This window comes from Acinetobacter sp. YH12117, assembly GCF_013418865.1.
In the GTDB taxonomy this organism is placed as follows: domain Bacteria; phylum Pseudomonadota; class Gammaproteobacteria; order Pseudomonadales; family Moraxellaceae; genus Acinetobacter; species Acinetobacter indicus.
Genome location: NZ_VPBF01000001.1, coordinates 1 through 57,671, shown reverse-complemented (window position 1 = coordinate 57,671; position 57,671 = coordinate 1). Strand labels below are relative to the sequence as shown.

Sequence of the window (57,671 nt, the reverse complement as noted above, 5' to 3'; positions counted from 1 at the left end):
GAAAAAGAATATTAACGGCAACCGTTTTGCCAAATGTGCCATCCAGACTGCTTTACTGGACATTCAGGCACAGCGCCTCGGTTTACCACTGAGTGAAATTCTTGGTGGCCGTTTACGTGACAGCGTTCCTGTGCTTTGGGTATTGGCTTCAGGCAATACTGAAAAAGACATCGCTGAAGCGCAGAAGATGATTGAAATCAAACGTCACAATGTGTTCAAGCTGAAAATCGGTTCTCGTCCGGTTGAAGAAGATGTTGAACACGTGCTGGCAATCAAAAAAGCATTAGGCAAAGACGTTTCTATTCGTGTTGACGTTAACCGTGCCTGGTCAGAGCTTGAAGCCATTAAAGGTATTCAGCTGCTGCAAGATGGCGGTGTTGACCTGATTGAACAGCCATGCGGCATTGAAAACCTCGATGCGATGCGTCGCCTCACCCGCCGTTTCGATATTGCCATTATGGCAGACGAATCGTTAATGGGTCCAAACAGCGCTTACCAGATTGCCCGTAACAATGGCGCATCAGTTTTTGCAGTTAAAGTGGCGCAGTCCGGCGGCCTGATTGAAGGATGTGAGGTTGGCAAAATTGCCAAGCTGGCCAATATCGACCTATACGGCGGCACCATGCTGGAAGGCCCGGTAGGAACCATTGCTTCAGCGCATGTGTTCTCGACTTTTGAAAGCCTGGCTTACGGCACCGAACTGTTTGGTCCATTGCTACTGACGGAAGAAATTTTAAAAACACCATTGCAATATCAAAACTTTGAATTGGTGTTACCAACCACTGCCGGTTTAGGTATTGAACTGGATGAAGACAAGCTTGACCGCTTACGTCGTCAATAAAGGAGCTAGACATGCTTTTCCACGTACGCATGGATGTCAATATTCCACTCGATATGCCAGCTGAACGCGCTAATGAAATTAAAGCCGTTGAAAAGGCATATTCGCAGGAATTACAGCGCCAAGGTAAATGGTGTCATATCTGGCGCATTACAGGCCAGTATTCAAACATCAGTATTTTTGATGTTGAGAGCAACGAAGAACTGCACAACCTGCTGCAAGGTCTGCCGTTGTATCCATACATGAATATTGAAGTGATGGCGCTTAACCGCCACCCATCTTCTGTCCGTGATGATGACACCTGATTCACAGTTCATATCGGTATTTTAAGAATTTAAAGCCGCTATCGGGGTAGCGACTTTAGAAATCCAAAGGGTAAATAAACAAGGATTGTGGCCAGCCAGATCAGCCAGCCAAACAAGCATTCAGGCAGCCACGACAACTATATACATACATTCAAGGAGTAATTGTATGGATCGTCAAACAATTGAAAACGTAGTTAAGGCTTGTAACGTCGACACTGCAGAGGGTCCGGTAAATCCACGCGTTCAACAGGTTGTGGTACGTCTTGTAACTGATCTTTTCCAAGCGATTGAAGACCTGGATTTAAGCCAGTCTGAAGTATGGAAAGGTATTGAAACCATTATTGACATCGCCAAAGCAGATGAATTTGCATTAATGGGTTCTGCAGTTGGTCTGGAACACTTCCTTGATCTTCGTGCTGACGAAGCAGATGCCAAAGCAGGCCTGACTGGCGGTACGCCACGTACAATTGAAGGTCCTTTATATGTTGCAGGCGCACCTGAATCAGTAGGTTTTGCACGTATGGACGACGGTTCTGAAGAAGGTCAAATCGCAACATTAATCATTGAAGGTCAAGTGACTGACACTGATGGCAACATCCTGCCAGGCGCGAAGGTAGAAATGTGGCACGCCAACAGCCATGGTAACTACTCTTTCTTTGACAAGTCGCAATCACACTTCAACCTGCGTCGCAGCATTTTAGCAGACGACCAAGGTAACTACGTTGCACAAACTACCATGCCTGTAGGTTATGGCCTGAACCCAGAAGGTCCTTTACAAGGCGTATTGAACCAGATCGCGCGTCACGGTCAACGTCCTGCACACGTGCACTACTTCATCTCTGCACCGGGTCACCGTAAATTGACAACTCAATTCAACATTGAGGGTGACAAATACTTATGGGACGACTTCGCATTCGGTACACGTGAAGGTCTGGTAGCCGTTGCTGAAGATGTGACTGATGAAGCTGAAATCGCGCGTCGTGGCTTGAAAGGTCCGTTCAAATACATCCGTTTTGATGTAGTTCTTCAGAAAGATAAAGAAGGTGCTCCTTCTACTGAAGTTGAACGCCGCCGCGCAAGCGCTTAATCATACAGGGAACCGAAATGTCTACTCCCAGACATTTCGGTGACTTACCCAAATTTGGAAAGTCGGAGAACGGACATGCCTCGTATTCCAGTAATTAACACCAGCCATTTAGATCGTATTGACGAATTACTTGTTGAAAACTATGAAACAGGTGAATTTAAGCTACATCGTTCAGTATTTACAGACCAGGCCATTTTTGACCTTGAAATGAAATATATTTTCGAGGGAAACTGGGTGTACTTGGCACATGAAAGCCAAATTCCAAATAACAACGATTATTACACCACTCACATGGGCCGCCAGCCGATCATCATTGCACGTAACCGTAACGGTGAACTGAATGCCATGATCAATGCCTGTTCACACCGTGGTGCGCAGCTTTGCCGTTACAAACGCGGTAACAAAGCGACTTATACCTGCCCTTTCCACGGCTGGACATTTAACAACTCAGGCAAACTTTTAAAAGTAAAAGATCCGGCAGATGCAGGTTATTCAGACTGCTTCAACCAAGACGGTTCACACGACCTGAAAAAAGTTGCCCGTTTTGAAAACTACAAAGGTTTCTTGTTCGGTAGCTTAAACCCGGATGTTCCACCACTAGAAGAATATCTTGGCGAAGCCACCAAAATTATTGACATGATCGTGGGTCAGTCTGACCAGGGTCTGGAAGTATTACGCGGCTCATCAACCTATACCTATGAAGGTAACTGGAAGCTGACTGCTGAAAACGGTGCCGATGGTTACCACGTGTCTGCAGTACACTGGAACTATGCTGCAACCACTCAACAACGTAAAGAAAAGCAAGGTGGCGACAACATTCGTGCCATGAGCGCGGGTGCTTGGGGTAAACAAGGCGGCGGTTCATACGGATTCGAAAATGGTCACATGCTGCTTTGGACACAATGGGCCAACCCGGAAGACCGTCCAAACTTTGCCAAAAAAGATGAATATACCGAGAAATTCGGTGCGCCAATGGCGAAATGGATGATCGAGCGTTCTCGTAACCTGTGTATCTATCCAAACGTCTACTTCATGGACCAGTTCGGTTCACAGATTCGTGTACTTCGTCCATTGTCTCCAACCAAAACTGAAGTGACCATTTACTGTATCGCTCCTGTCGGTGAAGACGCTGATGCACGTGCACGTCGTATCCGTCAGTATGAAGACTTCTTCAACGCTTCAGGTATGGCAACTCCAGATGACTTGGAAGAGTTCCGTGCATGTCAAGCGGGTTATGCCGGTATTGCCCTGGAATGGAACGACATGAGTCGTGGTGCCAAACACTGGATCCAAGGTCCGGATGATGCGGCTAACGAAATTGGTTTAAAACCAAAACTTTCAGGCATTAAAACTGAAGATGAAGGTTTATACCTTGCTCAACACGAATTCTGGCTCAAACTTATGAAAAAAGCGATTGCTGACGAGAAAGAGCTTGCTGCAACTGAAGGAGAAAACGCATGAGCGCGATTACTTTAGAAAATATTGCTCAATTCCTCTACCGTGAAGCACGTTTTTTAGACGATGAGCAATGGGACGACTGGTTACAGTGCTATGCGCCAAATGCAGAATTCTGGATGCCAGCCTGGGATGACGATGACAAACTGACTGAAGATCCACAGTCTGAAATTTCACTGATCTACTACCCGGACCGTCAAGGCCTTGAAGACCGTGTGTTCCGTATTAAAACTGAACGCTCTTCTGCCACCATGCCGGATACCCGTACCAGCCACAACATCAGCAATATTGAAGTGGTTGAGCAAAACGGTGATTTAGTCACAGTGCGTTTTAACTGGAACACTTTAAGTTTCCGTTACAAAACCAACTACAGCTACTTCGGCATGTCACGTTATGTGATCGATTTCTCTGGCGAAGAACCAAAAATCGTGAACAAGTATGTGGTTCTGAAGAACGACTACATCAACCAAGTAATTGATATTTACCATCTGTAAGCCCTGCTGTTTTAGCTTACTGATGTGGCCTTCAGCCAAACGGAAACTTGGCTGAAGGTTGAAAATGTTTCAAAGATTTTTATAGGATTCCAGCCATGTCAAACCACAATGTTGCACTTCAATTTGAAGACGGTGTTACTCGTTTCATTACAGTTGCACAAGGTGAAACTCTATCCGATGCAGCTTACCGTCAAAAGATCAATATCCCTCTGGATTGCCGTGACGGTGCATGTGGTACCTGTCGAGCGTTTTGTGAATCAGGTACGTATGACATGCCTGAAGAAACCTATATTGAAGATGCATTAACACCTGAAGAAGCAGAAGAAGGTTATATCCTTGCCTGCCAATGCCGCCCGACTTCAGATGCGGTGTTCCAGATTCAGGCATCTTCAGATGTATGTAAAACTGAAATTCACGCGTTCGAAGGTACTTTATCTCGCGTTGAGAACCTGTCTGACTCAACCATTACCTTTGATATCCAGCTTGACGAAGGTCAGCCTGATATCCACTTCCTGGCCGGTCAATATGTCAATGTCGGTATTCCAGGAACAGCTGAAACCCGTTCTTATTCATTCAGCTCTAAACCGGGCAACCGTTTAACCGGTTTCGTAGTACGTAACGTACCAAACGGCAAAATGAGTGAATTCTTAAGCAAAAATGCCAAAGCTGGCGACAAAATGACCTTTACCGGTCCATTTGGTAGCTTCTACTTACGTAACGTGGTGCGCCCGGTACTGATGCTTGCGGGTGGTACAGGTATTGCTCCGTTCATGTCAATGCTGCAAGTACTGGAAGAAAAAGGTTCAGATCAGCCAGTGCGTCTGGTATTTGGTGTAACCAATGACTTTGACCTGGTTGCGCTGGAAAAACTGAACGAACTGCAAGCCAAATTCCCATGGTTCGAATACCGCACTGTTGTAGCGAATCCGGAATCTGCACATGAGCGTAAAGGCTATGTGACTGGTCATATTGACAACGAATGGCTCAATGGCGGCGATGTTGATGTGTACCTGTGTGGTCCAGTGCCAATGGTTGAAGCGGTACGCGGCTGGTTAGATGGTGAAGGTGTAAAACCGGCCAACTTCCTGTTCGAAAAATTCTCTGCTAACTAAAATCGAGTAATCCCGCAATGTCTGATCGTCAAAGATTTTTAAATAAAGTGGTGATTGTGACTGGTGCTGCCCAAGGCATCGGTCGCGGGGTTGCCCTGCAAGTGGCAGCCGAAGGCGCCCAGGTGGTCATGGCCGACCGTTCTGAATATGTCGCAGAAGTGCTGGCAGAGATTCAGGCCGCCGGTGGTGATGCGGTCACCATTAATGCTGACCTGGAAACCTATGCTGGCGCGCAGTCAGTGGTTGCCAAAGCCATCGACACTTACGGCCGCGTTGATATCTTAATCAACAACGTCGGCGGTGCCATCTGGATGAAACCTTTCCAGGAATTTTCTGAAGAAGAAATTATCAAGGAAGTGAACCGTTCACTGTTCCCAACCATGTGGTGCTGCCGCGCAGTATTGCCGGAAATGCTGAAAAATCAGAAAGGCACCATTGTAAACGTTTCATCTATTGCCACCTGTGGTATTAACCGTATTCCTTACTCTGCCTCTAAAGGCGGCGTCAATGCCCTGACCAAATCGCTGGCTTTTGCACATGCGAAAGATGGTATTCGTGTTAATGCCGTGGCAACTGGTGGAACTGAAGCACCACCACGTAAAGTGCCACGTAACACTGCCCCATTGTCTGAACAAGAACAGGCATGGATGCAGGAAGTGGTTGATCAGACCATTGATCGTACCTTCCTTGGCCGTTACGGCACCATTCAAGAACAAGTCAATGCCATTTTATTCCTGGCATCTGACGATGCGTCATATGTGACAGGCACAGTTGTTCCTGTCGGCGGTGGTGATCAGGGTTAACCTGATCATCTTTTTTTGTACAGGATCATTGCCAGACTTGCACGGAGGCAAACAATGAGTCACCTGTTAGATACCTTAAGAAAAGACTGGTCCTTATCAGCCACAGTTGCAGGATTTTTAGCTGTACTGATTTCCTATGCCGGTCCTTTAATCATCTTCTTCCAGGCAGCCCAACAGGCTCAAGTGTCCAATGCCATGATGATTTCATGGATTTGGGGCATTTCTATTGGCGCAGCCGTTGCCGGTATCTTCCTTTCAATTAAATTCAAAGTTCCGGTGGTCACCGCCTGGTCGGCACCCGGAACGGCCTTGCTGGTCACCCTCTTTCCTGATATTTCCCTGAACGAAGCCGTTGCAGCCTACATCACCTCAGCCGTGGTGATTTTCATTATTGGGATTACCGGTTATTTCGACAAATTGCTGGCCTTAATTCCGCAAGCAGTTGCAGCAGGCATGATGGCCGGCATTTTGTGCCAGTTTGGCTTTGGTCTGTTTACCGCCAGTAACAACATGCCGTTTATTGTATTTGGCATGTTGCTGGTGTTCTTACTGGCCAAACGTTTTAGTCCGCGCTATGCCATGCTGTATGTACTATTGACCGGAATTGGCCTGAGCCTGTTGCTCGGCACCATGAATCCGGTCGAAATGAGTTTTAGCCTGGCAGTGCCGCAGTTTATTGCGCCGGAATGGACCTGGAACTCGACCCTTAACCTGGCCTTACCGCTGATTTTAGTCAGCCTGTCTGGTCAGTTTCTACCGGGGATGGCCATTTTAAAGCTCAGTGGCTACGACACGCCGGCTAAACCCATTATTACCACCACCAGTATCGCTTCGCTGGCGGTGGCGTGTGTTGGCGGGATCACTATTGTCCTGGCCTCAATTACCGCCGCGCTGTGCATGGGCAAAGACGCGCATGAACTGAAAGAAAAGCGCTATATCGCCGGGATTGCCAACGGCCTGTTCTACATTTTAGGCGGTTTATTTGCCGGCAGCATTGTGATGCTGTTTAGCCTGCTTCCGAAAGAATTGGTGGCAGCATTGGCCGGTCTGGCACTTCTAGGAGCCATTGGCATCAATTTAAATGCCGCCATGCATCAGGAAAACCAGCGTGACGCAGCACTTATTACCTTCCTGGCAACTGCATCGGGTATGCAGTTTTTAGGTCTCAGCTCAGTTTTTTGGGGAATTTGTCTGGGTATTCTGGCTCATGTCATTTTAAGCAGAACCGGTTTATCAGCACTGACCTCACCTTCAAGCCCAAGCAAAAGCACGGGTCAATGAAGTTTGTTTGACTAGGAAACAACTATGATTGATAAAAGCTCAGCATCTTTAAAAGATGTGCTCTCTCAAATTAAAGATGGTTCAACCATCATGATTGGTGGTTTCGGTACAGCAGGTCAGCCTGCTGAACTGATTGATGGCCTGATTGAACTGGGCATCAAGGATTTGGTCATCGTCAATAACAATGCCGGTAATGGCGACTACGGTTTGGCCAAATTACTTAAAGCAGGCGCTGTACGTAAAATCATCTGCTCGTTCCCTCGTCAGTCTGACTCTTATATTTTTGATGAACTGTATCGTGCTGGCAAAATCGAGCTGGAACTGGTGCCGCAAGGTAACCTGGCTTGCCGTATTCAGGCTGCAGGTATGGGTTTAGGCCCAATCTACACCCCAACTGGTTTTGGTACTTTACTGGCTGAAGGTAAACCGACTTTAAATTACGAAGGCAAAGACTTCGTTCTGGAAAACCCGATTAAAGCCGATTTCGCTTTAATTAAAGCCTACAAAGGCGACCGTTGGGGCAACCTGGTGTACCGTAAATCTGCACGTAACTTTGGCCCGATTATGGCCATGGCGGCAGATGTTACCATTGCACAGGTCGCAGAAGTGGTTGAACTGGGTGAGCTTGATCCTGAGCACATCATCACTCCGGGTATTTTTGTACAGCATGTGGTGTCAGTTGCTGCCAAACAGCCTGAACAATCAGCATAAATACGTGAAGGAGAACACGATGAGCTATACCAAATTAACACGTGACCAGATTGCTGAACGCGTTGCCCAAGACATTCCAGATGGTGCCTATGTCAACCTCGGGATTGGCCTGCCAACCAAAATTTCAAACTACCTGCCTGCAGATAAAGATGTATTCCTGCATTCTGAAAACGGTTTATTGGCCTTTGGTCCAAAACCTGCGCCAGGTGAAGAAGATCCGGAACTGATCAATGCCGGTAAAGAATATGTAACTATGCTGACCGGTGGCTGTTTCTTCCATCATGGGGATTCTTTCGCGATGATGCGTGGCGGTCACTTGGACATCGCTGTATTGGGTGCCTTCCAGATTGCAGAAAATGGTGACCTGGCCAACTGGCATACTGGTGCCCCAGATGCAATTCCTGCGGTGGGTGGTGCAATGGACCTTGCAGTTGGTGCCAAGAAAGTCTTTATCACCACGGATCACGTCACCAAAAAAGGCGAGCCAAAAATTGTAGCGGAGCTGAGCTATCCAGCAACTGGCCTGAAATGTGTAGATCGTATTTATACCGACCTGTGCGTGATTGATGTGACTGCTGAAGGCCTGAAAGTGATTGAGAAAGTTGACGGTCTGTCATTTGAAGAGCTGCAATCCCTGACCGGTGCGAAGCTGATTGATGCGACACAGGGTTAAGTAATCCCTCCCAACCTCCCTGAGCGAGTTTTAAAGCACGGCTTTAAAAACTCAGCGCAAGCAAGGGAGGAAAAGTCCCCCTTTTTTAAAGGGGGATTTAGGGGGATTAAAAAAGAATTTAGGAAACAGAAAAAATGAAAAACGCATATATCATTGATGCTATTCGCACCCCATTCGGTCGCTACGCAGGTGGACTTGCTCCTGTACGTACAGATGACCTGGGTGCCATTCCCATTCAGGCGCTGATGGAGCGTAACCCAAGTGTTAACTGGGAAAAAGTAGATGACGTGATCTACGGCTGTGCCAACCAGGCCGGCGAAGACAACCGTAACGTGGGTCGTATGTCTGCGCTATTAGCTGGCGTACCGCATCAGGTGCCTGCAACAACTTTAAACCGTTTATGTGGTTCATCACTGGATGCGGTTGCCATGGCGGCGCGTACCATTAAAGCCGGTGAAGCACATCTGATTGTGGCGGGTGGTGTAGAAAGCATGTCACGTGCACCATTTGTGATGGGTAAATCTGAATCTGCCTATGGCCGTAGCCAGAAAATTGAAGACACCACCATGGGCTGGCGCTTCATTAACCCGAAACTGAAAGAAATGTATGGTGTTGAAACCATGCCTCAAACTGCTGAAAACGTGGCAGAACAGTTCAACATTAACCGTGAAGATCAGGACAAGTTTGCGTTTGAAAGCCAGCAACGTACTGCTGCTGCCCAAGCCAAAGGTTTCTTTAAAAATGAAATCGTACCTGTGGTCATTCCACAGCGTAAAGGCGAACCAGTTGTGGTCGATACCGATGAGCATCCACGTGCATCAACCACGTTAGAAGGTCTGGCGAAACTCAAACCTGTGGTCAAAGCCGATGGTACTGTGACTGCCGGTAATGCCTCAGGTATTAACGATGGTGCAGCAGCATTATTAATTGCCTCTGATGAAGCGGTAGCGGAATACGGTTTAAAACCACGTGCCAAAATTATTGGTGCAACAGTAGTCGGTGTAGAACCACGCATTATGGGCTTTGGTCCAGCGCCAGCCATAAAAAAACTGTTGGCCCAAACCGGTCTGACGTTAGAGCAGATGGATGTGATTGAGCTAAACGAAGCTTTTGCTGCTCAAGCACTGGCGTGTACCCGTGACCTTGGTCTGGAAGATGGTGCCGCGAAAGTGAACCCGAATGGTGGCGCCATTTCACTGGGTCATCCACTCGGTGCATCAGGTGCGCGTCTGGTCACCACGGCCCTGAACCAGCTGGAAGCCACTGGCGGCAAATATGGCCTGTGCTCAATGTGTATTGGTGTCGGTCAAGGCATCGCTTTGATTATTGAACGCGTTTAAAGATACGATAACAAATTAAATTTCCCCTCCCTTTTTTAAAGGGAGGTCGGGAGGGATTCAATGCCAACATTTACATCTCAAGATGCTGAAATTAATTACCAAACCTTTGGTGATGCGACAAAACCTGCGCTGGTATTTTCTAACTCGCTAGGTACCAACTTTAAAATGTGGCAACCGCAAATTGACCACTTCCAGCAGGACTTTTTTGTCATTTGCTATGACACCCGTGGTCACGGCGCATCTTCTGCTCCACAAGGTCCATATACGCTTGACCAGCTCGGCCAAGACGTGGTGAATCTGCTCGATCATTTAAATATTGAAAAAGCAGCCTTCTGTGGGATTTCGATGGGTGGTTTGACCGGTCAGTGGCTGGCAATTAACAAGCCTGAACGTTTTAGCCATGTTGTGGTCTGTAATACGGCCGCTAAAATTGGTCAGGAACAGGCCTGGAATGAGCGTGCCGCACTGGTCCGTGAACAAGGTTTGGCCCCTATTGCATCAACGGCGGCGGGTCGTTGGTTTACCGAACCCTTTATCCAAAGTAACGCAGCAACTGTAGCGACTCTTTCAAACGACCTGGGAGCTGGCAGCCCTGAGGGTTATGCAAGCTGCTGCGAAGCTTTGGCTAAAGCGGATGTACGTGAACAGTTAAAAGACATTCAGGTACCGGTATTAATCGTTGCTGGTCAGCAAGACCCGGTAACAACTGTAGCCGATGGTGAATTTATGCAACAACGCATTGCCAACGCTGAACTGTTTGAAATTAATGCTTCGCATATTTCCAATATTGAACAGCCAGAAGCCTTTAATCAGGCGGTGCAGGCGTTTATTCAACGCTAAACCCAGCTCGGTTGAAAGCATTTAAAAAAAGATAATCTCCGGATTATCTTTTTTTTGTTTTTAGGCAATTTTTAAAAAGATTGATGATTCTACTGAGATGCCATGCCCATTTGCCTTAACTTTAGGCCCAGATCACCAGCATCGCGGCAATCACCACCAGTACCAAGCCCAGATGATCGTTTCGGGCCAGTTTTTCCTTAAAGAAAAAGGCGGAAATCAGCAAGCTAAATAGAATTTCAATCTGTCCCAAAGTTTTGACCAAGGCCACAGTTTGCATACTCATGGCACTAAACCAGCCAAGGGAGGCCAGAAAACTGCAGATACTCACCTTAAAGGTCAGTCCCAGCCGCTGCCACATGGCCTGTAAGGTATGCCGGCTAAACAGCCGCAAATACAACAACATGCTGATACATTGCAGCCCGATCACAAAACATAATACCCAGCCGGCACGATGTAAAAAGGGTAAATTCTCTAGTTCCAAGCTGGCTTCACGCACCAGCAGTGAGGTAATGGCAAAACTGAGACCACTGCCCACCCCAATCGCCAACGTGCTGACAGAAAGCTTGGTATTGGCCGGCCCTTTACTGAGTAAAAAGACCGCCACGCCGCCTAATACAACGCCAACCCAGCCCAGCAGACTTAAATATTCGCCCAGTAGTGCCACGCCAATTAAAGCCGCCAGAATTGCCTCGCTTTTGGCCAGTCCGACACCAATGGCATAGTTTTTCTGCTTGAACAGTTGCACCATGAGAATGGTGGCCAGAATCTGGCAAAAAGCCGCCACAGCAATATACAGCCAGAATTTCCCGCTAAAGCTAACCGGCGTTGCGGCAGGCTGCTGCAGATATAAAAAACTCAAATAACCGACCGCAAACGGCAAGGCAAAAATAAAGCGTGCAAGCGTGACGCCATAAACGTCGACCGTCATGCTGAGCTGTTTTTGAAAGGCATTGCGCCAGGCCTGCATAAATGCAGCCATCAGGGTAAAAAGAATCCAGGTACTGGCCATGCGAGTATGAAAAATATGATCGGGAATAAGGTTTAATCTACTCCTTTCATGGCGCATATTCGACCATTTTTCATCCATTTACCGTGGCTTTGCTGAATAAATCTCCAATTCTGTCTATTTGCAGCTTTTATGTTCCCTTTAATCCGGAATGCGATGACTGTAAGGCACATGCTTGTGGTTTGCATCCACCTGGTTTTTCGACTCAAAATGAGGCTAAGCGACTGATCGCATCAGGCAACTTTGTAAATCTGCTACAATTTTATAGCGGGTTTCAAATACCCTCCTGACTCAATCTATGTTTAGATAAATGGACGTATCCTGCAGGCTGAGGACCAAGAATGAAGTATTTTGAATGTGCGGTATGCCATCAGCAGATTTTTTTTGGTGCCTCATTTTGTGAATATTGCAAGGCGCCCATTGGCTTTGTTGCCTCCGAAAAAGATATGGGCACCTTTCGTAAGGATAGCGAAAATGAATGGGTCAGCCTGAATGAAAGCTATCGTAATCAGAAATTTAAGCCCTGTTTTAATTATAGTCACTATCAGGTCTGCAACTGGATGATTCCCGTCGATGATGAAAATATCTATTGCGAATCCTGCCAGCTTACCCACACCATCCCCAATTTAGATGAACCGGAAAATATCCAGTACTGGCGTTATCTGGAACAGGCTAAACGGCGGTTTTTATATCTGGCGCAACGCATGAATATTATGCCGCGGCCAAAACGTTCTGAAGATGACCGCTATGGCCTGCGCTATGAATTTTTAATGCCCATGGAAGGCCAACCGGTGCTGACCGGCCACGCCAATGGTCTGATTACCCTCAATGCCATTGAAGCCGATGTGGTGTACCGGGAAACCACGCGCGTAACCATGGGAGAAAACTACCGCACCCTGCTTGGCCATTTTCGCCATGAAAGCGGCCATTATTATTTTGATGTGATGCAAAACCGCCATCCGGAACTGGTCGATGAATTCCGCTACTATTTTGGCGATGAGCGTCAGGATTATGGTATGGCGCTCAAACGCCATTATGAGCAAGGCCCGCCCTCCGACTGGCAAGACAGCTATATCAGCACCTATGCCACCACCCATCCCTGGGAAGACTGGGCCGAAACCTGGGCGCATTATCTGCACATGATGGATACTTTGGAAACCGCCTATTTTGCCGGAATCCGGGTGCAAGGTAACGGCCGTACCCTGGCCAATCTGTACTTTACCGAATGCCCGATTGGCGGCAAGGATATTGAACACATTTTAGAAAACTGGATTGCCCTGACCTTTAATCTGAATGCGCTGAATCGCAGTATCGGGCTGGATGATGCCTATCCGTTTAAACTGACCGAGCCGGTAAAAGACAAGCTGCGTTTTATTCACCGGCATGTGCTGGATAAAGCCTTTAAATCCAATCAGGCCAGTCATCCTGCCTAAACTCGCCTTCAATTCAATGAGATTTGCTACACGATATAGCGTTTACTTAGACCCCATTCGGCCAGAATCCGGCGGTATAAGGCCGAGGAGCGATCTGCCTCAAAATGGGCTTCCATGCTTAAATCCAGCGGCAGCTCTTCCGGTTTCTGGCTTTCCACCATGTCCTGATCTTCGGCAAAAATCTGCGCATTAAAATCGTAAACCGCTTGCAGGTCACCGGTGGTATCAAAATTCCGGGTTAAAGGCACAAATAGCCGGGTCTGATTGGCCGATACCGGACAGCAGGCATTTAAGATTTTCAAGATGCCATCATTCGGAAAATAAATGGTCAAGGTCGCTGCAAAGGGTGGATAAACCTCAAATTCACGCGTCCATAAAAAGCCTTCGGGTGCTAAATGCTGCATGCCATGCGGATAATTACTGACATTGGAAATATAGATACTTTTCAGCCCATAGTCAGTGCGTTCGGTATGATATTTCGGCACCACCGGATTGTCCCGATCGGCAAAGGCCTGATGATGTACCCAGGCAAAATGTGCAACATCAATAAAGCCTTCTAACTGACGGCCGCTGGAACCGGCAATATCCACACTGGGCGGTAAAATGGATTGATGCTCCGCATCTTCCCAGGTATCCAGCACCGGAAAATTGGCTGCCTGTTCATCGCGCCCGAACAGGCTGGTCCAGACCAGACCATATTTCAGCACCACCGGAAACGTGGTCAGGCTAAAACGCTCCGAAATCTGGGTTAGGTCGGGCTGGGCCGGAATTTTGGTGCATTTGCCGGCCCGGTTATAGTGCAACCCATGGTAAGGACAGACAATTTCATCGCCCTCCACCCAGCCTTTGCTTAAAGGCACACCGCGATGCGGGCAAATATCCCGTACCAGCTGGATGTCACCGCTTTCTGTCCGGTACAGCGCCATTTTCACATCCAATAAAGTCACCTGTTGCGGCTGGCTGCTGACATCCTGAATTCGTGCCACCGGATACCAATGCTGCGCCAGAATATGCCAGTCACTGGCATCAAAGCGGCTGTCATGGGGTTGGGCAAACAGGTTGATTACAGGAATCGCATTCATAGGCTGGCTCACTTTTAAGCTATACAGGGTCAAGAACAAACGGAAATCCGCGGTTTTCTCATGTCGTTTATTGTTAACTTCCTGTTTTAAATTAAGAGCTTCTGCTTTTTCTGTCTATTAGAATGTTTTTGATGATCTGTTCTAAAAATTCGAACACTTTAGTCAAAATTGGCCTGAACTGGCGCAGATCTTGCTCTTTTAAAATCTATCAATATCACGCTGGCCAGATTTTAAATAGTGAATACCCCATTTTCGCGTTTTTCAGAATATTTTATTGCGGTGGCGCAAACCGGCAGCTTGCGTAAGGCAGCCGAACAGCTGTTTATTTCGGTATCTGCCGTGCATCGACAAATTGTACTGGCCGAGCAGGAACTTGGGATTGCACTATTTGAACGTCTGAATCATGGGCTACGGCTGACTTTGGCCGGAGAGTTGCTGTATGCCGATCTATTAAAATGGCACAAAGAATTTCAGCAGACCCGCATCCGTTTTGATGAAATTCAGGGCCTGCATCGTGGCAGCATTGAATTTGGCTTAATTTCAGCGCTCAGCGAAAGTTTTGTGCTGCATTCCATGCAACACATGAGCCAGCATTATCCCTGGATTGATTTTCACGTGCATGTGCTGGACAGTGAAAAAGTCGCGCAGATGATTCAGGCCGCGGAGCTGGATTTTGGTCTGCTGCTGAATCCGCAAGCGCATCCGCATTTAGAAGTGGTGGCTTTTGTGGAAATTCCGCTGGGTTTTGTGATTCCAGTTGAGCATCCTCTGGCAGAACAAACACCGCTGTATTTTTCCGATACCTTGCCTTATGCCCATTTAATGCCAGCACCACCGCTGATTATTCATGAATATGTCAGCGCGCTGTATAAGCACCATCAGTTTAGTCCGCGTAGCCGCATCGAATGTAATGACATTCGCATGTTAATGTCATTGTTAAAGCAGAATTTGGGACTGGGGCTAATGAGTTATTTAGATGCTCTGCCGCTCCTGGAACATCAAACAGCCATCTTTAAACCGGTTCAGGACAAAGGTTTATATCCGCTGACGCTGGCCCTGTGTGTGGCACCGAAACGGCAGCTTTCCCGGATTGCGCAAATCATGATGAAACAGTTAACCGAGCAGATGGAGCAGCTACAACAGCAGATTGCCCAGCTTTAAAAAACGGGCTGAATCAAAGGTACTACATTGTCCCGTTGCAAACGGCTGATACCCTGCACTTTTTGCACCTGATACACCGTGGCCTGAAGTTCCCTCAATTCTTCCGGATGATGGGTCACATAAATCATGCCCAGCTGCAATTCGCGCTGAATGCGTTTTAAAAATGGCAGTATCTGCTGTTTTAACTGCTGATCCAGTCCGCTTAAAGGTTCATCCAGCAGCAATAACTGCGGTGCAGACAATAAAGCCCGGCCAATCGAAACGCGCTGTGCTTCCCCGCCGGATAATTGATGCGCTTTGCGTCGAATCAGCCTGGACAGTTCTAACAGCTCGACAATCTGCTCAAATTCAAATTTACGCTGTGTCAACGGCTGTAAACCTTCTGCATATCTTAAATTCTGCTCAACATTCAAATGCGGAAATAACAGGGCCTTTTGGAAAATCAGGGCAATTTTACGTTGATGCACGGGCACAAATATCTGCTGCTGGGTATCGAGCAATAAACGGTGATTCAGCACAATCCGGCCCTGTTGCGGCCGTAACAGCCCGGCCAGCAAATGCAAAAAGCTGGTTTTCCCGGAACCGGAGGGCCCCAGAATTCCGACAATCTGCTCTGCACAGGTCAGCTGCAGCTGTAATTTGAACTGCGCATTTTGATAATCGATCTGACAATCCAGCATCAGCTTTGCCCCAATTTACGTTGATATCTGTGCAAAATAAAATAATTGGCCAGCAAGGCGGCAAAAGCCAAGCCGGTAGATAACAGCACCAGACGCATGGCAGCGGCTTCACCATCGGGCTGTTGAATGAGCGTATAAATAGCGATGGGAATGGTGCGGGTTTCATCCGGAATATTGCCAACAAAGGTAATGGTGGCACCAAATTCACCCAGACTGCGGCTAAAGCCCAGAATACTGCCCATAAGAATCCCGGGCAGCACCAGCGGTAAGCTAATACTGAAAAAGACTTTCAGCGGCGCAGCCCCAAGTGAGGCCGCCACCTGTTCCAGCTGTGGATTCAACATTTGAAAAGACAAACGAATCGGTTGAACCAGCAAGGGAAATGCAACCAGCATGGCGGCCACTACTGCACCTTTCCAGTTAAATGCCAGCTCAATACCCCAGGGGGCCAAAACCTGCCCAATCCAACCTTGCGGACTAAACAGCACCAGTAATGCATAGCCCAACACTACCGGCGGCAAAACCATCGGCAGTTGTAACATGGCTTCGATCAAAAACTTGCTGCGAAATTCATAGCGTGCCAGCATCCAGCCCAGACAAATTGCAAATGGCAGGCAAAACAAGGTCGCAACACTGGCCACTTTGGCAGACAGATACAAGGCACTTAGTTCTTCGGGACTCAGCATCAAAGCAGCAACCTAGGGGCGAAAACCATGTTGAACAAAAATCTTGTGAGCCGCGGCGCTACCCAAATAGCGCCCGAACTTGATCGCCTGACGATTCTTTTCGCCCTGTTTGGTTAAAGCCACGGTATAGAGAATGTCCGGATGGGTTTGCACCGGAAACGTGCCCAGCACTTTTACTTTATCGCTGCTGACCGCATCACTGCGATAAACAATGCCGACCTGACAGGCACCGCGCTCGACAAAGGCCAAAGCAGCCCGGGCATCCGACGCGCCAATAATGCGTTTTTCCAGCCGTTTATACCAGCCCAGCTTGGTCAGACTATGTTTGGCATATTTTCCAACCGCCACCGAATCGACCTGTCCGGTACATAGCCGCCCTGTAAATGCCTGAGGAAAATTAAAGGTAGGATGCGCCCGAAACGGAATCCGGGCATCTTTTAGGGCAATTGCCACCAGCTGATTATAAATAATTGGTTTGACCTGACTGGCTTTGACCTTGTTGCGTTTCACCAGATAGGTCATCCAGTCCTGATCGGCCGGGAAATAAAGATCGACTTTTGCACCGCGGACAATATGTTTGGCCAAGGTTGATGAAGTGCCAAAAACCGGTACAATCTTGGCTTCTGGATGTTGCAACTGATAATGCCGAATCACATCCGTCAATGCCGGGCCCAGACTTGCAGCTGCATACACCTGAACGGAATTGGCTCGACTGAATGTGCTTAAGCACAAGGCGACACAGATTAAACCAAGTTGGATGGTCTTCAAAACGCACTCCCTCAATGCTGTATGAATATTCCCTTTAAGCATTGGCCTTTTTGAATCGGCTGATGGGCCGGCACACGCACCAGACAGTTGGCATACATCAGATTACTGAGCATATGCGACTGCTGCTTGGCTAAACTGTGCAGTTTCAACACCCCATCTTCAAAACAGGCGGCCATTCTTAAAATCCTTTCTCTCGCATCGGGCTTTAAGTCATGTTGTATTTGCCCTGTCCACCACGCGGGCGGCTGACTTTGCCCTTGTAATACTTCTAATAAAGTTTGCGTATAGATCGACATTCCAACATATACCGCCGCAGGATTGCCCGGCAATGCCAATAAGTGACAAAATTTGTTAGCCGATTTTCGGTATTTGGCAAAAAAAACCGGTTTCCCCGGCTTCTGTTTCACTTTCCAGAACACCTGCTCAAAGCCTGCATTTAAAGCCACCGGACGGATAAAATCATAATCACCAACCGAAATTCCGCCAGTGCTGATGATGACATCGTACTCCTCCTGAAGTTGCTGAAAGTATCGGATTAAGGCAATTTCATTATCTTCCAGATGCACAATATGCACAGGTTGATGCCGTGCCTGACACCAGGATGCAATTAAAGGCGCATTGGCATCAAAAATTTTTCCTGCTTGCAGATCTGCAGCCGACTGCGCGACTTCATCGCCGGTAATCAGCACGGCAACTTTAGGCTGCTGATAGACCTGTACCTGATCAATACCGGCCATGCTTAAGGCGGCAATTGCGCCGATATTTAAATATTGTCCGGCTGATGCCAGTAACTGACCTTGGCTAATTTCTTCGCCCACATCCCGGATATCGGCATGCAGTTTGAGCGCAGTCTCTAGCTGAACCAGATGGCTCGACATCCGCTGCACAATTTCCTGACGTGCCACCGTGGTGGTACCGGCAGGAATGGGCGCGCCGGTAAAAATACGCATCGCCTGTCCACGCTGCAGCGTCACATCGGCTGATTGACCTGCCCGGATTTCACCGACCAGCTGGAACTGCGCGCCTGGCGCTATCTCTCCATCGCTACACAGGGCATAACCATCGACTGCACTTTGGGAAAATAAAGGCAGATCAATCCCCGCATAAATATCTTCAGCTAAATAGCGATGCAAGCCCTGTTGTAGCTGCAGGGTTTCCACCTCCAGACAGGGCGTTGCCGCAATTATCTTGTCCAACGCCTGATCCAGACTGATCAGCCCGCTTTCTGCACCACAGCCTGACATTATTGATAGCCTCCTGCATGTGGAATATTTTTCTGCACATCAAAGACATGCACCAAGGCCGGTAATACCGCCAGCAAGGATTCCTTCGCGCCTTGACGGCTGCCCGGTAAAGTCATCACCAGACTATTTTCAATATAGCCAGCCACTCCACGGCTTAAAGCCGCATACGGCGTGCGTTTCTGGCCAAAACTGCGCGAGGCTTCCATCAGCCCCGGAATTTCCCGTTCTAATAGCGGAGCCAGGGTTTCTACAGTTAAATCTTTCGGGCCAAGACCGGTGCCGCCGACGGTTAAAATCAGCGGATACTGATTTTTCTGCTGTTCAATTAAAGCCAGCAGCTGTTCCGGGCTATCCGGAATCACCTGATACTGAAGCTGCTGGAAATTGGCCTCTGCCAATATTTCCAGAATATTCTGGCCGGCGGTATCCGGTTTTTTACCCGCGGCGACGGTATCGGACAGCACAATCACCGAGGCTGGCATCGGCTGCGCCAAGACCCGGCTAAAATGGGATTTACCGCCTTTTTTCTGCTGTAATTTGCATTGATCCAGACACAAATCTTCCGGTTCACAATGCGGTTTCAGCATGTCGTATAAGGTCAGTCCGGCCAGACTGGCTGCGGTTAAGGCTTCCATCTCGACACCGGTCGGACCAATAGTTTCTACCGTGGCAATAATCTCGACATGCTGTTCATGCAGTTCATAATCCACATCGGCCCGGTAAATGGGTAAAGGATGGCATAGCGGAATCAGCTCATCGGTACGTTTGGCCGCCAGAATACCGGCAATACGCGCGGTTTTCAGCGCATCGCCTTTTTCAGTATTGCCCTGACGCAGCAGCTCGATACAGTGCGGCGGCGCATATAAAATGGCACTGGCCACCGCAGTACGATAGGTTTCGGCTTTCATGCCTACATTTTTCATGACTTTATTCCGGAATTATTGATTTAAAAAATTAGGCTTAACATCAAATTTAAAGCGGCCATTGATAGGCGTTTTCGCCTGCATGGGGGTGATTGCAGCACTCGGTATGCGTATTCGCTTCCACTGGCGGATGATCTTTACGAATACAACAGCCTTCGACATACTGGCTGCTGCCATCGCAATAAAATTCTTCTTTCCAGACCGGGACTTCATGTTTGACCCGCTCTACCGCCACCTCGCAGGCCTGAAAGGCTTCACGGCGATGCGGCGCATACGCCATGGCAATAATTGCGGTTTCACCAATGGCTAAATCCCCAATCCGGTGGATGACCCGCACATAAGACACGCCATATTGCTGCTGAATTTCCTGCTCAATCTGCCGGATCATTTTTTCTGCCACCGGTGCATAGGCGGTATATTTCAGCGACTGCACTGCCTTACCTTCATGATGGTTGCGAACTGTGCCCACAAAAATGCCAATGCCACCACATTCGGGAAAGTGCTGAATCTCATCGAAGCTGGACTGGCTGAGTGGCATATCCTGAATCCGGGCAAACTGTTTTAGATGTTGCATCGTTTAACCTCCTGCCACCGGTGACAGCAACACCAGCGTGGTACTGTGCTGCAAGGTCTGCTGGCGCGGCACAATATCTTCACCAATCGCGCAGGCACACCGCTCGACCAGAGCTGCCGCCGCCGGATAACTGTGGTTTAACTGCAGCAACAAGTCCGCAATGGCCGTACCGGGCAGGCACTGCATCTGAATAGTTTCTGGCAGCGCCTGTTTTACAGCGCCAAAGGCTTCAATCTGAATCAGGATATCGTGCATACTTAACCTCCAATCATATACATGCTGATTTTCCGGGCGCTCCCGGCAGTGGTTGTGGCTTGAGAATGAATGGCATGAAAGCCGGCTTTTTTCTGCCAGATATAGCTTTGTAATTGCTGCAGTAACTGCTCACGTGCCACGGGCGCCGTATGAGTCTGCAGCTGTTCAATCAGCGCTTTTAACGGCACAGGCTGTTCGGCAAACAGACAGTTATACAATTCGCCCTGGGCACTTAAACGCAACCGGTCACACTGGCCGCAAAAGGCATGGCTGATGGTGGAAATAATCCCTACCGGGTGGCCATCGACCCGATATTCCCGTGCCGGATTCGCGCCTTGGCTGTGGATGGCTTCGACCGGAAAATGCAGGCTTAGGCGTTGCAAAATCTCCTGTTCCGTCACTACATGCGCGGCGCTCCAGCGTCCATCACCATCCAGCGGCATAAATTCAATAAAACGTAGCGCAATCTGCTCGGCTTTGCTCCACTGCAAAAGTGGCACCATCTGGTCGTCATTAATGCCTTTAATGAGCACGCTATTTAGTTTGACAGGCAAATGCGCCTGCTGGGCGGCCTGAATCCCGTCAAGTACCGGCTTTAACTGTTTTTGGGTTAGCGTAAAAAACTGCTGCGGATCTAAACTGTCGAGGCTGATATTTAAATCATCCAGACCGGCCTGTTTTAATTCCTGCGCATAGTGGCTTAAATAATGGCCATTTGTGGTCATGGAAATTCGCGCCAAGCCCAATTGGCGTAGCGGCTGTAAATCCCGGATAAAATGCACCACCCCCTGACGCATCAACGGTTCGCCGCCGGTAATCCGGATATGCTGAATCCCCTGCTCAACCATCAACTGGCAAAACTGCAGCAAGGCTTCAAAACTCAGCAACTGATGTTTCTTCATCCATTCAGGATGTTCAGGCATACAGTAGACGCATTTAAAATTGCAGCGATCGGTCACAGAAATCCGCAGTTTGCGTTTGCTCCGGCCAAACTGATCCTGAAAATATGCGGGTCTCACGGGAATCTGGGGATTGATCACGCCTGTTATCCTCTGGGTAATTGCTTCATGGCTGTGCAATAGGCAATAGGTTTGCACGGATCACATGCCGCGCTTTAGGCTTAAATTTGCAATTAATGTTCCAACTTTGGGCTTTTAATAAAGAGAGTGTTTAAATTCTGCCCAGCACATGCTAGAAGCGAAGAAATGAGATGATTTTTAAAGAAATTTCAGCTGACGATACTGTTGCAGTTCATCCAGCGAGTTAATACTGTGAAAAAATAGCGCACGATTTTTAAATTTTGCCACCTGAGCATGCATTTCTGCGAAACAGTGCTTTAAACTGCGCTGATGTTGTGCAAGATGCGCGCGAAGTGTGGGCAAACTGCTGCGTTTCATCAGACAAAATGGATACAGCGCCTGTCCGTTCATCATCACATAGGCCACGTCGGCCTGCGGCTGTCTGGCCAGACGCTGATGCAACCGTGGCAGCACATCGGGCGGAATATAGGTCACATCACAGGGAATAAACAGCACATAATCGGCCTGTACATGGCCCCAGGCGCTTTTCATGCCCATCAATGGGCCTAAAAAACCGCCTTCATCATCATGATAACAATGCAGATGCGGCAGCAATCTGGCGTAAATAGAACGATCACGATGGCTATTGATCCACAATTGCTGAATTTCCGTTTTAAAGCGCCGCTGGATTTTGAGCAGCTGGATGTCATCATCAAACTTTTGCAGCAGCTTGTTCACGCCATTCATGCGGCGGGCTTGGCCGCCCGCAAGAATGACCAGATCCGTGGCAGGATAATCCATCTGAATGGTGGTGGAGTTGCGATTCATGGCATTTCCTCCATCTGACAGGCTTTAATCAGCCCACGGATTTCCGGTAAACATGAGCCACAATTGCCGCCAGCTTTTAAACAGGCCGTGATCTGTTTTTCATGGCTTAACTGCTGCTCCCGAATGGTCTGGATAATGCGGTTTTTGCCAACTTTAAAGCAGCTACATACCAGCGGTCCTTCATTGTTCTGTACCGACATCGCCTGTCCGGCCAGCAAGGCTTTGCGATGCGTGGCACTTAAACGCTCACGTTTAAACAGGCTGGCAACCCAGTCCCGATCGGGCAATAAAGCGTTGGGCGCAATATACAGGCTGGCAATTAAAATCCCGTCCTGTAACACCACACTATGGCTGATGAATGCCGATGGATCTTCCAGCTGCAGCCATTCAAAGCGGCTATCTTCCAGCTGCAGCAGCTGTTTAATCTGTGCGGCGGTATGTTTAAATTTTTTCCGGTCGGCCAGTTCATAACGAACCGCTTTGGCGGTCTGAATCTTGCTCCACCACGCTACCTGCGCCAAAGTAATCTGAACTGCCGCTTCATGCCCATGGCGAATATACAGCACGCCCTGCCAGTCGGTATAAAATGGCTGGATGCTGACCGGGGTATGTTTAAATTCCGGTTCGCCAGAAATGACATCCACCACCGGATTGACCACTTTTCCAATTCGCGCATCGGAAGCGACCTGATCATTCCAGTGAATAGGCGCAAACAGCTGACCACGACGAATACCAGTCGAGACTTCAACCCGCAATACACAGCTGCCCCAGCGGGATTTCAGCTCCACCAGTTCCCCATCTTTCAGGCCATATTTCAGTGCATCATTGGGGTGAATTTCACAATAGGGCTCGGCTTTGTGAGTGCTTAAATTGGCCGATAAACCGGTACGGCTCATGGTGTGCCACTGGTCACGAATCCGGCCAGTATTCAGAATGAGAGGATAATCTTCACAAGCGCCATGTACCGGGTCGATGGCCTGAGTGGCAATAAAACGGGCTTTGCCATTTGGAAAACTAAACTGTCCCTGGGTAAACAGCTGTTCCACCGGTGGATTCTGCTGAGGCGTTAATACTGGCCATTGCAACGGCTGCAGCTGTTCATACTGTTGCAGGCTTAGCTGGCTCAGACCGCTTAAATTAAAGTAGCGAAATAGCGGATAGTCCTGACGCTGTGTCACCGGACCATTTTCACAGGCCGATAAAGCCGCATGTTCCAGAAAAATCTCATGCACATGCTGATAATCGAAACCGCGAAAGCCCATGGCCTTGGCCACCTGACTGATCGCCCACCAGTCAGCTTTGGCTTCACCCGGCGCATCTAAAAAGGCATGTTGCCTTGAAATACGGCGTTCCGAATTGGTGACAGTTCCATCTTTTTCGCCCCAGCCTAAAGCTGGAAGTAATACATCAGCATATTGAGTAGTATCCGTATCCTGACAGATATCAGAGACCACTACGAATTCACACTGCGCCAAGGCGCGTTTGACCTGATCGGCATTGGGTAAACTCACCACCGGATTGGTGGCCATAATCCACAGTGCCTTGATTTTCCCGGCTTCTACCGCCTCAAACAGATCGACCGCTTTTAACCCCGCTTGGGTGGCAATTTTTGGACTGTTCCAGAACTGTTGTACCAGCTGCTGATGGGCTGGCTGATCCAGATCCAGATGCGCGGCCAGCATATTGGCCAGTCCACCCACTTCACGCCCGCCCATGGCATTCGGTTGTCCGGTCATGGAAAACGGTGCTGCGCCCGGCTTGCCAATTTTGCCGGTCAACAGATGACAATTGATAATACTGTTGGCTTTATTGCCCCCTTGTGAAGACTGGTTCACCCCCATCGAAAACAGGGTCATGACTTTGTCAGTCTGGGCAAATTTTTCAAAAAATAGCTGTAATTTCTCGGCGGAAATCCCGGTACGCGCTGCCACATTTTCCAGCTGCTGCTCCGCGGCGCTGGCTTCTAACGCCTGCTGCAAGCCTTCGGTATAGGCAGCGGTAAAATTGTGGTCCTGATGACCGTTTTGCTGTAAGTACTGCAGCAAGCCGTTAAACAGCGCCACATCTTGCCCGAGCATAATCGGCAAATGTAAATCGGCCGCTTCACAGGTCGCGGTAAAGCGTGGGTCGACCACCACCACAAACAGATTGCGCTGTTCTTTGGCCTGCATCATGCGCTGATACAGAACCGGATGGCACCAGGCAGTATTGGAACCGACCAGCACCACCATCTCGGTCTGTTCAAAATCTGCATAGCTGGCAGGCACCAGATCTTCACCAAAGGCCCGTTTATGCGCCGCCACCGCAGAAGACATACACAGCCGCGAGTTGGTATCAATATTAGCCGTGCCCAAATAACCTTTGACGAATTTATTGACCACATAATAGTCTTCGGTCAGCAATTGCCCCGAAACATAAAAAGCAATACTTTCCGGGCCATATTGCTCAATACAATGCTGGAATTTTTGCGCAATTTCGGTGGTGGCAGTCTGCCAGTCTGTTGGCTGACGGTTGTCCTTACGGCCCAGCATTGGGGTTAATACCCGTGTCTCTAGCCCCAAGGTATCGGCCAGATTGCTGCCTTTAATACACAGTTTGCCAAAGTTGGCCGGATGCTGTACATCGCCTTCGACTTTCACCTGCACGCCCTGTGGTGAATGGCTGACATGGGCCTTAACCCCACAACCAACCCCACAATAAGGACAGGTGGTTTGCGTAGTCATCGTTTTTAATTCTGTGGAGCTATGCAGTTCCACCACTGGGATACTATTCATTGCTGCTGTGCTCCTTAATTATCTAAATTCACGTAATTCCGATTTTTATCTTGGCTTTATTTGAAATACGAAATTTGTGTAAGCATTCACTATCGTGAGGTGGCATGGATGCCACCGATTCCCATCATTACAGGACGTAATGTATGGGAATCTAAGATTTTTGTTACTTTTGATCTTTCAAAAGTAAGGGAGTGCCTACACGTAAACAGTTGTTTTAGCACTCCATTTGAGGCTATGACATCCTTCTTATGAAGTACTAATTACAGAGATCTAATTACCCTGCTTTCTTTAATGCAAAATCCCGACCAAATAGCAGTTTATTCCGAATCGAAGTGATTGGTGTCTGATCTACAATCAGCTCGGCATACCATGCACCATCCTCGGTATCACCAAACAGTACTGCACCAATGACTTTGTCTTTCTGGATGATGATGCGTTTATAAATCTGACGTTTTTCATCCTTCAGGACAATGTCTTCAAAATCATCTTCCGGTTCAAAATTACCGGCCGAGAACACATCACAACCACTGACTTTGAGCTGGGTCGGAACAGTAGGTGCCTTAAAGGTCAAGCTACCGTGTTCTGCCAGATGCGAGGCACAAATAAAGGCTTGGCCCCACAGCGGTTCCACCAGACCAAAAGTTTGACCACGATGTTCGATACACTCACCGACTGCATAAATACTCGGGTCATAACTTTGCATGGTGTCATTGACCAGCACCCCACGCTGACAGCGCAGGCCGGCACTTTGCGCCAGTGCAATATTCGGATGGATTCCTACCGCAAACACCACCAGATCGGCATCGAGCAGCGTGCCATCTTTTAGCCGGACTTGTGTGACATGGCCATTTTCACCAAGCAGCATTTCGGTATTGGCTTCGGTCAGTACATGAATACCTTTTTCTTCAATACTGTTTTTCAGCATCAGGCTGGCTTTGCTATCCAGCTGACGGTCCATAATCCGGTCCATCAGATGCAGCACGGTAACGTTCATGCCACGCTGTTTCAAACCATAGGCCGCTTCAAGTCCAAGTAAACCACCACCAATAACCACAGCATTTCGTTTCTGTTCGCAATATTCCAGCATCCGGTTCACATCATAGATATCGCGGAAGCTGAGCACACCGTCCAGCTCTGTGCCCGGAATTGGTGGAATAAAGGGCTGCGAGCCAGTGGCTAAAATCAGCCGGTCATAATTCACCACCTGCCCCGACTGGGTGAAGACTTGCTTGCGTGGACGATCAATTTTCACCGCAGCATCACCGGCAATCAGCTGAATACCTTTTTCGGCATACCAGGCATGCGGATGCAGCATGATATCGTCCACCGTTTTATCACCGGCCAAGACCGGGGACAGCATAATCCGGTTGTAGTTGCCCCACGGTTCTTCGCCAATCACGGTAATCTCGTAACGATCAGGTGCCATATCCAGCAAATCTTCCAGACAGCGCATGCCCGCCAGACCATTACCCACCAGCACCAGCTTCATTTTTTCCTGTTGCACGCCATTATTGGTGATATAGGTTTTTTGTGCGGTCGGACTGACAAAAACCCGGCCCTGTTCAATTTTGCTTGGAAACACCAGTAATTTCTGGTCTTTATCTTCCAGACAGCGGCCGGTGGCCAGACTGAAATGCTGTTTATAGATTGGTGATGCCACCACACGCTCACCTTGCAAATCACCCAGAATACCGCGCGACATCACATTGGCGCCGCTAAACGGGTCCTGATTACTCAGGGCATAAACACGCTGTTCCTGCCCCACACGGAAAATTGCAATCTGCTGGCCTTCCACCAAGGCTGCCACCCCGGTATGTGGTGTAATCTCCTCCAGATGACAGACCTCTACCCAATCCAATTCATTCATATCTTTTAAAATTGTCATCATCGTTATCCTGTGCTTTGGCATCTTCTGCTGCATATCCCATTTGGTTTTTCTGGCGGATTTGCTTTAGAAGATGCGTCTTGATCTTGAAGGTTATGCCTGCATCACCGGAATCCGGCTTTCATCACGCTCGGCTGCCGTTTTCGGGCGAATCTGCCCACGCTCGGTGGCAAACTGGATGTGCGGATCGTGCTGCTGCTCGGCTTTGGCATTGATAAAGGTCTTGAAGCGTTTGCGTACTTCCGGATCTTCAATCGCGGTGCGCCATTCATCCTGATAAGTACCCACCACATGCTGCATGCGGCGTTCTAGTTCTTCGGCCAGACCTAAGGAATCGTGCACAATCACATCTTTCAGATAATCCAGCCCGCCTTCGAGGTTGTCACGCCAGACTGAAGTACGTTGTAAACGGTCTGCGGTTTGAATGTAGAACATAAAGAAACGGTCGATGTATTTGATTAAGGTGCTGGTATCCAGATCGGAAGCCAGCAGTTCAGCATGACGCGGTTTCATGCCGCCGTTGCCGCAAACATACAGGTTCCAGCCTTTTTCAGTGGCAATCACCCCGACATCTTTACTTTGTGCTTCGGCACATTCACGGGTACAGCCCGATACCGCCATTTTCAGTTTGTGTGGAGAGCGCAGGCCCTTGTAGCGGTTTTCCAGGAAAATCGCCAAACCAACTGAATCATCCACGCCATAACGGCACCAGGTGCTACCCACGCAAGATTTCACGGTACGCAGTGACTTGCCGTAGGCATGACCCGATTCAAAACCGGCATCAATCAGTTTTTGCCAGATTTCCGGTAACTGATGTACCTGCGCCCCAAACATATCCACGCGCTGACCACCGGTCAGTTTGGTGTACAGGCCGTATTCCTTGGCAATCTGGCCAATGGCAATCAGGCCATCTGGAGTCACTTCACCACCGGCCATTCGTGGGACCACCGAATAAGAACCATCTTTCTGGATATTGCCCAGATAGTAGTCATTGCTATCTTGCAGGCCGGCATGACTTGGTTTTAGCACAAAGTCATTCCAGCAGGAGGCCAGAATATTGGCCACAGTTGGTTTACAGATATCACAGCCCAGACCGTGACCATGTTGCTGGATTAAATCTTCAAAAGTCTTGATCTCGTTCACACGCACCAGGTGATACAGTTCCTGACGCGAATAGGCAAAGTGTTCACAAAGATGGTTATTGACCGTCACCCCTTGACGCTGCAATTCGGCTTTTAATACCTGAGTCACTAAAGGTGCACAGCCCCCACAAGCAGTTGCGGCCTGGGTACATTTCTTCAGTGCACCGAGTGAAGTTGAACCGGCTTCAATCGCCTGGCAGATATCGGCTTTAGACACGTTATTACAGGAACAGATGGTGGCGCTGTCTGGCAGCAAATCGACACCGCTGCCACCGGCTTTGGCACCTGACTCGGCAAAGCCCGGCATGATCAGGCTTTCTGGCTGTTCTGGAACTGCCAGACCATTCAGCATCATTTGCAGTAGATCGTTATATTCTTTGGCACAGCCAACCAGCACCGCACCCAGCAATCGGTTTTTTTCCGCATTAACCACAATTTTCTTGTAGATCAGCGCATCTTCATCGGCATAAAAATAGCTGAGTGAATTTGGAGTCATGGCATGTGCATCACCAATAGATGCCACATCCACACCCATCAGCTTTAATTTAGTGCTCATGTCGGCGCCAGCAAAGCAGTTCGGGTTTTGCTGCATCACATGCTTGGCGGCAATTCGAGCCATGTCATAGCCCGGTGCGACCAGACCGTAAATCTTGTTTTGCCACAGCGCACATTCCCCAATCGCATAAATATCCGGATTGGAAGTCTGACAGTAATCATTAATCACAATCCCGCCGCGCTCGCCAATGCTGAGTCCGCTTTGGCGCGCCAGTTCATCACGTGGACGAATCCCGGCAGAAAACAGGATGATATCGGTTTCCAGTTCAGCGCCATCACCAAACTTCATCACATGCTTGGCCGACGCGCCATCTTCAATTGAGGAGGTGGCTTTCTGGGTATGGACTTTCACGCCCAGATCTTCAATTTTGCTGCGCAGCACCTTACCGCCCAGGTCATCAACCTGCACCGCCATCAGACGCGGCGCAAACTCGACTACATGGGTTTCCAGATTTAGGTCTTTTAAGGCTTTGGCTGCTTCCAGACCAAGTAAACCGCCACCAATCACGACACCAGATTTGGCATTCAGACTAGCGGCTTTAATTGCATCCAGATCTTCAATAGTGCGGTAAACAAAGCAGTTTTCACGGTCATTGCCCGGAATAGGTGGCACAAAGGCATAAGAGCCCGTCGCCAGTACCAGTTTGTCATAGGCAATCACATCACCCTGATTGGTGGTGACCAGTTTATGTACCGGGTCAATATCCGTGGCTTTGGTATTGAGGCGCAGATCAATGCCATAGGCATCGGCGAAGTCACTGCGGCATAGACTTAGGTCTTTGGCAGACTTGCCGGTGAAGTATTCAGTTAAATGTACGCGATCATAAGCCAAACGCGGTTCTTCTGCCAAAATGGTGATTTCAACTTCATCGCCCGCAGTTTCCAAAACCGATTCGATAAATTTGTGGCCGACCATACCGTGGCCAATCATGACAAGTTTCATACAGTTCTCCTCAATAATATTCTGTGTTGGCTTAGGCTGCGTTATTGCGTTCAACAATGGCCTGTTCGAACAGGCGTTGTTCTTTTTCTTTGTGCTCCACCGAGAAGCGAATCATCAGGACAAAACTTGCGGCAATTACCACCAGTCCGCCCAGAACCATCAGGCAGGTCTGAATATCCAGTACGCCTTTTAACAGGAAGCCTGCGGCGACTGCGCCGACGTTCCCACCAGCCCCAATAATGCCGGCCACGCCGCCCAGTGCATCGCGGTCAATAAATGGCACCAGTGCATAGGTCGCGCCGCAGGCCATGTGGGTAAACAGGGCAAAAATGGTCATGACTAAAATGGCCAGCATGGCGCTGTTCATTTGCGAGAACAGAATCAGGAACAAGCCTTCCATTAAAATCATGGCAAACAGCACTTTGGTACGCCCATCCAGACCTCTTTTTAGTGCTACCTTGTCAGAGACAATGCCGCCCAATGCACGGGCAAACAGGGCCAGCAAACCGAAGATGCCCGCTGCCATGCCGGCTTCTTTCAGGCCAAAGCTGAAGTGTTCGACGTAATACATCGCCACAATGTTGTGAATAAAGATTTCAATCCCGAAACAGGCAGCATAGGCACCAAATAAAATCCAGACGCGGTAGTTACGTGCAGCATGCAGCAGAATCGCCATACCGCCTTTTTTGTCGCTGCCGACCTGAATGCCCTGTTCGCGTAATTCTTTAAAGTTGCCTTGGGTACAGTCCTGGGTCAGTTTCCAGTACAGGATGCCGACAATAATCATCATGATGCCCGGTACCAGCAAGGCAATACGCCAGCCCATGGCCTGCTCGACCCCAAACATCACCAAGGCAGATAACAGCAAAGGCATCAGCGCCTGGGTAGCGCCGCCGCCGGCATTGCCCCAGCCTGCCGTAGTGGCATTGGCTGTTCCCACCACATTCGGTGCAAACATGATGCTGGTGTGATATTGGGTAATCACGAAGCTGGCACCAATGGCGCCAATCAGCAAACGGAAAAACAGGAAGGATTCATAACTGTTGGAAGCTGCCACCCCAAACACCGGAATACTGCCGATAATTAGCAAGGCGGTATAGGTTTTGCGCGGGCCGTATTTATCACACAGCGGCCCGACAATTAAACGGACCAGAATGGTGATGGCCACCGCGGCAATATTGATATTGGCGATCTGATCTTTGGTTAGGTTGAACTCGCCGGCAATGACTGGCATTAACGGTGCGCAGGCAAACCAGGCAAAGAAACAGACAAAAAATGCGAGCCAACTCATATGGAAGGCTCTCATCGCTGAAGTTTTAAAGTTAAATAGACTTATTTTTGTCGCTTTATTCGCTTGCAAATTTGAAGACATGACCATCTCCTACCTGAACTGAACGTGTGGGTTAACCTGCTATACGGATAGCTGCATAACAGATTCGAACAGAGCGGACGTCGTTGGCCGTCTTTCAAATTTTGGGAGTCTTCTTTGACTCAGCTGGAATAATGCAGATAGCGTGCCAACTTTTTAGAAAAACTCAGTAGCTTGCTGTTTTTTATTGGGTTTTGAGGGTTATCTATTCTGGGTGAAGGTATTCAGATGCGAGTGGCATCCCAATTTTACGGTTCTGGCAGCCTCCTGTTTTATTTTTTGAAGTCCCCTGCCTTATCTTGGTGCGTTTTGTTTCATGCAAGTGCATCTTCCTGTTAAGTTCAGATTTAATTCTTGATTTTAAAGGTTTTATTTCAATAAATTTGGGTTTGGCACCATCTTTGCATTATTAAAAGCACTCGTTGTACAGACTCTATTGAGAGTTGCATGCCAAAACTGAAAATCGCGTTAATTGATGATGATCTCGAGCGCGCAGAGTTCATCAAAGCCTCCTTGATTCAGCATGAATTTGAGGTGGTTGCCTGTTTAATTATCAATCATTCCAATATGTTCCATTTACAGCAATTGCATGCCGATGTAATTCTGCTGGATATGGACCATCCGCATCGGGACATTATTGAAAGCTGCGTCAGCCAGTTTGATTTACCGACCGTGCTGTTCACCAAAAACAGCCACAAAGACACCATCAAAAATGCCATTGATGCCGGTGTTACTGCCTATATTGTCGATGGGATTGATCCGGCCAAGCTGGACAGCATTCTGGAAATTTCCATCGAGCAGTTTAAAAAACACAAAAAGCTGCTGCACGATCTGGAAGAAACCAAAGGCAAACTGGCCGACCGTAAAGATGTCGAAAAAGCCAAGGTCTTGCTGATGCAGATGCATGCCTTAAGCGAAGAAGATGCCTTTGGCCTGCTACGCAAAAATGCCATGAGCCACCGGATGACCATTGGTGAAATGGCACGGCGCCTGCTCGATGCCCAGCAACTCCTGCAAAACCAATTTAAGGATTAGCCATGCATAACTTAGAAAAAACCGAACTTCAGATTGGCTATATTCCTTTGCTCGACTGCGTCGCCATTTTATGGGCCAAACAGCGTGGCTTTTTTGCCGATGCCGGCCTCAATGTCGAACTGCTAAAAGAACCGTCCTGGGCCAGTTTAAGAGACCGGCTGGCCTTTGGTTTTATGGATGCCGCGCATTGCCTGTCGGCCATGTTACCGGCGGCGGCGCTCGGCACCGACCAACTGGGGATTCCGCTGCAAACGCCGCTGGTGCTAAGCACCAATCAGGCTTACATCAGCCTGAGTCAATCGCTGTGTTTTGAACTGGGCATCCAGTCGGAAGATGATGCCGCACACATCGCCACAAAACTGATAAATGCCCATCAGCAACGCCCGATACAACTGGCGCATGTGTTTCACACCTCGATTCATCATTACTGTTTAAGAGAATGGCTGGCCTTGGCCGACCCGATCCTGGCGAAAAATATTCAGCTCATTACGCTGCCACCACCGTATATGGTCGAAGCGATTTCCCAGCAGCAGATTGATGGCTTTTGCGTCGGCGAACCCTGGAATACCCAGGCCGAATTACAAGGCTATTCTAAAATCCTGCTCTCGGGTCAGCAGGTTATTCCGCAAGTGGCCGATAAAGTACTGGCGGTAACCGCAGAATGGGCCGCCCAGCATCCGAATACCTTAAATGCCATGACCTCTGCCATTCAGCGCGCGCAAGCCGAATTGCAACAGCTGGAAGATGTACAAGCGGTCTGGCAAATGCTAAATGAGGCCGGCATCATCCAGTTTCCTTGCTCCGCACAGGTCCATGTCGAACGCTATTATTTTATTCAGAATATTATTCGCAGTTTGGTGGATGAATCGTCAGCCCAGCCGCAAGCGCAGGATTTTATCTGGCTTACCGAGCAGATGTTGAAATGGGACGCGCTGGATGTGCTCGAGGTGGAAAGTGCTGCGGTCAGTCAACGCTGTATTTATCCGCTACCATCAAGTCACGTCTAATCAAAAAGCCCGCAACGATGGCGGGCTTTTTTAGCTATTTTTACAGTCGACAGACTTAGTCGGCAGAAATATCTTCAAACAGCACTGAAGATAAATAGCGCTCGCCACCATCTGGCAAAATCACCACAATATTTTTACCGGCATTTTCTGGACGTGCAGCCAGCTGTGCCGCAGCCGCCATCGCAGCACCACTGGAAATTCCAACCAGAATGCCTTCCTGGGTTGCCGTCTTACGCGCAAAATCAATTGCTTCCTGGCTTGGAATGGCAATGACTTCATCAACCAGGTCTAAATCGAGGTTTTTAGGAATAAAGTTGGCGCCAATACCCTGAATTTTGTGTGGTGCCGGGCTAATCGCTTCACCACGTTTGGCCTGACCAATAATGGCTGATTCTGCCGGCTCAACCGCCACCGAATACAACGGCTGGTTCTGCACTTTTTCGAAATAACGCGAAATACCGGTAAGCGTACCGCCCGTGCCCACGCCGGCAACCAGAATATCGACCTGACCGCCTGTGGCTTGCCAGATTTCTACCCCGGTGGTTTTTTCATGAATGTCCGGGTTGGCCGGGTTTTCAAACTGCTGCGGCATAAAATAGACATCCGGTTGCTCCGCCACCAAACGCTCGGCTTCTTCAATCGCGCCTTTCATGCCTTTGGCTGGTTCGGTCAATACCAGATTGGCGCCCAGCGCTTTTAATACTTTACGGCGTTCAATACTCATGCTGGCCGGCATGGTTAAAGTAATCGGATAACCTTTGGCTGCTGCTACAAAAGCCAGCGCAATACCGGTGTTGCCGCTGGTTGGCTCAACAATATGCATGCCAGCTTTAAGCGCGCCACGCTGTTCTGCATCGGCCACCATTGCCGCACCAATCCGGCACTTGACGGAAAATGCCGGATTACGGCTTTCCACTTTGGCAAATACATTGGCTCCCCCGCCAATGACACGATTAATGCGCACCAGTGGCGTATTGCCAATGGCTTCGGCATTGTTGGCATAAACCGCAATCCCCAAATTGTCCGGGGCGGTAAAAGCTGTATCTGTTGTCATCATGTTTTCCTTAAGTCTTTTTTCATTTACCTCACCTTCTATCATACAGGCTTCTTTAAATTTTAAAATTCGATTTCTCTAAGATTGGTTACAATAAAAACTGAATAAGTTTCACACAAATACGGCCAGTTTTTCGTTAAATTAGGTGATCACCCCATGAAATCTATTCAGTCCAGCCTATAAATCGCTGTAAACTTAGTTCAATTTTGATCTTGACTGACGACCGTGTCAGCCCACCGGCCTCAGGTTCTACTGTAAAAACAGCCCATCCGGCCCATGAAAATATTTAGGGAATGCAATGTCTAACAAGAGTTACAGCCGAATTTATCGTAACCTGACGCAAAAAATTCTAGATAAGATTGTGACCCCGCAAGTCCTGGGCAGCACCAGCGAACTGGAACAGAATCTGGCGCAGAATCAGCTACATACCCGTATCTGCTATGTACTGCAAGACGCTTCTTTAAGTAATACCGTACTGATTGATAAAGAAGCGCAAGCACGTGGTCTGCCTTCGGTATTTTCACCGCTGATTTTAGGCCAGTACAATGAAGATAACTCGATGCTGGCACTGAATGAGCAGGATCATCCGCATGACAGCTATCATTATTCAGCCCGACTGATTCGTCTAATTGAGGCCTTGCAGCAGCATCCGGATCAGGATGTGCAGCTAGTGCCGGTAACTGTGCTCTGGGGGCGTGCGCCGGAATATGAAGATTCCTGGTTTAAAGCCCTGTTTGCCGATGCCTGGGCCAAACCGAACAAGCTGAAACAAACCCTGAATATTTCCTTATATGGCCGTGAAAACTATATTGAGTTTCACAAGCCGGTATCGTTAAGAGCTTTGCTGGAAACCGCGCAGACCGAACGCCCGAACTTTTCTCCGGCGCATTTTGTGGTGCAAACCCTGGACCAGAACTTTAACCAATATAAAGAAGCCATTTTAGGCCCTGACCTGTCCGACCGCCGCAACCTGATCAATAAACTGATGAAAACCGAGGCGGTGCAACAGGCGATTCGTAAAGAAAGTATTGATAAAAAAGTCAGCATGTTTGAGGCAGAAAACCGTGCCAAAAGCTATCTGACCGAAATTGTATCGGACTTTTCCTATTCGACTTTACGCTTTGCCGAGCTGGCACTGACCAAACTCTGGACCCAGCTCTATGACGGGATTGAAGTGCATCATTTCGATACCGTGCGTGAACTGGCCAAAGACTATGAAATTGTCTATACGCCGTGTCATCGCAGTCATATTGACTATCTGCTGCTGTCCTATGTGATTTTTAACCGTGGCCTGATGGTGCCGCATATTGCTGCCGGCATTAACCTGAATTTACCGGTGGTTGGGCAAATTTTACGTGGTGGCGGTGCCTATTTTATTCGCCGTACCTTTAGCGGTAATGCACTATATACATCGGTATTTAAGGAATATCTGCACAGCCTGCTGTCACGCAATACCCCGCTGGAATATTTTATTGAAGGTGGCCGTTCCCGTACCGGCTTATTGCTGCCACCGAAAAAAGGCATGCTGTCGATGACGGTGCAAAGCCATTTACGCGGTGCCACCAAACCGATTGCCTTTATTCCGACCTATTTTGGCTATGAAAAGCTAATGGAAGGTACCTCTTATTTAAATGAGCTGAATGGCAAGCCCAAAGAAGCTGAATCGTTATGGGGCATTTTGAACTCGGCGCGGAAAATTGAAAAAGTATTTGGCCAGGTCTATGTCAACTTCGGCGAACCGGTGTTCCTGGACAATATTCTGCAACAGAATCAGGCCGATCAGATTCAGCTTTCAATTCATGATGAATTGCCACGTCCAGTCATCAACACGGTTGATCAGGCAGCACGGGAGATTCTGGAAAATATCAATAAAGCGGTGGTCATTAACCCGATTTCGCTGATTTCCACCATCTTGCTGAATGCACCGCAACATGCCTTAAGCCAGGATGATTTACTGCGCCAGATTGAACAGTATCGTGAGCTGCTTAAAGCGACGCATTATGATGATCGCATGATTATCACCCAGCTGTCGGCACCGGAAATTATTGAATATGCGCTGAAACTGAAACAGGTTGAGCATTATCAGCAGGATAACCAGACCTGGATTCGTGTGGCCGAGAGTCAGCGTATTTTACTCAGCTACTTTAGCAATAATATTCTGCACTGCTTAAGCTTACCGGCACTGATTGCCCTGCTCGTGCAGGATATGCCGGCGATCACCACAGCGCAGCTTAAGCAGCACGTCAGCCGCTTATATCCATTCTTGAAATCGGAGCTGTTTTTAAAATGGTCGGCCACAGAACTTCCTGCGCAGATTGACCGTATTCTCAGCAGCATGCAGCAACTGGGCTGGATTGACGTGTCGGAGAACATTCAGCTACTTGAACTCCAAGCAACACATCCAATGCACAGTCTGGCAACGCTGGCACGCAGCAGCCTGAACAACTTTGTGTTGATTAGCCAATTATTGCAGGAATATGCCGAGCCGTATCAGTTAGATTTAAAAGCGCTGGAAAAAATGGCCAAAACCGTATTTAAACGGCTGGCAGAGTCAGGCAATTTAAACAGCGGTTATTACTTCGACAGTGCCACGTTAAAGAGCTTTATGGGCAGTTTACAACAGCTTGGACTGCTGGAGATGCAAGGTCAGCAGTTACAACTGAAACCACAATTTGATACAGAAATATCAGATTATCTGGGCTGGTATGCCCCTGAGCTGCAACAGCAGATTGCAGATAAGCTGCTGTTCTCTGAGAAAGAAATCAAACAGTTTAAAGAGTATAGTAAAAAATAAAGTATCAGATTCTCAGATATTATTGTGATACTAATCACACGATCTTATCAGTTAATTTGATATATTTATTCACAAAAAACAATGGGGTTTTGGCGCTTTTATTCAGCGCTTTGCCCCGACTCGCTCTATACTAGCAGCAACGTGTTTTAGAGAAATTAACTATGAGTGATGGTCTTGAAATAGACGTAATGCGTGATTCTGCTGAAACTGTCGTAACGATTTTAAAATCGCTTGCCAATACCGACCGTCTATTGATTCTTTGCCATCTTTCCCAACAAGAGTTGAATGTATCGCAAATTGAGGAAATTACTCAAATTCGCCAGCCGACCCTGTCGCAACAGCTGATGATGTTGCGTAAAAGTGATGTGGTGAACACCCGCCGAGACGGTAAACAGATTTATTACACCATTAAAGATCCGAAACTGGTTGAAGTTCTCAGCACGCTCTATCGACTGTATTGCCCGGCTACCCCACTTTAATAAATTTTGCATAGGCAGATTTCTTAGCATTTTTTATGCATAATATATCTAAATTTATGATTTAGATTTTTATATGTCAGATTTTAAGTCACGCCTGCTCGATCGTTTACCCGCCTGGCAATGGTTAAAACATTATAATACCGTGACCCTGAAATCTGACCTACTGGCCTCGCTAATTGTCATTGCGATGCTGGTGCCGCAAGGTATGGCTTATGCCATGCTGGCTGGTCTTCCACCGGTGATGGGACTGTATGCCAGTGTACTGCCGATGATCATCTATGCCTTTTTCGGCAGCAGTCCTACGCTTTCGATTGGCCCGGTGGCCATCATCTCCATGATGACCTTTGCCACTTTAAATCCCTTATTTGAAGTCGGCTCTCCGGTGTATATTCAAGCCGCCTGTCTGCTGGCGCTGATGGTTGGGGTCATTTCCCTATTGCTCGGTATGCTGCGCTTTGGCTTCCTGATCCAGCTGATCAGCCATCCGGTTATTAAAAGCTTTATTATTGCTTCGGCACTGCTGATTGCACTGGGCCAGTTAAAGTTTCTGTTTAATGTGCCGTTACAAGCCAACAATATTCCAGAATTTGTGCTGAGTGTCTTTGAATATATCGGCCTGATGCATTGGGAAAGCCTGATCTTTGGTATCGCATCCATTCTGTTTTTGGTCTTCATGCCGAAGTTTTTTAATCTGGAAGCAGTCAAACAGCGCCTCGGGGCCAACGGATTTATCATTAAATCTTTACCGCTGGTACTGGTGGTGGTCTCCATTGCCCTGGTCTATTTTTTCAATCTGCAACAGGTGGGCATTAAAACCGTCGGTGAAATTCCATCTGGGTTCCCGGCGCTGTCGATGCCATTCTGGAATCTGGAGCTGGTACTGCAACTGTTACCCGGCGCCGCGATGATTGCCATGATCAGCTTTGTGGAGTCATTATCCATTGCCCAAGCCACCGCCTTGCAGCAGCGTAGCCAGCTGAATAGCAATCAGGAACTCATTGCCCTGGGTGCAGCCAATATTGGGGCCGGCCTCAGTTCAGCCTTTCCGGTGACCGGCAGCCTATCACGTACCGTGGTCAATGCTGATGCCGGTGCCAAAACCTCCATGGCTGGCGTGCTGTCATCTTTATTTATTGTGCTGGTCAGCCTGTATTTCACCGGCTTTTTCCGTGATCTGCCACTGACTGTACTGGCGGCAACCATTATTGTGTCAATCTGGAAACTGGTCGAGCTAAAACCGTTTATCGACACTTGGCGTTATTCCAAGGCTGATGGTCTGGCGATGTGGATTACCTTCTTCGGCGTGTTATTTATTGATATTTCTACCGGGCTGATTATCGGGATTGTTTCAACCTTTATTCTGCTGCTGTGGCGTATTAGCCGGCCGCATATTGCCGAAATTGGACTGGTCGAAGGCACCCAGCATTTCCGTAATATCCAGCGTCATCAGGTCATCACCTCGGCCAAAGTGCTGTCGATCCGGATTGATGAAGACCTGACCTTTTTAAACTCCAATACCTTAAAAGGTTTCCTGATTAATGCAGTCAGCCAGAAACCGGAACTGGAGCATGTGGTAATTAACGGTTCCAGTATTAGTGCCATTGATTTAAGTGCGCTGGAAATGCTGGAAGATCTGGACAATGAACTGAGAAAACTGAATATCCAGCTGCATTTTTCCGAAGTTAAAGGCCCCGTCATGGACAAACTGCAACGCTCTAAATTACTGAATCATTTAAGCGGTAAAATTTTCCTGACCCATTATCAGGCCATTCGCGAGCTGAGTCCGGACATCACCTAAGATGCCGATCCTGTCTGCTTTTCAGGCAATTATTCGCCCTAAAAAGCAGGCATAAGCATAAAAACATGAAAAAATCATGACTTTTGCATAGCTTAATTTTTCGAATATTCTATTTAAAAACAGCCATTTGATTTTTATATGAATTTTTTTGTAAGCTATTTAAATTTTCGGTATAAAATACATCGCTAATTTTCCCCTATATTGTCCGTAATTCAGACAAGGCCTTCCTATGTTCTCAGCATTTCTGCGCTTGAGCTTAGTCACTCGAATTCTGATCGCTATCATTTTAGGTGTGATAGTTGCGGTGGCTTTTCCACAATTTGCGCCCTACTTAAGCCTGCTCGGCGATTTATTCATTAAAGCGCTTAAATCCGTGGCACCGATTCTGGTGTTTGTCCTGGTGTTATCCTCTATTGCCAATTTCAAGGTTGGCCATAGTGCGCATATCCGCCCGATTATGCTGATGTATGCCGCAGGTATGTTCCTGGCTGCCCTGGCTGCAGTAATTGCCAGCAGCCTGTTCCCAAGCACGCTGTTCCTGGATATTCCGGCCAATACCGACATGCAACCACCGGGCAGTCTGGCTGAGATTTTAAAGAATCTGCTATTAAGTTTTGTGGCTAACCCGGTAACAGCAATTAGTGAAGCCAACTTTATTGGTATTCTGGCCTGGGCTGTGGCTTTAGGTGTGGCCTTCCGTCATGCAACAGACAATACCAAAGCCTTCCTGACCGATGCTGCAGATGCTGTGAATAAAGTGATCCGTCTGGTCATTAACTTTGCGCCGTTTGGTATTTTCGGTCTAGTGGCGGTGACTTTTGCCGAATCTGGTATGAGTACGCTGGTTAGCTATGCGCAATTATTAACTGTGCTGATTGGTACCATGATTTTTGTGGCACTGGTGATTAACCCGATGATGGTGGGCTTTGTCACCCGTTCAAATCCGTATCCACTGGTATTCAAATGTTTACGTGAAAGTGGTATTACCGCCTTCTTTACCCGCAGCTCTGCCGCTAACATTCCGGTGAACCTGGATTTGGCCAAGCGTTTAGGGGTACAGGAATCAACTGCCAGTGTCGCCATTCCATTGGGTGCTGCGATTAACATGGCTGGTGCTTCTGTAACCATTACTGTGCTGTCACTGGCGGCGGTAAATACTTTAGGCATTCAGGTTGACTTTAGCACCATGCTGATTTTATCCGTGGTCGCAACAGTTTCGGCTTGTGGTTCATCAGGTGTGGCCGGCGGTTCATTGCTGCTGATTCCGGTAGCATGTGGCCTGTTCGGAATTTCATCGGACATCGCCATGCAAGTGGTGGCCATTGGTATGGTGATTAGCGTGTTGCAGGATTCAACTGAAACTGCACTAAACTCATCTACCGATGTATTATTTACTGCCGCAGTTGATCGTAGTTTGCGTTAATATATGCACTACGTCTGTTGATTAATCAATGAATTATGCCATTTCAAAAATTACCGCTCTGGGTTCAGCTGGGTGCATTTTTTCTTTCTGTGAATGCAGGAATTATTAATGTTCTAGGACTGGTGACTGTATTGCACCAATCTGTTTCCCACATGACCGGTAATGTCAGCATGCTGGCAATGGCACTTTTAGACTGGCAATGGTCACAGGTAATTTATCTGTTTCTGGTCGTTGTTTGTTATGTGATTGGTTCATTTTATAGTGGACTCATCCTGGGAAATAGCCACTTTCTCCTCGGACGCCGTTATGGGCTGCCGCTGAGTTTAGTGGCTATTTTTATTCTGCTGTGCTGGATTTTACTGCCGTACTTCCCGCGTTATGCATTGCTCTGGGCCTGTGTCGCGATGGGCGTTCAAAACGCCATGATCAGCTATTACAAAGGCACCATCATCCGGACCACGCATTTATCGGGTGTACTGACCGATTTAGGTCTGGCCTTGGGCTATCGCATACGTGGCCTGCATGTTGGTAAACGCCGGGTGATTCTGCACCTGCTGATTTTAATTGGCTTCTTTATTGGCGGTCTGGTTGCGACAGCGGTTTATCCTTTATTACAATTAAACTCTTTCCTGGTGCCGGTGGCTTTAAGTTTTAGCTTAAGTCTGGTGTACTGGGTAATTTATTTTCGTTATCGACATTTTCAGAAATAGTTCGGACATTTTCTCATGGTCAAAAATGCATTACAGGCACAGTTACTCAAAGCAGGTTTAGTCGATAATAAAAAGGCTAAAAAACTGTCTAAACAGGCGGTACATGAGCAGCGCACAGGTGTGAGTAAAGATGCTGAAGTAAAAGCCAAAATCGAGCAGGACAAACAGCAGAAAATGGCCCGTGATCAGGCGCTGGAACAAGAGAAAAAAGCCGCCTTGCAGGAAAAAGAGCTAAAAGCCGCCATTATGCAAATGATCAACCAGCATAAAATCCGCGACACCGATGGCGACAGCGTGTACCAGTTTATTGATGGCACCATCAAAAAAGTCTACATCAACCAGCAGATTTATAATGCACTGGTGGCCGGCAGTCTGGTGATTGCCAAGGAAAATGACGGTTATGCCTTCTTGCCAAAAGCGTTGGCAGAGCGTATTAACCAGAAAATGGAAGGCTTTATTCTGGTGAATAATTCACAAAGCAACGCGGATACCACCGATGAAGAAGATCCGTATGCTGCTTATGTCATTCCTGATGACCTGATGTGGTAAGCACTACAAAGAAAACCGGCTTGGGCCGGTTTTTTTATGGGCCGTTTCATGTGATTCAGAGCCGATTAAACGTAAGCAGATGCACAGGATATGTATAAAAATTTTATTAGAGGTTATAAATTTAAACATAAACCTTTAAACTCTATCACATTTTTAAAATGAATTAAGCGAGGATCACTTGGAACAGTTTGACGTCATCCAGAATCTGCAAGACTGGATAGATCAATACCCATGGCTAGAAATGCTGTCATCTCTCAGTATTGTGATTTTATTGGCGATTATTGCCAATTTTATTGCCAAGCAGGTGGTGGTACGCGGCATTCGCAAGCTTATTTCCAAACTTCCTTTTGCCCACAACGAAATTATTGCCGAACACAGCGTCATCCGCCGTATTGCCAATATTGTGCCGGCGATTGTAATCATGAACGGGATTACCACCGTTCCGCATTTGTCCGATAAAGCCATCACCTTTGTACAGATGGGTGCGCAGGCCTTTATCTTCCTGACCATTGCCCTGGCCATTGGCGAATTGCTGAATATCTTTAACCTGATTTACCAGCGCAATCCCAAGTCACGCAATAAACCAATCAAGGGCTATTTGCAGCTGGTCAAGCTGATTATCTTTATTGTCTGCGGTCTGATGATTCTGGGCACTTTCCTGAAAAAAGATGTATTCACCTTGCTGGCCGGTTTTGGTGCCATGGCTGCGGTGCTGATGCTGGTGTTCCAGAATACGATTTTATCGCTGGTGGCTTCGGTACAGATTGCCTCTTATGACATGGTGCGTTTAGGGGACTGGATTGAAATGCCATCTTTAAATGCCGATGGTGATGTCATTGATATGTCATTACATACCGTCACAGTACAGAACTTTGACAAGACCATTACCACCATTCCGACCAATAAATTAATTACCGACACCTTTAAAAACTGGCGCGGTATGCAGGAAGCCGGTGCACGCCGGATTAAACGCTCGATTCATATTGATCAGAGCAGCGTGCATTTCATGAGCGCTGAAGAACAGGCCAAGCTGAAAGAGTTTATTTTGCTGGATCAGTATTTAAATACCAAAGCGGAAGAACTGGAGAAATTTAACCAGCAACTGAACAACCATGCCCAGTACAATCATCGTCGTCTGACCAATCTGGGAACGTTCCGTGCTTATGTTGAGTTTTATCTTCAGCAGCATCCGGGCATTAGTAAAAACCAGTCCCTGATGGTGCGTCAGCTGCAACCGACCAGCGAAGGCTTACCACTGGAGATTTATGCCTTTACCAATACCACGGTCTGGAAAGAGTATGAAAATATCCAGTCAGATATTATGGATCATTTACTGGCAATTATTCCGGAGTTTGGTTTACAAGTGTATCAGGCGCCATCTGGAACCGATTTTAAAGAGTCGTTTAAAGCATCTTAAGTTTTTAGACTGAAACTAAACACATGAGAACCCACCGCTTGGTGGGTTTTCTTTTTCATCTTCCCTTTCGAATGTATCAGACTCATTTCCCTGTTCTTTCTTACCTAAACACTGCCCGCTGATGTTTACAATGACACAGCATTGCAGCACGCTGTTTTTACGTATACTGAAATTAAGCTTATAAAAGAAAGAGGTACATCCTGCATGAAAATTAAAATGCCGTTAATCTTCGCCAGTGTTCTGCTTGCACTTTCAGCTCCTGCCTTTGCGGATGATGACCAGAAAATTATTGCGCAAGCAGCAAAAAATATTATGACCACTGCGCAGGCACTGAAAGCCGCAGATGAAACACCAGTTACGGTGTATGGCACTATTCATAAACATATTAAAGATGAAATGTACCAGCTTCAGGATCAGACCGGCATCATCCATGTCGAAATTGATCATGATCTGGCGACACCGGCGCAATTGCTGAATCCGGGTAAAAAAGTCCGGGTGGTCGGTGAAGTGGATACACACCGTTATAAACCAACCGATATTGATGTAGTCGAGATTGAAATTCTGTAAGTTTCAGGCAGATATTTTCTGATCGAAGCTCGCAAAAAATATGAGGTTTCTTTCAACTGCAAAGCCTTATTTATCTGCCTGATTTTAAAGCAGCACCGCCCTGAAAAGTTTTACTTTTCTTTTAAACTGGGTATTCTTGGCAATAAATCTGTTGTTTATCTCGCAAGCGGTAATCGTGATCAGTAGCGCATTGAATAGAACATGCTCTTCGTCTGTACAAGCCGCATGGCCGATACCAATGATGATCATCAATCTGCTTGCTCAAAAGGACATTGTGTATGTTTAAGTGGTTCGAGAGCCTGGTTAATCCATACCCCACCAAAGGTTTAAATAAACCACTACCTACCCGTTTTTTTCCTTTTGTCTGGCAGGCCGCGCGCGGTGTTCGTCCGTACTTATTGCTATTGGTGCTGTGTACCGCAGGTGCGGCAAGTTTTGAAGCCCTGCTCTATGCCAAAATTGGCGAGCTGGTGAACTGGCTCAGTCAAAGTCAGCCAGATACCTTTCTGGCCGAACATCAAACCAATCTGACTATTCTGACTTTTATCCTGCTGGCCAATATTTTCTTTGCTAGTTTGCAATCCATTATCAAACATCAGATTTTATATAGTAATTTCCCGATGCGCCTGCGCTGGCGTTTTCACAACTTACTGCTGCGTCAAAGTCTGGATTTTTTCCATAATGATTTTGCCGGGCGGCTATCGGCCAAAGTCATGCAAACAGCGCTGGCGGTACGAGAATTCTGGATTATTCTGGGCGATATGCTGGCCTATGTGGTGATTTACTTTATTACCATCAGCGTGGTGTTAGGCGCCATTTCACCTATGCTGATTATCCCGTTGCTGGTATGGCTGGGCCTGTTTATTGCCGCAGCCAGTTATTTTATTCCACGTTTAAGCAGAATCTCCAATAGCCAGGCTGATGCCCGCGCCGTCATGACCGGCCGCGTGACCGATGCCTATACCAACATCCAGACCGTGAAACTGTTTGCCCATGCCGGCCGCGAAAGCCAGTATGCCAAAGAATCCATGCAGGAATTTATGGTCACGGTCTATAAGCAGATGCGTTTGGGCGCACAGTATGAAATCAGCATTAACCTGCTGACGGTTGTGCTGTATGTCGGTGTGCTGGGTACGGCGCTGTGGTTATGGATGAATGGCCAGGCAGAACTCGGCATTATTGCCGCCACCACCGCCATGATTCTCAAGCTGAACAGCATTGCTGAATTTATGATGTGGCAAACCTCGGCGCTGTTTGAAAATGTCGGTACCATTCAAGACGGGATGAAAACCCTCGGCCGACCGATCACAATTGAAGATAAACCGGATGCCAAAACCTTAAATGTCGCGCAAGGTGAAATCAAATTTGAAAATGTCAGCTTTGCCTATAACGACAAAAATGTGATTGAGCAGTTTAACCTGACCATCCGCCCGGGTGAAAAAATCGGGATTGTCGGACGTTCCGGTGCCGGGAAATCAACCCTCATCCAGCTGTTACTGCATTTTTATCAGATTAATCAGGGCCGGATTCTGATTGATGGTCAGGATATTGTCGATGTCACCCAGGACAGCCTGCGTAAAAATATCGCGCTGGTGACTCAGGACACGTCGCTGCTGCATCGTACCGTAGCTGAAAATATTAAATATGGTCGCCCTGATGCCAGCGATGAAGAGATGTATGCTGCAGTGGCCAAAGCCAAGGCTGAAGAATTTATTCCGCAGCTGACCGATTTACGTGGCAAACGCGGTTATGAAGCCTATGTGGGTGAACGCGGCGTGAAACTGTCGGGCGGACAACGTCAGCGGATTGCGATTGCCCGGGTATTCTTAAAAGATGCGCCCATTTTAATTCTGGATGAAGCCACCAGTGCGCTGGATTCTGAAGTTGAAGCCGCAATTCAGTCCAGTCTGGATGAACTGATGCAAGGTAAAACCGTTATTGCGATTGCTCACCGTTTATCGACCATTGCGCAGATGGATCGCCTGATTGTGCTGGATCAGGGTCAGATTGCCGAACAAGGCACGCATGATGAACTGGTGGCACTGAACGGAATTTACGCTCAGCTGTGGCAACGCCAAACTGGTGGCTTTCTGATTGAGCAACAACAATTAAAGCAAAAACAAGGAACCTGATATGTTGTATCTGGAAGATTTGAAGGTGGGTGATCACTTTGTCAGTCGTGACTACGAAATGACTTTAGAAGAAATTCAGCAGTTTGCCCACCTGTATGACCCACAAATTTTCCATACCGATGTGCAGCAAGCCGCGCAGCATCCGGTATTTCAAGGCATTGCCGCCAGTGGCTGGCATACTGCCGCGGTAACCATGCGTTTATGGACCGAATGTTTTCCGGTGGCACATGGCCTGATTGGTTCAGAATCCAGTCTGCGCTGGCCGCGTCCGACCCGTCCGGGTGACCTGATTCATGTTGATGTTGAAATTACCGCCATCAGTCCATCCAAAACCAAGCTGGACCGTGGTCTGGTCAGTTATGTGACACAGGCCTTAAACCAGCATGGTGAAGTTTTACTGATTTCGACCACCAAAATTGTGGTGTTCCGGCGGCATGCACAGGTGGCCTAAGCAGTCATTTTGTCAAACAATTTTTCTAGTTTTCCGGTTTTTTTCATGCCAATATAGGCAAGCAAATTTAAAAAATAATACTCATTAGTGCAATGGACCGTGCATGAAAACACTTTTACCGCGTCAGGATCAGGGTGTTCCTGGTGTTTATGGCTTACTTATTCTGGATGTTGTTTCCCGTTGGGGATATAACGCTGAAACCTTTTTTGCTCCCTTCCATCTGACCACTGAACAACTGGCCGATCCTGACTTTCGGATTCCGACCAGCATGGCCAATGACATGGTCAAACATGCGCTGTATCTCACCGGTGAATCGACGCTGGGCTATCATTTAGGCACGCAAATGCGCATCTCGATTCATGGCTTTATCGGCTATGCGATTATGACTGCCAATGATATTAGTGATGCTTTAATGCTGGCCAACCGCTTTATTCAGCTGCGGATGCCCTTTTTACAGCTGTTTTTCTCTACCTTTGGTGAAAAAGCCACCCTGCAGCTGCAAGGTGAAATTGATCTGGAACCGCTCAGAACCGAAATTGCGATTGCACTGATTATTGGCATGATCACCATGGCCAAAGCCATTACCGGCATGGAGCATCTTTCTGGTGAAGTCGATTTTGATTTCCCGGAACCGCTGGGCTTTGAAAAATATGCAGCCAAATTCCCGAATCATAGTTTCCGTTTTGACCAGCCCTATCTGATCTTAAGTTTTGACAAGCAGTATTTGGGGCTGAAAATGATTCATGCCGATCCGATTGCCAGCCAGATTTCCATTAACCAGTGCGAAGCCGAACTTTCTGCCTTGGGCGAACGGCGCCGCCTGTCGATGCGCGTGCGCGATATTCTGACCAATTCCGAACAGCATTATTTAAGTATCGAGCATGTCGCCGACCAGCTGCATATGTCAGATCGCACCCTGAAACGCCAGCTGGCAGCCGAAGGTACCTCTTTTTCTACCCTGGTTGATGAAGTCCGTTACCGGCATGCCACCTCGCTGCTGTCACGTACCGATTACACCCTGGAACAGATTGCCGATGAACTGGGCTATAGCGATGTCGCCAATTTTAGCCGCGCCTTTAAGCGCTGGAGTGGCCGCAGTCCAAGCAACTGGCGTAAAGATCCGTATTTATAAAACTTTTGTTTTTCTGCAAAAGCATGTATAAACATGCCAAAAATGATTTAAATAGTTAAGGAGTCATCATGAATCACCCTTCAGAACTGAAATATGCACGTACACACGAATGGGTACGCATTGAAGGTGATCTTGTTGTTACAGGTATTTCTGATCATGCTCAAGATGCACTGGGTGATCTGGTCTATGTCGAAGCACCTGAAGTGGGCCAGCAAGTGACCGCGGGTGAACAGGCCGGCGTGGTGGAATCTGTGAAAACTGCGTCTGACATTCACGCACCAGTATCCGGCACAGTGGTTGAAATTAACCCGGCGCTGGAAGATGACCCGGATTTTGTGAATGATGAGCCGTATGGCAAAGGCTGGATTTATAAAATCAAGCCAGACAACCTGGCCGATGTCGAAAAACTGCTTTCAAGCAGCGAATATGAAGCCGGTTTATAAAAAATAATCTTGCAAGAAGATCAGCCTACGGGCTGATTTTTTTAGCTCAAAACCCTATTAAATTAATATAATTATCACAATAAGATAATTTTATTAATTAAATTTATTAAATAACATTAAAATTTACATAAATTATAGCAATACTATATTTTTACCATAAAATAATTTAAGATAGGCCTTGTCTCTCCCATATATCAATAGCGGCAGATCAGCACAACAACAAACGCCCTATTGATCCCAGCACAAAGGTTTAATATGTCAAACACCGCGTCACAGCCTTTATGGAACAAACCTTTTCTTCTGTGTTTTTCCAATAACCTGTTTCTGTTTATTTTCTATTTTGCCCAGACCACCATTTTGCCAATTTATATCCTGAATGAGCTGAACGGTTCACTGGCACAGGCCGGTCTGGCCATGACCCTGTTTATGGTATCTTCTATTCTGGTTCGGCCATTTAGCGGGTTGATTATTGAAAAGCTGGGCCGTAAAAAGACCTTGTTCCTGTCCGAAAGCATGTTCTGCCTGCTGTCTTTTGCCTATATTTTTGCTGACAACCTGACCCTGCTGCTGATCATCCGTTTTATTCATGGTATCTGGTTCAGTATTTTAACCACCGTTACTGTGCCAATTGCCAATGACTTTATTCCGGAGCAACGTAAAGGCGAAGGCATGGGCTATTTTGTCATGTCGGTGAATTTAGGGATTGTCCTCGGACCTTTGCTGGGTATTTCCTTAATCCAGACCTGGTCCTATAGCATTATCGCGACTGTATTGGCGGTGATTATCAGCCTGGGCTTTGCCTTCTGTTTTATGATTCCGCTACGTGAGCCAGAAAAAAATGCGACTGCTGAAACTGTTCGCCGTAAGCTGTCGCTGCATGACTTTATGGAAAAAAAAGCCTTAACGGTTTCAGTGATGGCGATGCTGGTGGCCTTTTCCTATGCCAGTATCATGTCTTTTATTTCTACCTATGCCGAAGAAAAAGACCTGCTCAGTTATGCCAGTATGTTCTTTATTGTGTTCGCCATTTCCATGATGAGCCTGCGCCCAATTACCGGGAAAATTTATGACCGTTATGGTCCGCGCTATGTGATTTATTCTTCAATCTTAATGTTTGCCGCAGGTCTGGCATTGCTCAGCCAGATGCAGGGTGTGGTCAGTTTTATGGTCTCTGCGATCTTTATTGGGATGGGATTCGGCACCTTGCAACCATGTTTACAAACCTTGGCGATTCAGCGTGCGCCTAAATCGCGGATTGGCCATGCCACCTCAACTTTCTTCACCTGCTACGATATTGGGATTGCCCTCGGTTCGCTGCTGGTCGGCTTACTGATTAGCTGGCAAGGCTATAGCATCACCTATCTGGTCTGTGCTGGAGTGGTGTTGTCGAGTCTGGTCTTTTATAAGTTTGTGGTTAATCACCCAGCCACGGCCTAAATAAAAAACGCCCAAATTGGGCGTTTTATTTTTTAAGTGATGCTAGATAAATTGCAGCTTAAGCACTCTGTTGAGGAGCAGATTCCGTATCTTCATCTTCCGGTTTTGGCTCTTCCAGCATGCTAAAGCTCATAGCTGCCGAAGCTTCGCTTGGCCGGTTACTTTTCAATTTAATCTGTAAGCGCAATTCATTCATCGAATCGGCATTACGAATTGCTTCTTCATAGGAAATCGCGCCTTCGTTATACAAATCAAATAGAGCCTGATCAAACGTCTGCATGCCCAGTTCACGCGATTTGCCCATAATCGACTTTAACTCATGGAACTGGCCTTTTAAAATCAGTTCAGAAATCAGCGGCGTATTCAGCATAATCTCGACTGCCGCACGGCGCCCTTTGCCATCTTCGGTACGCACCAGACGCTGGGAAATAATGGCCTTCATATTGGACGACAGATCCATCAGCAGCTGGTTACGGCGTTCTTCCGGGAAAAAGTTGATAATCCGGTCCAGCGTCTGGTTGGCGTTATTGGCATGTAAAGTGCCCAAACATAAATGCCCGGTTTCGGCAAAGGCAATTGCGTGTTCCATGGTTTCGGTGTCGCGGATCTCGCCAATTAAAATTACATCCGGTGCCTGACGTAAGGTATTTTTCAGCGCATTGTGCCAGGAATGGCTGTCGACCCCGACTTCGCGATGGGTAATCATCGACTTTTTATGCTTGTGCACATATTCCACCGGGTCTTCCACGGTAATAATATGCCCGGCTGAATTTTCATTACGATGATCAATCATCGCCGCCAAAGAGGTCGATTTACCTGAACCGGTTCCCCCCACCACCAGCACCAGACCACGCTTTTCCATAATAATATGCTTCAGTGATTCCGGCAGTTTCAGCTGACTAAAGTTTGGAATTTCCGCGCTAATGGTTCGAATTACCATCCCGACATGCAGCTGCTGTTGAAACACATTGACCCGAAAACGCGATACCTCCGGCACACTAATGGCAAAGTTGCATTCCAGATCAGTTTCAAACTCGCTACGCTGTTTTTCATTCATGAGGCTGTAGGCAAACAGCTTGGTTTTTTCTGCAGTCAACGCCTGTTGTCCCAGCGCTTTCATCATGCCCTGATGTTTAATGCTCGGTGGAAAATCCGCGGTAATAAATAAATCTGATCCCCCAAACTCAACCACTTTGCTGAGCATATGAAACATAAACTTACGCGCATCTTCGAGTAATTCTGCACTGTACATCATCAATTATTCACTATCTGTTCTGTCATCATTTTTGGCCCCAACGCGCCGGTATTCAACCGATTGGCAGCGCTGAGCATGTTGTCGATATTGCATCAATCATCCTGATTTCACAATCAATAAAAATTTCAACTTATTCAAAAAATTCAAGATAATCTGCCAATTTCATCAAACTTTTCTATTTTAATTTTAAGGTGCTGATAAAAAATAAGCCCCTGAGGTTCAGGGGCTATTCATTCAATACAATTGCAGTTTAAGCACTACGTTTTAACGGTCGTAAGACCAGTTCTTGTGCGACCTGAAACAATAACTGTTCAGTCTTGTTCCAGCCTAAACAGCCATCGGTCACGGACTGGCCATAGGTCATCTGATCCGAGATTTTCTGTTGTCCATCGACCAGATGACTTTCCAGCATGACACCGCGAACCTGAGTCTGTGCACGCTCTGCCACAATGGTTTTTAACACCTCTGGTTGTAATAACGGATTTTTACTGCTGTTGCCATGACTGCAATCAATCACCAGCGCTGGCATCTCGCCTTTGACTTTGGCTTTGATTTTTTCAATTTCAGCCAGCTGGTAGTTCGGGCCAATATTGGCGCCACGTAAAATCAGATGTGCTTTCGGGTTGCCCTGTGATTCTAAAATACACGGTAAACCTTGCTGGCTCATGCCTAAGAACTGATGCGGATGTGAAGCCGATTGAATTGCGTCTAAAGCAATTTGTACCGAACCATCGGTACCATTTTTGAAGCCAATGCTGTACGGCATGTGGCTAGAAATTTCACGGTGAATCTGAGATTCACTGGTACGCGCGCCAATCGCACCCCAGGCCAGTAAATCGTCAAAGTAGGCCGTTGCCATCGGGCTTAGAATTTCCGAGGCAATAGGCAGCCCCATTTCAATAATTTGCAAGTACAGTTCACGTGACGTTTCCAGTCCCAATTGCATATTGGATGAACCGTTTAATTCTGGATCGTATAAGAAGCCTTTCCAGCCAACCGTGGTGCGCGGTTTTTCAATATAGGCACGCATTACCAGGAAAATCTGGTCTGCCACCTGGCTTTGCAGTTGTTGTAATTTTTGTGCGTATTCCAGTGCTGCCGCAGGATCATGGATGGAGCATGGGCCGGTAATCACCAGCAAACGTGAATCGGTACCGTTAAGAATATTCTGAATGGTTTGACGCTGCTCGGCAATTTGCTGTACCAACGCGCCAGAAAGCGGCAATTGCGCCTTGAGCTGATAAGGTAAGCTTAAAATTGTTTCTTTGGCTGAAGATTGTTGTAATGCAGTATTTAAAGCGTTCATTGATTCTTCCTTTGGACTGTGGTTTGACAGTCCGAACTTTTATTTGAGCGATATGGGTCTAATACAGGTCAGGTTGGTCATAGCTTGACTAAAGTAAAACCAATAAAAGTTGCTAAAGTATGAATAGTTAAATGTACGCATGAGAATCTCCAAAAGATTGATTAAATTCAAGATATAAAAAAACCTGATCAGGGTTGCCGATCAGGTATCAACTGGTGGGCAACCTTATTTTGCCCGAACGCGTTCAGGCAATTATCTAAACTGCCAGAAGTAATAGTATGCGTTTGAGATTACAGGTTGCTTTAACATCTTTATTTCTTCAAAAAAGTATGTGTCTGAAAAATAAAATACGCGCTATTTCCAGCTTTGACAATAGTTTTCTGGATGTTTTTTAGCATTCTTCCGGATTTCCTTTCACATTTAGCAAAACACAGCTTTCCTCCAATTGATCTCCTATCTTCCGGGTTAAATCACGTCGAAAGACTCAAATTACTTTTGGATAAAAAATTATCCGCATTAAAATTACCTTCTATTGGATATTTACAGTCAAAACACCACCATTAAAAACCTTTTAAAATCATTAACTAATTCATTAAAAATCATAGCCCACCCACCATTTCTTACAAAAAGTTACAATTATATTTCTTCCTATTCACCAATAAAACATAAAACAATATTTTATAAATATCATTACTTTAATTTATCATTAAGCCTGATTTGATTTGTAAATTACGAAATACGTAATCATATTACGTATTGAACAAAGATTAACTCTTGCTAAGATATTTTCATCTGGAACTCCCTGATTTCAGGAAATTCCTGCAAAAACAACAAGTGAAGCAATTGGATTGCTCACCATACATGAGGATGGAACATGCACAACTTAGCTAACCCTTTAGAGCTATGCGGATTTGAATTTATTGAGTTTGTCTCGGAAAATGGCGCTCTGGATTCAGTTTTTCAAACGCTCGGTTTTACCCAAGTGGCTAAGCACAAATCCAAAAATGTCTACTTATGGCGTCAGGGCGACATCAATATCATTCTGAACTATCAGCCAGAATCCTATGCATCGTATTTCTTTAATGAACATGGTCCATCGGCCTGTGCCATGGGCTTTAAGACCAAAAATGCAACCCGTGCCTATCAGAAAGCGCTCGAACTCGGTGCCGAACCAATCAAAAACGTGATTGGTCCTATGGAACTGAATATTCCGGCGATTAAAGGCATTGGTGGCTCACCGATCTTTCTGGTCGACTGCGATATCTATCAGCAGGATTTCGAGTTCTTTGAAGGCGTTGATCCGCGCCCGGTGGGTACCGGTTTAAAAGAAATTGACCATTTAACCCATAATGTCTACAAAGGCCGGATGCAGTACTGGGCCAATTTCTATGAAAAAATCTTTAATTTTCAGGAAATCCGCTACTTTGATATTAAAGGTGAATACACCGGCCTGACCTCAAAAGCGCTGACTGCACCAGATGGCAAAATCCGTATTCCACTGAATGAAGACTCGGACAAAGGTAACGGACAAATTGCCGAGTTCCTGTCGGAATTTAACGGCGAAGGCATTCAGCATATTGCCTTCTCAACCGATGACCTGCTAGCGACCTGGGACAAGCTCAAGGCCTTAGGCGCCAAGTTTATGACTCCACCGCCGGCAACCTATTATGAAATGCTGGCAGAACGTTTACCGGAACATGGCGAACCGACTGCAGAGCTGCAACAGCGTGGCATTTTGCTGGATGGCAATACCAAAGATGGTGAAAAACGCCTGCTGCTACAGATTTTCTCGGAAAATATGATTGGCCCGGTGTTCTTCGAATTTATTCAACGTAAAGCAGATGATGGCTTTGGCGAAGGAAACTTCAAAGCCCTGTTCGAATCGATTGAGCGTGACCAGATTAAACGTGGCGTGCTTGACGTCTCTGCCTGATTTTCAGGTGTTCTAAATCCCGACAACGCCGCTCTTGCACATGCGATTTGGCATGTGTCAGGGGCGACGCATGTTTAAATTTCAGCAATCACATCACCTGCGCCAAAACAATAACAACACAGTGATGTCGATTTTACATGGATGATAAAAGATGCAACAACATGATGGCAAACTACATAAGGGTTTGAGCAACCGGCATATTCAGCTCATTGCCCTCGGTGGCTCAATTGGCACCGGATTATTCCTCGGCATCTCCCAGACCATTAAACTGGCTGGCCCGTCGGTCATTCTGGGTTATGCCATTGCCGGCCTGATTGCATTTTTAATGATGCGTCAACTGGGTGAAATGATTGTCGAAGAACCGGTCAGCGGTTCTTTTAGTCATTTTGCCTATAAATACTGGGGCAAGTTTGCCGGCTTTATGTCGGGCTGGAATTACTGGGTACTTAATGTGCTGGTGTGTATGGCCGAACTGAGTGCCATTGGCCTGTATATCCATTACTGGTGGCCGGAGATTCCGACCTGGGTCTCAGCACTGGGCTTCTTTATTTTTATTAATGTGATTAACCTGCTGCATGTCAAACTGTTTGGCGAAATGGAATTCTGGCTGGCGATTATTAAAGTGCTGGCGATTGTGGCCATGATTGCGTTTGGTAGCTATCTGCTGGCGTCCGGTAACGGCGGTCCGCAGGCGCATTTAAGCAATTTATGGGAACTTGGCGGCTTTTTCCCCAATGGTGTGATGGGCCTGGTGATGGCAATGGCCATGATCATGTTTGCCTTTGGCGGTATTGAGCTGGTCGGTATTGCCGCAGCAGAAACTGACAACCCGAAAAAGACCTTACCGAAAGCGGTCAATCAGATCGTATACCGGGTTTTATTATTCTACATTTTAACCCTGCTGATTATTCTGGCCTTATATCCATGGAACCAGATGGCACAAGGCGGCAGCCCGTTTGTGATGATGTTTGATTCTTTAGGCAGTCAAGGCGTTGCTACCGTGCTGAATTTCGTGATCTTGACTGCGGCGGTGTCGGTCTATAACAGCACCAACTACTGTACCAGCCGTATGCTTTTAGGCCTGGCGGAACAAGGCAATGCGCCGAAGTTTTTAAGCAAAATCAATTCACGCGGCATTCCTGTGAATGCGGTGATGGTTTCGGCCTTTTTCACCCTGCTCTGTGTGCTGCTGAATTACCTGTTCCCCGAAACAGCATTCAGCCTGTTGATGATGCTGGTGGTGGCAGCCATTGTGATTAACTGGGTGGTGATTTCCTATACCCATCTGAAATTTAAACGTCAGATGCTGGCGCAGCAACAGCAAACCCTGTTCCCAAGTATTGCCTATCCGTTTACCAATTACCTGTGTATTGCCTTTATGCTCGGTATCTTGGTGATTATGAGCCAGACCCCATCGATGCGTATTGCAGTCGGTCTGCTGCCGGTATGGATTGGCCTGTTATCACTGGCCTATTACCTTAAACAGAAAAAACTGGCGCGCGATCCTGCGCTCATCAAAGCCAAAAGCTATTAATTCAGGAAGATTGTATGTTTCAACATGTCGATACCTATGCCGGCGATCCGATTCTGTCCCTGATGGAAGAATTCCAGCATGATCCGCGTCCGCATAAAGTTAATCTCAGTATCGGGCTGTATTATAACGAGGCCCAGCAGGTTCCGCAGTTGCGTGCCATCCAGCAGGCTTATCAGGACCTAAATGCCGAGCAGCAGAAGGTCAAACTGTACCTGCCAATGCAAGGTATGCCGGCTTATAACAGCGCCGTCCAAGCACTAATTTTTGGCGAAGATAGTCCGGCCTGTCAGGCCGGCCGTGTAGTGACCTTACAAACGCTGGGCGGTTCGGGCGCACTAAAAGTGGCGGCAGATTTCTTAAAACGCTATTTCCCGGCCTCTGAATTATGGGTCAGCCGCCCGACCTGGGATAACCATATTGCGATTTTCCAGGGCGCCGGCATTCGCTGTCATGAATATCCGTATTTTGATCCGCATAACGGTCAGGTGGACTTTGCTGCCATGCTGGATTGCCTGCAACAACTGCCGGCACAAAGTATTGTTCTGCTACATCCCTGCTGTCATAACCCGACCGGTGCCGACTTGTTGCCAGCGCAGTGGGATCAGCTGATTGAGCTACTGGCGCAGAAGCAGCTGATTCCGCTCTTGGATATGGCCTATCAGGGCTTCGCCGAAGATTTTCACGCAGATGCTTATGCCATCCGGGCGATGGACAGGGCCGGCCTGAATTTTCTGGTCAGCCATTCATTTTCCAAAATTTTCTCTTTATATGGCGAACGGGTTGGCAGCTTAAGTGCGGTCTGTGATGATGCCACCACCGCCCAAAGCGTGTTAGGCCAGCTGAAAGCCACTGTACGCCGGATTTATTCCAGCCCGCCGACTACCGGCGCGATGCTGATTCAGCATGTGTTACACACGCCGACGCTGTACCAAAGCTGGCAGGACGAACTGACCGAAATGCGTGAGCGCATTCAACAGATGCGTGAGCGTTTAAAACAGCAGCTCGAACTTGCCTTACCGGGGCAATCTTTTGACTATCTGACCCGGCAGCGCGGCATGTTCAGCTATACTGGCTTGAGTGCAGCCCAAGTCGATCAGCTCAAGCAGGAGTTTGGTATTTATCTGGTGCGTAGTGGCCGGATGTGTGTGGCAGGACTAAACCAGAACAATGTCGATGCAGTGGCACATGCCATGGCACAGGTATTACAGCATAGTGATACTGCTCTCACTGCTTAAACCTCTGTTCCCTCGCAAATAAAAACGGGCCATGTGCCACTGCTGTCCCATAGTTTGCTTTAAATAAAAAAACCTGAGTCCTAACAGTTAAAATATGAGTGTAAACAAACACTTTAACGACCAGGATTCAGGTTTTGTCACATCAGAATACCGTATTTCATGAGCTAATTAAACCTGTTGTGCGACAGGATTTTGAACAACTTGCTAAAGTACACCATGTTGGACAGAAATTTAGAGCGGCTTCCCGGTGGGATCAGTTTATTGCCATATTGATGTCTCAATTCTCTTGTAGGCAAAGTCTGAGAGATATTCAATCCAATTTGGAGTGCCAACAGGAAAAGCTGAGTCATCTCGGAGCAAAGTCTATTCCCCGAAGCACGCTGGCACGAATCAATGAGCAGCAGCCTGCTGCCTTGTATCAACAGCTATTTTACAAGTTGCTTAAATACTATGAACACTCAAAAGTAGCTCATAAATTTCGCTTTAAGAATCCCTTGTATTCCTTGGATGCCAGTCATATTGACCTGTCGCTTTCCTTATGTGAATGGGCCAAAGTTCACGACTCAAAAGCCAGCATGAAACTCAGCATAGGATTGAATCACAGCAATGATATTCCTGAGTTTGTTGCAGTTGAAAATGGCAAAGAAAATGACATGGTACAAGGCCGCAAATTCCAGTTTCCTGCTGGCAGCATTGTAGTTTTTGATAAAGGCT

At 47.4% G+C, this 57,671-nt stretch carries 51 protein-coding genes and 1 pseudogene (1 of these 52 running past the window's edge); 33 read left to right on the top strand and 19 right to left on the bottom strand.

Annotation, left to right across the window (positions count from 1 at the left end; translation table 11 throughout):
• From FTU55_RS00260 to pcaD, 12 genes are all read left to right on the top strand, one after another.
• A protein-coding gene (locus tag FTU55_RS00260) for a muconate/chloromuconate family cycloisomerase (RefSeq protein ID WP_016658119.1) crosses the window boundary here: on the top strand, positions 1-841 show its 3' portion. It extends 269 nt beyond the left edge of the window; only the last 841 of its 1,110 coding nucleotides appear in the window; its start codon lies beyond the left edge, outside the window; the stop codon is at positions 839-841.
• Between the two features lie 11 nt (positions 842-852).
• Entirely contained in the window at positions 853-1,143 is a 291-nt protein-coding gene (gene catC, locus FTU55_RS00255) for a muconolactone Delta-isomerase (RefSeq protein ID WP_180045780.1), read from the top strand.
• A gap of 166 nt (positions 1,144-1,309) precedes the next feature.
• A complete protein-coding gene (gene catA / locus FTU55_RS00250) occupies positions 1,310-2,230 on the top strand; it encodes a catechol 1,2-dioxygenase (RefSeq protein WP_005178079.1) in 921 nt (306 codons plus the stop codon).
• A gap of 75 nt (positions 2,231-2,305) precedes the next feature.
• Complete coding sequence (benA, locus tag FTU55_RS00245) at positions 2,306-3,691, top strand: benzoate 1,2-dioxygenase large subunit (protein WP_005178080.1); 1,386 nt, start codon at positions 2,306-2,308, stop codon at positions 3,689-3,691.
• Positions 3,688-4,179, top strand: a complete 492-nt coding sequence (gene benB / locus FTU55_RS00240) for a benzoate 1,2-dioxygenase small subunit (RefSeq protein WP_005178081.1) — start codon at positions 3,688-3,690, stop codon at positions 4,177-4,179. Before benA ends, benB begins: the two co-directional genes overlap by 4 nt.
• Positions 4,180-4,274: 95 nt before the next feature.
• Positions 4,275-5,291 carry a benzoate 1,2-dioxygenase electron transfer component BenC gene (gene benC / locus FTU55_RS00235; protein WP_005178083.1) on the top strand — a complete coding sequence of 339 codons (1,017 nt, stop codon included), beginning with the start codon at positions 4,275-4,277 and terminating at the stop codon, positions 5,289-5,291.
• 17 nt (positions 5,292-5,308) lie between these two features.
• Positions 5,309-6,094 carry a benzoate diol dehydrogenase BenD gene (gene benD, locus FTU55_RS00230; protein WP_005178084.1) on the top strand — a complete coding sequence of 262 codons (786 nt, stop codon included), beginning with the start codon at positions 5,309-5,311 and terminating at the stop codon, positions 6,092-6,094.
• A gap of 54 nt (positions 6,095-6,148) precedes the next feature.
• A complete protein-coding gene (gene benE, locus FTU55_RS00225; RefSeq protein WP_005178085.1) occupies positions 6,149-7,375 on the top strand; it encodes a benzoate/H(+) symporter BenE in 1,227 nt (408 codons plus the stop codon).
• Positions 7,376-7,399: 24 nt separating this feature from the next.
• Complete coding sequence (locus FTU55_RS00220; protein WP_005178086.1) at positions 7,400-8,086, top strand: 3-oxoacid CoA-transferase subunit A; 687 nt, start codon at positions 7,400-7,402, stop codon at positions 8,084-8,086.
• A gap of 19 nt (positions 8,087-8,105) precedes the next feature.
• The gene (locus FTU55_RS00215) at positions 8,106-8,759 is read left to right on the top strand and encodes a 3-oxoacid CoA-transferase subunit B (RefSeq protein WP_180045777.1); all 654 of its coding nucleotides are present in this window, start codon (positions 8,106-8,108) and stop codon (positions 8,757-8,759) included.
• 134 nt (positions 8,760-8,893) lie between these two features.
• Positions 8,894-10,099, top strand: coding sequence for a 3-oxoadipyl-CoA thiolase (gene pcaF, locus FTU55_RS00210; RefSeq protein ID WP_163145792.1), 1,206 nt, complete (start codon positions 8,894-8,896; stop codon positions 10,097-10,099).
• Between the two features lie 60 nt (positions 10,100-10,159).
• Complete coding sequence (gene pcaD / locus FTU55_RS00205) at positions 10,160-10,939, top strand: 3-oxoadipate enol-lactonase (protein ID WP_180045775.1); 780 nt, start codon at positions 10,160-10,162, stop codon at positions 10,937-10,939.
• 121 nt (positions 10,940-11,060) lie between these two features.
• Here pcaD and FTU55_RS00200 read toward each other — a convergent pair whose 3' ends face one another.
• Positions 11,061-11,948, bottom strand: a complete 888-nt coding sequence (locus FTU55_RS00200) for a DMT family transporter (RefSeq protein ID WP_180045773.1) — start codon at positions 11,946-11,948, stop codon at positions 11,061-11,063.
• Positions 11,949-12,286: 338 nt separating this feature from the next.
• Here FTU55_RS00200 and FTU55_RS00195 point away from each other — a divergent pair, with 338 nt between their 5' ends.
• The gene (locus tag FTU55_RS00195) at positions 12,287-13,378 is read left to right on the top strand and encodes a putative zinc-binding metallopeptidase (protein WP_045794766.1); all 1,092 of its coding nucleotides are present in this window, start codon (positions 12,287-12,289) and stop codon (positions 13,376-13,378) included.
• Between the two features lie 26 nt (positions 13,379-13,404).
• On the opposite strand, the gene FTU55_RS00190 is transcribed toward FTU55_RS00195, so the two are convergent.
• Positions 13,405-14,460: an aromatic ring-hydroxylating dioxygenase subunit alpha gene (locus FTU55_RS00190; RefSeq protein WP_168396053.1), complete on the bottom strand. Its 1,056-nt coding sequence runs from the start codon at positions 14,458-14,460 to the stop codon at positions 13,405-13,407.
• A 237-nt stretch (positions 14,461-14,697) separates the two neighbouring features.
• Here FTU55_RS00190 and FTU55_RS00185 point away from each other — a divergent pair, with 237 nt between their 5' ends.
• The gene (locus tag FTU55_RS00185) at positions 14,698-15,621 is read left to right on the top strand and encodes a LysR family transcriptional regulator (RefSeq protein WP_180045771.1); all 924 of its coding nucleotides are present in this window, start codon (positions 14,698-14,700) and stop codon (positions 15,619-15,621) included.
• On the opposite strand, the gene FTU55_RS00180 is transcribed toward FTU55_RS00185, so the two are convergent.
• From FTU55_RS00180 to FTU55_RS00120, 13 genes are all read right to left on the bottom strand, one after another.
• Positions 15,618-16,301: an ATP-binding cassette domain-containing protein gene (locus FTU55_RS00180; RefSeq protein WP_180045769.1), complete on the bottom strand. Its 684-nt coding sequence runs from the start codon at positions 16,299-16,301 to the stop codon at positions 15,618-15,620. The two genes, FTU55_RS00185 and FTU55_RS00180, sit on opposite strands and share 4 nt — an antisense overlap.
• Complete coding sequence (modB, locus tag FTU55_RS00175; protein ID WP_127799979.1) at positions 16,301-16,987, bottom strand: molybdate ABC transporter permease subunit; 687 nt, start codon at positions 16,985-16,987, stop codon at positions 16,301-16,303. The genes FTU55_RS00180 and modB overlap by 1 nt, the downstream gene beginning before the upstream one ends.
• Positions 16,988-16,999: 12 nt before the next feature.
• On the bottom strand, positions 17,000-17,755 hold the full coding sequence (gene modA / locus FTU55_RS00170) for a molybdate ABC transporter substrate-binding protein (RefSeq protein WP_180045767.1): 756 nt from the start codon (positions 17,753-17,755) through the stop codon (positions 17,000-17,002).
• An 11-nt stretch (positions 17,756-17,766) separates the two neighbouring features.
• The gene (locus tag FTU55_RS00165) at positions 17,767-18,999 is read right to left on the bottom strand and encodes a molybdopterin molybdotransferase MoeA (protein WP_180045765.1); all 1,233 of its coding nucleotides are present in this window, start codon (positions 18,997-18,999) and stop codon (positions 17,767-17,769) included.
• A complete protein-coding gene (moaCB, locus tag FTU55_RS00160; RefSeq protein ID WP_180045763.1) occupies positions 18,999-19,922 on the bottom strand; it encodes a bifunctional molybdenum cofactor biosynthesis protein MoaC/MoaB in 924 nt (307 codons plus the stop codon). Before moaCB ends, FTU55_RS00165 begins: the two co-directional genes overlap by 1 nt.
• 49 nt (positions 19,923-19,971) lie before the next feature.
• A complete protein-coding gene (locus tag FTU55_RS00155) occupies positions 19,972-20,496 on the bottom strand; it encodes a molybdenum cofactor biosynthesis protein MoaE (protein WP_160243143.1) in 525 nt (174 codons plus the stop codon).
• Between the two features lie 3 nt (positions 20,497-20,499).
• A complete protein-coding gene (locus FTU55_RS00150; protein ID WP_075166591.1) occupies positions 20,500-20,751 on the bottom strand; it encodes a MoaD/ThiS family protein in 252 nt (83 codons plus the stop codon).
• 2 nt (positions 20,752-20,753) lie between these two features.
• Entirely contained in the window at positions 20,754-21,788 is a 1,035-nt protein-coding gene (moaA, locus tag FTU55_RS00145) for a GTP 3',8-cyclase MoaA (RefSeq protein WP_373685466.1), read from the bottom strand.
• Positions 21,789-21,968: 180 nt separating this feature from the next.
• Entirely contained in the window at positions 21,969-22,598 is a 630-nt protein-coding gene (locus FTU55_RS00140; protein ID WP_180045759.1) for a molybdenum cofactor guanylyltransferase, read from the bottom strand.
• Positions 22,595-25,372, bottom strand: a complete 2,778-nt coding sequence (locus FTU55_RS00135; protein WP_180045757.1) for a nitrate reductase — start codon at positions 25,370-25,372, stop codon at positions 22,595-22,597. Before FTU55_RS00135 ends, FTU55_RS00140 begins: the two co-directional genes overlap by 4 nt.
• 274 nt (positions 25,373-25,646) lie before the next feature.
• On the bottom strand, positions 25,647-27,257 hold the full coding sequence (gene nirD / locus FTU55_RS00130) for a nitrite reductase small subunit NirD (RefSeq protein ID WP_180045755.1): 1,611 nt from the start codon (positions 27,255-27,257) through the stop codon (positions 25,647-25,649).
• Positions 27,258-27,350: 93 nt separating this feature from the next.
• Positions 27,351-29,897, bottom strand: a complete 2,547-nt coding sequence (gene nirB / locus FTU55_RS00125; protein ID WP_168381796.1) for a nitrite reductase large subunit NirB — start codon at positions 29,895-29,897, stop codon at positions 27,351-27,353.
• A gap of 31 nt (positions 29,898-29,928) precedes the next feature.
• Entirely contained in the window at positions 29,929-31,269 is a 1,341-nt protein-coding gene (locus FTU55_RS00120) for an MFS transporter (RefSeq protein ID WP_373686108.1), read from the bottom strand.
• Between the two features lie 444 nt (positions 31,270-31,713).
• Here FTU55_RS00120 and FTU55_RS00115 point away from each other — a divergent pair, with 444 nt between their 5' ends.
• Positions 31,714-32,301, top strand: a complete 588-nt coding sequence (locus tag FTU55_RS00115) for an ANTAR domain-containing response regulator (RefSeq protein ID WP_005178149.1) — start codon at positions 31,714-31,716, stop codon at positions 32,299-32,301.
• A 2-nt stretch (positions 32,302-32,303) separates the two neighbouring features.
• Positions 32,304-33,308 (top strand): ABC transporter substrate-binding protein, encoded by a 1,005-nt coding sequence (locus tag FTU55_RS00110; RefSeq protein WP_180045751.1) that lies wholly within the window; start codon positions 32,304-32,306, stop codon positions 33,306-33,308.
• A gap of 55 nt (positions 33,309-33,363) precedes the next feature.
• Here the strand turns inward: FTU55_RS00110 and cysK are convergent, their stop codons facing one another.
• Complete coding sequence (gene cysK, locus FTU55_RS00105) at positions 33,364-34,362, bottom strand: cysteine synthase A (RefSeq protein ID WP_016658093.1); 999 nt, start codon at positions 34,360-34,362, stop codon at positions 33,364-33,366.
• A 298-nt stretch (positions 34,363-34,660) separates the two neighbouring features.
• Between cysK and plsB the strand changes: the two genes are divergently transcribed.
• From plsB to FTU55_RS00065, 8 genes are all read left to right on the top strand, one after another.
• Positions 34,661-37,156, top strand: coding sequence for a glycerol-3-phosphate 1-O-acyltransferase PlsB (gene plsB / locus FTU55_RS00100; RefSeq protein WP_180045749.1), 2,496 nt, complete (start codon positions 34,661-34,663; stop codon positions 37,154-37,156).
• A 161-nt stretch (positions 37,157-37,317) separates the two neighbouring features.
• Positions 37,318-37,635: a helix-turn-helix transcriptional regulator gene (locus tag FTU55_RS00095; protein ID WP_005178157.1), complete on the top strand. Its 318-nt coding sequence runs from the start codon at positions 37,318-37,320 to the stop codon at positions 37,633-37,635.
• Positions 37,636-37,708: 73 nt separating this feature from the next.
• Positions 37,709-39,433: a SulP family inorganic anion transporter gene (locus FTU55_RS00090; RefSeq protein ID WP_180045747.1), complete on the top strand. Its 1,725-nt coding sequence runs from the start codon at positions 37,709-37,711 to the stop codon at positions 39,431-39,433.
• 229 nt (positions 39,434-39,662) lie between these two features.
• The gene (sstT, locus tag FTU55_RS00085) at positions 39,663-40,856 is read left to right on the top strand and encodes a serine/threonine transporter SstT (RefSeq protein WP_104470169.1); all 1,194 of its coding nucleotides are present in this window, start codon (positions 39,663-39,665) and stop codon (positions 40,854-40,856) included.
• A gap of 35 nt (positions 40,857-40,891) precedes the next feature.
• Complete coding sequence (locus FTU55_RS00080; protein ID WP_180045745.1) at positions 40,892-41,566, top strand: YoaK family protein; 675 nt, start codon at positions 40,892-40,894, stop codon at positions 41,564-41,566.
• 15 nt (positions 41,567-41,581) lie between these two features.
• Positions 41,582-42,115, top strand: coding sequence for a DUF2058 domain-containing protein (locus FTU55_RS00075; RefSeq protein WP_005178168.1), 534 nt, complete (start codon positions 41,582-41,584; stop codon positions 42,113-42,115).
• A 178-nt stretch (positions 42,116-42,293) separates the two neighbouring features.
• Positions 42,294-43,532 (top strand): mechanosensitive ion channel family protein, encoded by a 1,239-nt coding sequence (locus FTU55_RS00070; protein WP_016658089.1) that lies wholly within the window; start codon positions 42,294-42,296, stop codon positions 43,530-43,532.
• Positions 43,533-43,736: 204 nt separating this feature from the next.
• The gene (locus FTU55_RS00065) at positions 43,737-44,099 is read left to right on the top strand and encodes a NirD/YgiW/YdeI family stress tolerance protein (protein ID WP_075166578.1); all 363 of its coding nucleotides are present in this window, start codon (positions 43,737-43,739) and stop codon (positions 44,097-44,099) included.
• A gap of 84 nt (positions 44,100-44,183) precedes the next feature.
• Here FTU55_RS00065 and FTU55_RS00060 read toward each other — a convergent pair whose 3' ends face one another.
• Positions 44,184-44,348: a hypothetical protein gene (locus FTU55_RS00060; RefSeq protein WP_155757083.1), complete on the bottom strand. Its 165-nt coding sequence runs from the start codon at positions 44,346-44,348 to the stop codon at positions 44,184-44,186.
• A gap of 29 nt (positions 44,349-44,377) precedes the next feature.
• Between FTU55_RS00060 and FTU55_RS00055 the strand changes: the two genes are divergently transcribed.
• The 5 genes from FTU55_RS00055 (at position 44,378) to FTU55_RS00035 (ending at position 49,694) form a co-directional block, all read left to right on the top strand.
• Positions 44,378-46,231 carry an ABC transporter ATP-binding protein gene (locus FTU55_RS00055; RefSeq protein WP_005178171.1) on the top strand — a complete coding sequence of 618 codons (1,854 nt, stop codon included), beginning with the start codon at positions 44,378-44,380 and terminating at the stop codon, positions 46,229-46,231.
• Between the two features lies 1 nt (position 46,232).
• Entirely contained in the window at positions 46,233-46,682 is a 450-nt protein-coding gene (locus FTU55_RS00050) for a MaoC family dehydratase (RefSeq protein ID WP_168408186.1), read from the top strand.
• Positions 46,683-46,785: 103 nt separating this feature from the next.
• Positions 46,786-47,814, top strand: coding sequence for an AraC family transcriptional regulator (locus FTU55_RS00045; RefSeq protein ID WP_180045743.1), 1,029 nt, complete (start codon positions 46,786-46,788; stop codon positions 47,812-47,814).
• A 68-nt stretch (positions 47,815-47,882) separates the two neighbouring features.
• Positions 47,883-48,257: a glycine cleavage system protein GcvH gene (gcvH, locus tag FTU55_RS00040; protein WP_005178176.1), complete on the top strand. Its 375-nt coding sequence runs from the start codon at positions 47,883-47,885 to the stop codon at positions 48,255-48,257.
• Between the two features lie 255 nt (positions 48,258-48,512).
• On the top strand, positions 48,513-49,694 hold the full coding sequence (locus FTU55_RS00035) for an MFS transporter (protein WP_180045741.1): 1,182 nt from the start codon (positions 48,513-48,515) through the stop codon (positions 49,692-49,694).
• A gap of 58 nt (positions 49,695-49,752) precedes the next feature.
• Here the strand turns inward: FTU55_RS00035 and FTU55_RS00030 are convergent, their stop codons facing one another.
• Positions 49,753-50,946, bottom strand: coding sequence for a PilT/PilU family type 4a pilus ATPase (locus FTU55_RS00030; RefSeq protein WP_045794791.1), 1,194 nt, complete (start codon positions 50,944-50,946; stop codon positions 49,753-49,755).
• Between the two features lie 253 nt (positions 50,947-51,199).
• Positions 51,200-52,255, bottom strand: coding sequence for a 3-deoxy-7-phosphoheptulonate synthase (locus FTU55_RS00025; RefSeq protein ID WP_180045739.1), 1,056 nt, complete (start codon positions 52,253-52,255; stop codon positions 51,200-51,202).
• An 874-nt stretch (positions 52,256-53,129) separates the two neighbouring features.
• Between FTU55_RS00025 and hppD the strand changes: the two genes are divergently transcribed.
• The 4 genes and pseudogenes from hppD to FTU55_RS00005 all read left to right on the top strand — a co-directional run.
• Positions 53,130-54,188 (top strand): 4-hydroxyphenylpyruvate dioxygenase, encoded by a 1,059-nt coding sequence (gene hppD, locus FTU55_RS00020; protein ID WP_016658083.1) that lies wholly within the window; start codon positions 53,130-53,132, stop codon positions 54,186-54,188.
• A gap of 151 nt (positions 54,189-54,339) precedes the next feature.
• Complete coding sequence (locus FTU55_RS00015; RefSeq protein ID WP_005178192.1) at positions 54,340-55,722, top strand: amino acid permease; 1,383 nt, start codon at positions 54,340-54,342, stop codon at positions 55,720-55,722.
• A gap of 14 nt (positions 55,723-55,736) precedes the next feature.
• Positions 55,737-56,957 (top strand): amino acid aminotransferase, encoded by a 1,221-nt coding sequence (locus FTU55_RS00010; RefSeq protein WP_160241280.1) that lies wholly within the window; start codon positions 55,737-55,739, stop codon positions 56,955-56,957.
• Between the two features lie 134 nt (positions 56,958-57,091).
• Positions 57,092-57,671, top strand: a pseudogene (locus tag FTU55_RS00005) (IS4-like element ISAbe18 family transposase); the annotation flags it as partial.

Bases quoted from the DNA above. Each gene is read 5' to 3' on its own strand.
- catC (WP_180045780.1), top strand. From the start codon at position 853: ATGCTTTTCCACGTACGCATGGATGTCAATATTCCACTCGATATGCCA.
- catA (WP_005178079.1), top strand. From the start codon at position 1,310: ATGGATCGTCAAACAATTGAAAACGTAGTTAAGGCTTGTAACGTCGAC.
- benA (WP_005178080.1), top strand. From the start codon at position 2,306: ATGCCTCGTATTCCAGTAATTAACACCAGCCATTTAGATCGTATTGAC.
- benB (WP_005178081.1), top strand. From the start codon at position 3,688: ATGAGCGCGATTACTTTAGAAAATATTGCTCAATTCCTCTACCGTGAA.
- benC (WP_005178083.1), top strand. From the start codon at position 4,275: ATGTCAAACCACAATGTTGCACTTCAATTTGAAGACGGTGTTACTCGT.
- benD (WP_005178084.1), top strand. From the start codon at position 5,309: ATGTCTGATCGTCAAAGATTTTTAAATAAAGTGGTGATTGTGACTGGT.
- benE (WP_005178085.1), top strand. From the start codon at position 6,149: ATGAGTCACCTGTTAGATACCTTAAGAAAAGACTGGTCCTTATCAGCC.
- FTU55_RS00220 (WP_005178086.1), top strand. From the start codon at position 7,400: ATGATTGATAAAAGCTCAGCATCTTTAAAAGATGTGCTCTCTCAAATT.
- FTU55_RS00215 (WP_180045777.1), top strand. From the start codon at position 8,106: ATGAGCTATACCAAATTAACACGTGACCAGATTGCTGAACGCGTTGCC.
- pcaF (WP_163145792.1), top strand. From the start codon at position 8,894: ATGAAAAACGCATATATCATTGATGCTATTCGCACCCCATTCGGTCGC.
- pcaD (WP_180045775.1), top strand. From the start codon at position 10,160: ATGCCAACATTTACATCTCAAGATGCTGAAATTAATTACCAAACCTTT.
- FTU55_RS00200 (WP_180045773.1), bottom strand. From the start codon at position 11,948: ATGGCCAGTACCTGGATTCTTTTTACCCTGATGGCTGCATTTATGCAG.
- FTU55_RS00195 (WP_045794766.1), top strand. From the start codon at position 12,287: ATGAAGTATTTTGAATGTGCGGTATGCCATCAGCAGATTTTTTTTGGT.
- FTU55_RS00190 (WP_168396053.1), bottom strand. From the start codon at position 14,460: ATGAATGCGATTCCTGTAATCAACCTGTTTGCCCAACCCCATGACAGC.
- FTU55_RS00180 (WP_180045769.1), bottom strand. From the start codon at position 16,301: ATGCTGGATTGTCAGATCGATTATCAAAATGCGCAGTTCAAATTACAG.
- modB (WP_127799979.1), bottom strand. From the start codon at position 16,987: ATGCTGAGTCCCGAAGAACTAAGTGCCTTGTATCTGTCTGCCAAAGTG.
- FTU55_RS00165 (WP_180045765.1), bottom strand. From the start codon at position 18,999: ATGTCAGGCTGTGGTGCAGAAAGCGGGCTGATCAGTCTGGATCAGGCG.
- moaCB (WP_180045763.1), bottom strand. From the start codon at position 19,922: ATGAAAAATGTAGGCATGAAAGCCGAAACCTATCGTACTGCGGTGGCC.
- FTU55_RS00155 (WP_160243143.1), bottom strand. From the start codon at position 20,496: ATGCAACATCTAAAACAGTTTGCCCGGATTCAGGATATGCCACTCAGC.
- FTU55_RS00150 (WP_075166591.1), bottom strand. From the start codon at position 20,751: ATGCACGATATCCTGATTCAGATTGAAGCCTTTGGCGCTGTAAAACAG.
- FTU55_RS00140 (WP_180045759.1), bottom strand. From the start codon at position 22,598: ATGAATCGCAACTCCACCACCATTCAGATGGATTATCCTGCCACGGAT.
- FTU55_RS00135 (WP_180045757.1), bottom strand. From the start codon at position 25,372: ATGAATAGTATCCCAGTGGTGGAACTGCATAGCTCCACAGAATTAAAA.
- nirD (WP_180045755.1), bottom strand. From the start codon at position 27,257: ATGACAATTTTAAAAGATATGAATGAATTGGATTGGGTAGAGGTCTGT.
- nirB (WP_168381796.1), bottom strand. From the start codon at position 29,897: ATGAAACTTGTCATGATTGGCCACGGTATGGTCGGCCACAAATTTATC.
- FTU55_RS00120 (WP_373686108.1), bottom strand. From the start codon at position 31,269: ATGTCTTCAAATTTGCAAGCGAATAAAGCGACAAAAATAAGTCTATTT.
- FTU55_RS00115 (WP_005178149.1), top strand. From the start codon at position 31,714: ATGCCAAAACTGAAAATCGCGTTAATTGATGATGATCTCGAGCGCGCA.
- FTU55_RS00110 (WP_180045751.1), top strand. From the start codon at position 32,304: ATGCATAACTTAGAAAAAACCGAACTTCAGATTGGCTATATTCCTTTG.
- cysK (WP_016658093.1), bottom strand. From the start codon at position 34,362: ATGACAACAGATACAGCTTTTACCGCCCCGGACAATTTGGGGATTGCG.
- plsB (WP_180045749.1), top strand. From the start codon at position 34,661: ATGTCTAACAAGAGTTACAGCCGAATTTATCGTAACCTGACGCAAAAA.
- FTU55_RS00095 (WP_005178157.1), top strand. From the start codon at position 37,318: ATGAGTGATGGTCTTGAAATAGACGTAATGCGTGATTCTGCTGAAACT.
- FTU55_RS00090 (WP_180045747.1), top strand. From the start codon at position 37,709: ATGTCAGATTTTAAGTCACGCCTGCTCGATCGTTTACCCGCCTGGCAA.
- sstT (WP_104470169.1), top strand. From the start codon at position 39,663: ATGTTCTCAGCATTTCTGCGCTTGAGCTTAGTCACTCGAATTCTGATC.
- FTU55_RS00080 (WP_180045745.1), top strand. From the start codon at position 40,892: ATGCCATTTCAAAAATTACCGCTCTGGGTTCAGCTGGGTGCATTTTTT.
- FTU55_RS00075 (WP_005178168.1), top strand. From the start codon at position 41,582: ATGGTCAAAAATGCATTACAGGCACAGTTACTCAAAGCAGGTTTAGTC.
- FTU55_RS00065 (WP_075166578.1), top strand. From the start codon at position 43,737: ATGAAAATTAAAATGCCGTTAATCTTCGCCAGTGTTCTGCTTGCACTT.
- FTU55_RS00060 (WP_155757083.1), bottom strand. From the start codon at position 44,348: ATGATCATCATTGGTATCGGCCATGCGGCTTGTACAGACGAAGAGCAT.
- FTU55_RS00055 (WP_005178171.1), top strand. From the start codon at position 44,378: ATGTTTAAGTGGTTCGAGAGCCTGGTTAATCCATACCCCACCAAAGGT.
- FTU55_RS00050 (WP_168408186.1), top strand. From the start codon at position 46,233: ATGTTGTATCTGGAAGATTTGAAGGTGGGTGATCACTTTGTCAGTCGT.
- FTU55_RS00045 (WP_180045743.1), top strand. From the start codon at position 46,786: ATGAAAACACTTTTACCGCGTCAGGATCAGGGTGTTCCTGGTGTTTAT.
- gcvH (WP_005178176.1), top strand. From the start codon at position 47,883: ATGAATCACCCTTCAGAACTGAAATATGCACGTACACACGAATGGGTA.
- FTU55_RS00035 (WP_180045741.1), top strand. From the start codon at position 48,513: ATGTCAAACACCGCGTCACAGCCTTTATGGAACAAACCTTTTCTTCTG.
- FTU55_RS00030 (WP_045794791.1), bottom strand. From the start codon at position 50,946: ATGTACAGTGCAGAATTACTCGAAGATGCGCGTAAGTTTATGTTTCAT.
- FTU55_RS00025 (WP_180045739.1), bottom strand. From the start codon at position 52,255: ATGAACGCTTTAAATACTGCATTACAACAATCTTCAGCCAAAGAAACA.
- hppD (WP_016658083.1), top strand. From the start codon at position 53,130: ATGCACAACTTAGCTAACCCTTTAGAGCTATGCGGATTTGAATTTATT.
- FTU55_RS00015 (WP_005178192.1), top strand. From the start codon at position 54,340: ATGCAACAACATGATGGCAAACTACATAAGGGTTTGAGCAACCGGCAT.
- FTU55_RS00010 (WP_160241280.1), top strand. From the start codon at position 55,737: ATGTTTCAACATGTCGATACCTATGCCGGCGATCCGATTCTGTCCCTG.